Origin of the sequence: Burkholderia sp. JP2-270 (genome assembly GCF_003233675.1) — a bacterium.
GTDB lineage: Bacteria > Pseudomonadota > Gammaproteobacteria > Burkholderiales > Burkholderiaceae > Burkholderia > Burkholderia pyrrocinia_C.
Window position 1 is genome coordinate 1723117 of sequence record NZ_CP029825.1, and the last position, 57671, is coordinate 1780787.

A 57671-nucleotide genomic window follows, 5' to 3' on the forward strand; every position below is an offset into this window, starting at 1 on the left:
TTCAGCGTCACGCCGTTCGGCAGCGTGACGCCCTTCACGTGGAAGTCCTTCACGTAGCCGCCGCGATTCATGTTGGTCTTCACGCGAATCGCGATGTTCAGCGGGTTGGTCTGCCAGTTCGCGTTCAGCATCGACAGGTTGGTTGCATAGATCTGCTCGACGCCGCCGCCCATCTCGCTGCCGAGCGTGATGCCGCCGTGCCCGCTGTTCATCGTGCAGTTGCGGATCAGGTGCCGCTTTGCCGGCCCGTATTCGGTGTCACGATCCTTGCCGGACTTGATCGCGATGCAGTCGTCGCCGGTGTTGAACGTGCAGTCCTCGCACAGCACGTCGGTGCACGCGTCCGGATCGAAGCCGTCGTTGTTCGGGCCGATGCTGTTCGTCGTCACGCCGCGAATCACGACATTGCGGCTCGCGGTCGGATGGTGCTGCCAGAACGGCGTGTTCTGCGTCTGGTAGTTCGCCATCAGCACGTTGGTGCAGCCGATGAATTCGACCATGCACGGCCGCAGGTAGTGGCCGAGGCCGAAGATGCGCTTGTCGACCGGCACGCCGGCCTCGGACAGCGCCGGCAGGTAGTTCTGGTCCAGCTGCCACGGCGTGACCGGCGATGTGAGCAGCGCGTAGAGCGCGTCCGGAATCGCCGGCGCGACGATCCGCAGGTCGACGTTGTTCGGATTCGCATAGGCCTGGCTCGGCACCGATGCGCCTGCGCCGTACGCGCCCGACGAGCCCTTGTAGGTCCACCAGCAGACGCTGCCGGCCCCGCTGCCGGAGAACGGCGTCATCGCCTGCCCGTTGAGCACCGACGTCGGGCCTTCGCCCGTCAGCGCGATGTTCGTCGCGTTGCGCGCGTAGACGGGCGCGCCGTAATTCAGGCAATCGTTCGCCTGCCAGCGGCTGTAGTACAGCCGGCCGTTCGCGCCGCAATCGACAGGGCCGTCCTTCGCGTAGTCGGCCGGGTTCGGGCTGAAGTAGATCGTGCAGTTCGCGCTCAGGTGGAACGTGACGTTGCTCTGCAGCACGATCGGCCCCGCGCAGTACCAGTTGCCGGGCGGCACGACCACGCGCCCGCCGCCTTCGCGGCGGCACGCGTCGATCGCCGCGAGAAACGCCGGACGCGAATCGAACGCGCCGGGTGCGGTCGTCAGTTCGGAACCCGGGCTCACCGGCGATTTCGCGACGTTCGTGTACGGCGACGTTTGCGCGACCGTCGCGCACGGGCGTGCGCCGTAGTGCGTCACGTCGAAGTCGCGCCCGCGCAGCGCGAGCCGCGACACGTGCGCGAGCGATGCGGCGATGCGCGCCGCCGCTCCATGCTCGCCCCAGACGAAGTCGACCGCCGACGCATTGGGCATGTGGCCTCCCGCAAACGCCCGGGTCGCCGCGAGCGGTCCGCCGAGCATGGCGCCGCCGGCGAGCGCGCCGCTCCAGCCGATGAATGCGCGGCGCGACACCGGCTTCGGCGACGGCGATCGGGCAGACGAGGACGAACGGCGGCTGTTTGCGGCCATGGGCACTCCTTCAGTGTATGGGGTATCGATACGCCAGGCGGCGGATCGCCATTTATACGTCGTCGTACTACAACGCGCAGTCTAAATGCGATCGAAGCCGGACACGCATTTGTCGTTTGCCCTGTTTTTACTGAGTTAATTCCCCGGATGTGTGTGCACACTCACATCAGTGATTGCCTACCTAGAGATATGTTGTCGTATGTTTATGCGCAAAAACTTCAACTGAAACACCCCGGCCGACGACGTCCGCCGGGGCAACGACCTACTCGCCGGCAGCCGATACCGCCCCCGTTGCCGGCTCGCGTCCCGCCGAAGTGGCCGGTTCGAACATCAGCACCGGATCGCCGTGGTAAGTCCCGTTGGTCGAGGCTGCCCCGCTGACGGCCGGCACATGGGCGCTGACTTTCAGGTTGCGCGTTTCGTCGTAGCCGTCAAAACCGTCGCGTGCGGGTTTCACCAGCGTGAGCGTGCGCGCGGAGCCGGACGCGATTTCCGCGTTGCCTGCGTTGCCTGTCAGCACGACCTTCGCGTGGGCCATCTCGGCGCGGCCGTTCGACAGCCGCAGCGGCTGCAGCAGCGTGACGTTGATATCGGGGTTCGTCGTGCGCACGCGGATCGGCAGTGTCGAGGCGAAGCTCTGCTGCGTACGGTCCGTCGCGTTCAGTTCGACTACGTCGTACCACGCGGAATTGTCCGGCTTCGGCACGAACAGGCTGTCGCCGATGTGCGCCGTCAGCGCGATCTTCTTGACGACCGCTTGCGGCGACGTCGGGCCTGCGTGGGCAATAACACTCGCGCGGAAAACGCCTGCCTTCAGGCGCGGCAGTGTCATCGTCAGTCGCAACGGATATTCGCGCTTCCGTTCGCCTCGGTAATTCCGCCCCTGTTCAGCCCCCCGCCGCCCGCGCTATCGTTTCCTCATCTTCACTGCCCCGGAGTCCCACTTGCCTTCCCGCCATGGAGTCGACCTTATCCGCGCCCGCGCGCTGTTCGATCACGAGCGCCGTGCGTTCACCGAAGCCATGCCGGCGTCCCGCGCACTGTCCGCGGAAGCGTCCGAGCACCTGCTGTTCGGCGTGCCGTTGCACTGGATGCAGGACTGGTCGACGCCGTTCTCGCTGTATGTGAAGGAAGCGCGCGGCGCAACCTTCACCGACGTCGACGGCCATCGCTATGTGGATTTCTGCCTCGGCGATACGGGCGCGATGTTCGGCCATGCGCCCGAACCCGTCGCACGCGCGCTCGTCGAGCAGGCCGCGCGCGGCTACACGACGATGCTGCCGAGCGAGGACGCCGCGTGGGTGTCGCGCGAGCTCGCGCGCCGCTTCCGGCTGCCGGTCTGGCAGTTCGCGCTGAGCGCGAGCGACGCGAACCGCTTCGTGCTGCGCTGGGCGCGCGCGGCCACCGGCCGCAACACGATCGTCGTGTTCAACGGCTGCTATCACGGCACGGTCGACGACGTGTTCGTCGATCTCGTCGACGGCCGCCCCGTGCAGCGCGACAGCCTGCTCGGGCAGTCGTACGACCTGCTCGCGAACACGCGCGTCGTCGAATTCAACGATCTGGACGCGCTCGAAGCGGCGCTGAAGGACGGCGACGTCGCATGCGTGCTCGCCGAGCCCGCGATGACGAACATCGGCATGGTGCTGCCCGAGCCGGGCTTCTGGGATGCGGCGCGCGAACTGACGCGCCGCTACGGCACGCTGCTCGTGATCGACGAGACGCACACGATCAGCAGCGGCCCGGGCGGCTACGCGGTCGCGCACGATCTCGAACCGGACATGCTGGTGGTCGGCAAACCGATCGCGGGCGGCGTGCCGTGCGCGGTATACGGTTTCAGCGCCGAATTCGCGGAACGCGCGAAGCAGGCGAAGCTGAACGCGCCGCCCGGCCATTCGGGCATCGGCACGACGCTCACCGCGAACATGCTCGCAATGCATGCGATGCGCGCGACGCTGGCCGAAGTCGCGACCGACGCCGCGTATGCGCACATGTTCGAACTCGCCGCGCGGCTGGCCGCCGGGCTCGAACAGGCGATCGCGAAACACGGGCTGCCGTGGTGCGTGACGCGCATCGGCGCGCGCACCGAATTCCAGTTCGCACCCGAGCCGCCGCGCAACGGCACGCTTGCCGGCGCGCAACTCGACAGCGAGCTCGAACACATCGTGCACCTGTACCTGCTGAACCGAGGCGTGCTGATCACGCCGTTCCACAACATGATGCTCGTGTGCCCGCAGACGACGAGCGACGACGTCGACACACTCGTCGCGCAGTTCGACGCGTGCCTGGGCGAACTGGTGTGACGTGACGCGCGTCCGGCTCGCCGGCACGCGCGAGCCGGACGCATGCTCGCAAGACTACTTCGGTAGATCCGTCGGATCGACCTGCGTACCGGGCATGCTCTCGGCATGCACCGGGGCAACGGTCGGCCGAACTATGACGGCGGGGCTGCATGCCCGCCCTGCAAACAACTGGAATATCGACTTATCGACATTCATATCTTGTTCATGAATGCCGGACGCCAGTATTTTTTCCTGAAATCGTCATTTTTTCGATAACAACAACTCAACCTCCGTCGCTAGCATAGCCGTTGACACAAGGCTCCATCCGAGAGCCGATTTTCCTATTCGACGGAGACGCAGCTCGATGCAACACCCGATCCTTTCCATTCATTCGCACTCCATATTTCAAATTCGCGCCGCGTGCCGACTCGCGTGCGCGTTTCATCCGTTTCATCGTTAACCGACAGCTCACCCGACCATCGCGCCTGCCCGGCCTCGCGCCGAAAGCGACCGGCACGGCTGACCACGGTCGTCTCGATCGCGCGCGAACCCGGCAGCGCGAACCCGGCAGAGTCGTTCCGCGCTCGCGAACCCGTCGCGTCCCTTTTCCTTTCGTTCAAATTCAAAGAGAGTGTCCTGACGCAGCAAAACGAATCGGATCTACATCGAGGTCTCGGACAACGGCAGATGCGCCTGATGGCACTCGGCGCCGCTATCGGCGTCGGACTGTTTCTCGGCTCGGCCAACGCAATCAAAATGGCGGGGCCCGCCATCATTCTTTCCTACATCATCGGCGGCGCGGTCATCTTCGTCATCATGCGCGCGCTGGGTGAAATGGCCGTGCACGAGCCCGTTGCCGGATCGTTCAGCCGCTACGCGCGCAATTATCTCGGCCCGCTCGCCGGCTACCTCACCGGATGGAACTACTGGTTCCTCTGGCTGGTCACGTGCATCGCGGAAATCACCGCGGTCGGCATCTACATGGGTATCTGGTTTCCCGACGTGCCGCGCTGGATCTGGGCGCTCGCCGCACTGGGCATGATGGGCTCCGTCAATTTATTGACGGTCAAGGCATACGGCGAACTCGAATTCTGGTTCGCGCTGATCAAGGTCGTGACGATCGTCGTGATGATCGCAGTCGGTCTCGGCATGATCGTGTTCGGCTACGGCAATCATGGCGTGCCGACCGGCATCTCGAACCTGTGGGCGAATGGCGGCTTTCTCCCGAACGGCATGCAGGGCGTCATGATGTCGATGCAAATGGTCATGTTTGCGTACCTCGGCGTCGAAATGATCGGCTTGACGGCAGGCGAAGCAGCCAATCCGCAAAAGTCCATTCCGAACGCGATCAACTCCGTGTTCTGGCGCATCATGATCTTCTACGGCGGCGCGCTGTTCGTCATTCTGTCGATCTACCCGTGGAACGAGATCGGCACGCAAGGCAGCCCGTTCGTGATGACGTTCGAGCGGCTCGGCATCAAGACCGCCGCCGGGATCATCAACTTCGTCGTGCTGACTGCCGCGCTTTCGTCGTGCAATGGCGGCATCTTCAGTACCGGCCGCATGCTGTACAGCCTTGCGCAACAGGGTCACGCACCGCGCGCGTTCGGCGTAACGACCGCCGGCGGCGTGCCGCGCCGGGCGATTCTCGTCTCGGCGGCCGCCTTGCTGGCCGGCGTGCTGCTGAACTACCTCGTTCCCGAGAAGGTCTTCGTCTGGGTCACGTCCATCTCCACGTTCGGCGCGATCTGGACCTGGGGCGTGATCCTCGTTACGCAGATGAAATTCCGCCAGTCCCTCGCACCGAGCGAACAGCGCACGCTCGGCTTTCGCATGCCGTTCTGGCCTTACGGTTCGTGGTTTGCGCTGGCGTTCCTCGCATTCGTGATCGGCTTGATGGCGTACTTCCCCGATACGCGCGTCGCACTGCTCGTCGGCCCGGCGTGGCTCGCGCTGCTGGTCGCCTTCTACTATGGGCTGAAGCTCGAATCCGCGGCGTCGCCGAATGCGAGCCCGGCACGGCGAAGTGAGCGCCAGCGCGCCTGACTGCCACCGGGTGCGTATCACCGGGGCCTCAACGCCCGCCGCGCCACCTCCGCAAAATAACGTGCGCCGACCGGCAGGATCTCGTCGTTGAAATCGTACGTCGCGTTATGCAGCGGCACGCCGCCTCGATCGGCCGTGTCGCCGTTGCCGATGAACACGAAATTGCCGGGCACGGCCTGCAGGAACGCGCCGAAATCCTCGGAGATCATCATCGGCTGCACGTCGGCGTTCACCGCGCCGGTGCCTGCGATATGCGCGGCGGCCTGCACGGCCGTGTCGACCCACTCCGGAGAATTCACCGTCGGCACGAACTCGTGCGTGTAGTCGAACGTGCAGGTCGCGCCATGCGTGCGGCAGATCCCTTCGCTGATCTCGCGCATCCTCGTTTCCAGCCGCGCCTGCACGTCGCGCGAATAACTGCGCGTGTCGCCCTTGATCGTCACGGTCGACGGCAGCACGTTGCGCAGCCCGTCGGTGATGAACTCCGTGCACGAGATCACGGCCTGCTGGCCCGGATCGAGATTGCGCGACACGATCGTCTGCAGCGCGAGCACGATCTGCGCGCCGATCACGATCGGATCGATGCCCATGTGCGGGCGCGCCGCATGCGTGCCGCGCCCGTCGATCCGGATCACGAAATTGTCCTCGCTCGCCATGATGCCGCCCGCGCGCGTCGAGAACGTGCCCGCGCGCATGCCCGGCATGTTGTGCGCGCCGAAGATCGCGTCGACCGGAAAGCGCTCGAACAGCCCGTCTGCCATCATCGCCTTCGCGCCGCGGCCATGCTCCTCGGCCGGCTGGAAGATGAAGCGCACCGTGCCGTCGAAGCCCTTCCGCTCGGCCAGCAGCTGCGCCGCGCCGAGCACCATCGACATGTGGCCGTCGTGCCCGCACGCATGCATCTTGCCGGGCGTGCGCGACGCGTGTTCGCGGCCCGGCGCATGCTCGGCGATGTTCAGCGCGTCCATGTCCGCGCGGATGCCGATCGCGCGCGTGCCGGTGCCGGCCGTCAGGTTCGCGACGAGCCCCGTGCCGCCGATGCCGCGATGCACGTCGAGCCCGAGCGTCGTCAGGATGCGCGCAACGTAGTCCGACGTGTTCACCTCTTCGAAACCCGTCTCCGGATGCTGGTGCAGATGCCGGCGCCAGGTCTTCAGTTGCCCCTGCAGCGTGCTTTCTTCGATTGCGTCCATCGTGTCCATTGCGCTTGCCTCGTCGGTCGTTTGGTCGTTCAGGCCGCTACCGCCGCGCGGCTCAGCCAGTCGCGCTGCCGCGCGAGCACGGCGTCGGCCGCGTCGCCGACGCAGCGCCGGTACACGGACGGCGCCGTCGCGCCTTCCGTATTGATCGCCAGCACGCGCGAGCTTGCGTCGAGCCCCGCCTGCCGCGCGAGCGCAGGGTCGCGCATCAGCGCCTCCAGCCCCGCAATGCCGGCCGCGCCCGATTCGCCGGCGACGAGCGGCACATCGCGTTCGCTGCCGGCTGCGAGGCCGCGCATCGCGTGCACGGCATCTTCATCGTCGATCAGCATGAAGTGGTCGATGCACATCTCGAGGAAATCCCATGCGAGCGGCGACGCCTCGCCGCACGCGAGCCCGGCCATCACCGAATCGACGCTGCCGGTCGCCTTCGCCGCGCGCCCCGAGAGCGCGCTCTGGTACAGGCAGTCGGCCTGGCGCGGCTCGACGACGATGAAATGCGGTCGCCGCGCGCCATCGCGCTCCCACAGGTAACTCGCCACGCCCGCGGCGAGGCCGCCCACGCCGCCCTGCAGCACCACGTGCGTGAACGGCCGCCCGTCGTCCTGCGCCGCCTGCGCGGCGGCCTCTGCGGCGATCACGCCATAACCCTGCATCACGTCGCGCGGAATCGCTTCGTAGCCGTCGTACGACGTATCCGACACGACGTACCAGCCGTTCGCCTGCGCAAGCTGCGCCGCGCATACGACCGATTCGTCGTAGTTCCCCGCGATGCGCACGATCCGCGCGCCGTACGCCGAGATCGCGCGTTCGCGCTCGGCGTCGACATTCGCGTGCAGCACGATCACGCAGCCGCAGCCGATCGCGCGCGCGGCGGCGGCCAGCGCACGGCCGTGATTGCCGTCGGTCGCGCTGATCACCGTCAGGTCGGCCAGCTGCGCTGCGTAGCGGCCGGTGACCAGCCCTTGCGGATCGAGATCGTCGGTGCGCCGCAGGCGCCTCACGAGCCGAATCAGCGCGATCGGCGCGCCGAGCGCCTTGAAGCTGCCGAGCGGCGAGCGGCACGACTCGTCCTTCACGCTGACGCTCGCGATGCCGAGCCGCGCGGCGAGGTCCGGCAGCGCGCGCAGCGGCGTGCGCGCGTTGCCGACGAGCGGCCAGTGCGACAGCCACGCGCCGCTTTCGTCGGCCGACGCGATGTTCATCACGCGGCGCAGCGCGTCGGGATAGGCGGCGCGCGACGCGCGGGGGTTGGCGATCAGCATGGCGAAAGGCTCCGGAACAGGACCGCGCCGGCGGTCCGTCGGGTGGGTCGGATCGGGCAAGCGCGGGTTGCGTTCGCCGTCGGTTCGAAAAATAATATTGCGCATGTCGGTCAACAAAATCGCCAAATCGGTTGCCTGGATGCAAAAATTTCTCGTTCTTTCGAGGTTTCACGCACCATCATGACGACCCCACTCGATGCGTTCGATCGCAAGCTGTTGATGGAAGTGCAGCGCGACGCGCAGACGCCGCAAAGCGAACTCGGCGCACGCGTGAATCTGTCGACGGCGGCGGTGAACCGGCGTTTGAAGCGTCTCGCGGAAGACGGCGTGATCGAGCGCTATACGGCCATCGTCGCGCCGGAGAAGGTCGATCATCCGCTGACGATCGTCGTGAACGTCGAGGTCGAGAGCGAGCAGATCGACCAGCTCGACGCGATGAAGCGGACCTTCGAGCGGTGCCCGCAGATCCAGCAGTGCTATTACGTGACGGGGGAATGGGATTTCGTGCTGATCCTCGCCGTGCGCAACATGGATCAGTACAACGCGCTCACGCGCGAGCTGTTCTTCGCGAACAACAACGTGAAGCGGTTCAAGACGCTGGTGAGCATGAGCCGCGTGAAGGTCGGGCTCGAGGTGCCGGTCGAGACCGGCGAGTGAGTGCGGCTGTGGGGTACGGCCATGAAGCGGCCGGCGCGCGACTGCACGCGCCGGCCGCATCCCATCCACGGCTACGTCAGCGACAACTGAAGCTCGCCGCCGAATTCACGTCGCCCGAGCCGTTGTAGCGCGCCACCTGCGGATACGGGCACAGCGGGCGCGTACGCCCCGTGCCCCACGACGCCGGCACGTCCGCGTTCGGTACCGCGTTCGTCGCATCGCGCGCGGCGGCCACGATCGCGGCGGGCGCCTGCCCCTGCTCGACCCACGCGACGAGCGGCGTCAGCATGTCGAACTGGTCGGCCGCCGGCCCGCCCGCACAGTGGTTCATCCCCGGCACCGGATAGAAGCGCGCGAAGCTCGACGCATCGCCGCCGTTCGCCTGCGCGACCCGCTGGTACCAGTCGCTCGTGTCGTTGGACGAGAACACCGGGTCGCCCGTGCCGTGATAGACGAGCAGCTTCGCGCCGCGCGACTTCAGCGCGGACAGGTTCGTCTCGTCGGGCGGCGTCATGAACGACCACGCGGATTGCGTGTACACGCCGCTCGTCGCGAAGATCGCCGGCGCGTCGTTGTCCATGTCGAAGCCGAGCGCGAAGCCGGGCAGGTTCGCGAGCGTCGCGGTGCTTTTCGGCGGCGACATGAACGTGAACGCCATCGCGACCGGATCGAGCGTGATGGAATTCGATTGCTTCCACGCAGCCCAGCCGCCGCCGGCCACGCCCGGATCGTACGGAAAGCTCGCATAAAGCGCCGTGCCCGCACTGTTGCGCGCACCCGCGAACACGTTCTCGAGCGCGGTTTTCTGTGCGGTCGTCAGGCATGCGCCCGTGCGCGTGCCGTTCGCGCAGGTCGGGACGTCCGTCTCGACGCTGAAGTGCGCCTGGCAGGCGGCGACGTCCTGCACCATCCCGTCGGCCGCGCCGTCGAGCGCATCGCATTTGTCGAGGATCTTCGCGCCGACGAACCGGCGCTCCGCGTCGGTGAAGCCGCTGCGAATATCCGGCAGCCCGTTCGATCCGGTCGCCGACGCGATCTTCGCGAACTGCTGCGCGCCGTACATCTCGCCGATCGCCGCCTTCGGCAAATGGAAACCCGGATCGCCGGCGATGATGCCGTCGTAGTCGGCCGGGTTGCGCACCGCCGTGACCATCGCGTGACGGCCGCCGTTCGAGCAGCCGCCGAAGTAGCTGCGGTCGGGTGCCTTCCCGTAGGCGAGACGGATCACCTGCTTGGCCATCGGCGTCAGCGCATCGACGGCGCCATAGCCGTAGTCGATCCGTGCCTGCGGATCGAGGCCGAACAGCGGGTTCTGCGCGCCGCTGTGCCCGGCATCCGAGCTGATCACCGCGAAGCCCTGGTTCAGCGCATCGGTCAGCGGCCCGCCACCGCCGATCTCTCCGGTCGCGGTCACGACATTGCCGTCGAGCCCGCCGTTCGCCTGGTAGAAGAAGCGGCCGTTCCACGCCTTCGGCAAGCGCATCTCGAAGCCGATCGCATAGGTGTTGCCGTCGACGGCGCTCACGCGCTCGTTCATCTTCCCTTCGATCACGCAGTGCTCGGCGATCGGCTTGCCGGCCACCGTCAGCGCTCCGGCGGCCGCGGTCGCAACCGACGTGAACGACGTATTCGCATACGCGAGCTTCGCCGCGAGCGCGTCGCAAGTCTGAGCCATCGCGGCCGGCGTCGCGGCGCTCAGGTGCGTGGGCACGGCGTTGACCGAATCGTCGCCGCCGCAACCGGCGAGCATCGCCGCGGAGATCGGTGCAATGCAGAGGAATGCAGATTTTCTGTTCAAGATACCTCCCGTTCGTCAGGTTGCCGGATCAGAACATGTGCTTGACGCCGACCATCGCGCCGAGCTGCCCCATCCCCGCGCCGGGCGTCGTGCCGGGGCCGCCGCCGCTGACCGCGTAGCGTGCATGCGCGCTGTTCCACAGATACGAGCTTTGCGCGTATACCGACGTGCGCTTCGTCAGCAGGTAGGTCGCGCGCAGCGTCGCCATCGTCGCGCGCGTGTCGTGCGCGCTGTTGACGATCCGGTAGCCTTCGCCGTCGACGATGAAGTCCGGCTTGACCGCATATGACGCACCGAGGAAGAACAGGTCCGAATGCGCGCCGGGCGCGGCCGGCGAACCGGTCGACACGCGCCGCCCGATCCAGCCCGCGCCGATCCGCGCGCCCGCCGCCTGCGCATACGCGCTCACGTGCACGCGCGCGTCCTTGCCCGCGCTGCTCGTGAAGGCGACCGGCGCGACGCCGTCGAAGAAGTTCGCGGCGGCGCCGGTGCCGCCGCGCTGCTCCTCGTACGACGCCGCCGCGCCGAAATACGCGCTGTCGTACTTGAGCATCGCCGACCAGTTGCGGCATTCGACCGCGTGGCCCGGCACCTGCCCGGCGCACGTGCCCTGCCCCGGCGAATTGCCGGTGCCCGCGCCGTCGCGGCCGAACGAATAGGCGGCGCCGAGCGTCACGCCGCGATACGTGCCGAGGTAGGTCACCGCGTTGTCGGCGCGGCCGTTCGGCACGTACGCGTCGAACGAGCCGAGCCCGTAGATGTCGGGGCCGATGATGTCCGCGCCCTGCAGCGCGAGGTAGGTCATCGTGTACTGGCGGCCGAACGCGAGCGTGCCGAAGCCGCCCTTCAGCCCGACGAACGCCTGCCGGCCGAACAGCCGCCCGCCCTGGCCGAGATCGCCGCCGCGCACGTTGAAGCCGCTTTCGAGCACGAACACGGCCTGGTAGCCGCCGCCGAGATCCTCGCTGCCGCGCAGGCCCCAGCGCGACGGCATCTCGCCGGTCACGCCCGGCATCCGTACCACGTGGTCGCCGGCCGCGTTCGCGTGCGACACGAATTCGACGCCGGTGTCGATGATCCCGTACAGCGTCACGCTCGATTGCGCGTGCGCGCCGGTCGCGGCCAGCGCGCATGCGCCGGCTGCCAGCAAGGCTTTGGTGTGCTTCATGGTTGGTGTCTCCAGACCTGCGTCGATATCGCGCTCTGCCGGCGCTCGTGGGTGAAAGTAAACAAACTCAGTCGTGTGCCTGCGGCCGCCGGATCAGCACCAGCGCCGCGACGGCGGCGACCAGCGTGACGGGGATGCTCGCGCCGATCACGACCGACGCGCTGCGGCCCATCGCGAGCAGCTCGGCGGCCGCGAGCGGGCCGACCACGGAGCCGAGCCGGCCCACCGCGACCGCGGAGCCGACGCCGGTGCCGCGCATCGCGGTCGGGTAGTACATCGCGGCCAGCGCATACAGCACCGACTGGCCGCCGACGACGAACATCCCGGCCGCGAACGCCGCGGCGGACAGCCATACGAGCCCGGGCGCGATCGCGAGCGCGGCGAGCGACAGCACGATTCCCGCGTACATGCCGCCGACGACCCGCGACGGCCGCATCCGGTCCATCGACATGCCGATGCCGAGCACGCCGAGGCCGCTGCCGATGTTGAAGAAGATCTGCACGATCCCGGCCTGGCTGCGCGCGAGCCCCTTCGCCGCCATCAGCGACGGCAGCCAGTTCAGCAGGAAATACAGCACGATCAGCGTGCAGAAGTAGCTGAGCCAGAGCGCAAGCGTGGTGCCCGTGCGTGCGCCGCCGAACAGCGTGTGCGCGACGCTCGGGCGCGCGGCGCCCGATGCGCTGACGTCGAGGAACGCGCGCGATTCCGGCAGCAGCGCAAGCAGCAGCGGGGCGAGCAGCAGCGGCCCGACGCCGCCGACGTAGAAGATGTGCCGCCATTCGGTGTCGCCGGCCAGCAGCACGCCGATCAGCGACGCGATCACGCCGCCGAACGGAATGCCGCAGTACATCACGGCGACCGCGCTGCTGCGCGAGCGCGCGTCGGCCGCTTCGGACGACAGCGCGATCAGGTTCGGCATCGCGCCGCCGAGGCCGAGGCCGGTCAGCGCGCGCACGACGACCAGCATCGCGAAGCTCGACACGTGCGCGGTCGCGATCGACAGCAGCCCGAACAGGCAGACCGACGCGATCAACACGTGCTTGCGGCCGATCCGGTCGGCGAGCCATCCGCCGAGCATCGCGCCCGGCAGCAGGCCGAACGTGCCTGCGCTGAACGCGAGCCCCATCTGCGAAACCGTGAGCCCGAACTCGTGAGCCATGCGCGGCGCGGCGACGCCGACCGACTGCAGGTCGAGCCCCTCGAGCAGCGCGATCGCAAAACACAGACCGAGCGTCGTCGCGACGGCCGGCCTCTCGGCAACGGAAGTGTCCATGTCGTCTCCAAACCTTGTACTGCGCGTCATGCCGAAACGCATGCGCGGCGTCTTTGTCGTGATCGGACCATGCATCAGACATTATCAGGTAGCCTGATTCATTGTCCGAAATAAAATCCGCGCGACCAGCCGGTCGAGCGGACCGTCATCCCATCGAAGGACGGAATGATTTAATAACAGGTAACCTGATATTTCAAGTGTGTGATGCGCCGGTGTTAACCCGCAACGCGCGCGGAAGCCGGCCAGGCAAGGACGTGCGGCGCGACGAATGAAGCGAAAGCGCGGCTCAGTCGCGCAGGTTGCGCACGAACAGCTCGAGCGTACGCTGGACCTGCGCGGCGTCGGCGGCGGTCAGGTCGTCGCCGAGCATCCGGCGCTCGAGCGGCCGCAGCACCCGTTCGCATTCGCGCAGGATCGCCGAACCTTCGTCGGTCAGGCGCAGCAGGATCACGCGGCCATGATTCGGATCGGCCTCACGCGTGACGAAGCCGCGGGCCGCCATCGCGACCATCACCTCGTTCGCGGATTGCGGCGTGATGAACGAGCGCACCGCGAGCTGCGCATTGGACAACGCGCCGCGCGCCTCGAGCACCGACAGCGCCGTGTATTGCGCGAGCGTCACGCCGAGCGGTGCGAGCGCATCGCTCATCTGGCGGCGCAGCAGCCGATCGAGATTGCCGATCAGGTAGGTCAGCCGCTGCTGGGCACGCATGGGCGGTTTGGCCTCGGTGGCACGGGCAGCGCGTTTCGCGCCGGCCGGTTTGACGGGTGTCGAACTCATGAAGGTGTCGGGAGGAAGATCGCGGGCCATCTTACCTCACGCGGCCCGCATGGCGGACACGCTCGCGTCGCCCGCATCTCGGCGATCGGCGATCGGCGCACTGTATGCAACACAGACCCGATTCGGCGGTTTCGATCGTGGCTTACCCGCTGATCGCCCAGGAGCGAGCCGCACCGCCGCCGCATGGCAGTGCGGCGCGACGCTCGACATCAGCGCGCCGCGCCGGCAACGATCACGCCCGCATCTGCCGCGTCGCGCGCATACATCGCTTCGATCACTGCCGCGCGTTGCGTCAGCACCGCCCGCTGGTTGATCGAACCCTTGTCGGTGATTTCGCCGAGATCGAGCGACGGCGGCGTGTCGAGCAGGTACAGCCGCGTGATGAACGTCGCGCTGCCGGTCGCGTCGCGGTTCAGCCGCTCCAGCAGGTCCGCAAAAAACGCGCGCACGGCCGGCGCCTGCAGCACGTCGCGCACGTCGGCGGCCGGCCCCGCACCCGCGAGGCGGCGGCAATCGTCGATGCGCGGAAAGATCATCGCGCCGACGTCGTCGCGGTTCATTCCGGTCACGACCGCGTCCTGCACATACGGCGCGCCGTTCGACACGATCCGCGCGCGCATCGGCCCGACGCTCACGAAGGTCCCCGTCGACAGCTTGAAATCCTCGGCGATGCGGCCGTCGAACATCAGCCCGATCTCCGGACGCTGCGGGTCGACGAAACGCACCGCGTCGCCGCTGCGGTAATAGCCTTCGTCGTCGAACACCTCGCGCGCGTCGTCGCGGCCCGCGCGCCAGTAGCCAGCCATCACGTTCGGCCCGCGAAAGCGCGCCTCGAGCTTGCCGTCGACCGGCACCAGCTTCGCATCGCAGCCGGGCGCGGGCAGGCCGATGTAGCCGGCGCCCGACATCGGCCCGGTGGTGAACATGCACGACGGCGCGGCCTCGGTCATCCCGAGGCCGGCCATGATCCGGATCCGCTCGCCGCAGTGCGCGAGCGTCACGCGCTCGAGCCGGTCCCACGCGGCCTGCGACAGCCCCGCGCCCGCGAAGAAATACATCTTCACGCGCGAGAAGAAGGTCGCGCGCAGCGCCGCGTCCGTTTCGAGCGCGGCGGTCAGCTCCTCCCAGCCTTTCGGCACGTTGAAGTACACCGTCGGCGCGATCTCGCGCAGGTTGCGCAGCGTCTCGTCGAACTTGCCGGCGACCGGCTTGCCGTCGTCGATATACAGCGTGCCGCCGTTGTACAGCGCAATCCCCACGTTGTGGCTACCGCCGAACGTGTGGTTCCACGGCAGCCAGTCGACCAGCACCGGCGGCTCGATGCCGAATTGCGGAAACGTTTCGAGCAGCATCTGCTGGTTGCTGCACAGCATCCGGTGCGTGGTCGGCACCGCCTTCGGCAGCCGCGTCGAACCGGACGTGAAGAGAAATTTCGCGATCGTATCGCCCGTGATCGCATCGTGCGCGGCGTCGACGCTGCCCGGCACGGTGTCGAGCAGCGACGCGAGGCGCGTGACGCCGCGCATCCCGTCCGCCGCCGACACGACCACGCGCTCGACGTCGGGCGGCACCGTCGCATCGAGTGCAGCGCGGAACGCATCGCCGTCCGCGGCAAACACGAGCCCCGGCGTCAGCAGCGCCAGCGCATGGCGGAGCTTGCCGTAGTCGCTCGACACGAGCGAATACGCGGGCGACAGCGGCGCATACGGGATGCCGGCCCACAGCGCGCCGAACGCGACCTGCAGGTGTTCGAGATCGTTGCCGGACAGGATCGCGACCGGCCGCTCGGCCGACAGCCCGCGATCGAGCAGCGCCTGGCCGATCGCGCGTGCGCGTTCGAGCATCTGCGCATAGCTGATTCCGATCCACGCGCCGTCGGGGCCGCGCCGCGCGACGAGCCAGCGGTCCGGGTGCGCTTGCGCGCCGCTGACGAGCCGGTCGGTCAGCCGGCGCGGATACGCGCCGAGCGCGGTCGATGCACGCAGGGTCCAGCAGCCGTCGCGTTGCGCGATGTCGGGCGGCGCCGCGCCGATCGCGACAGGGCGGTAGCCGGCGGGGGCCGGCTGCGCGGCGGCGATGCCGTGCAGTTGGGTCGGATCCGCATCCAAGGTCTGTCTCCAGTCGGTTCCGCCGGCGCGTTCGCGACGCGCGGCGGGAACTTCATTGTGTCGTTGTCGTTGCCGCGACGCGGCGGCCCGCTCAGATCGGGTAGTGGCGCGGCGCGGTCTGCACGGTGATCCAGCGCAGGTCGGTGAATTCGGCGATCGACGCCTTGCTGCCGAACCGGCCGTAGCCGCTCGCCTTCACGCCGCCGAACGGCATCTGCGCCTCGTCGTGCACGGTCGGGCCGTTGATATGGCAGATGCCCGACTCGATCCGCTTCGCAACCTGCATCGCGCGTGCGATGTCGCGGCTGAACACCGCGGCCGACAGCCCGTATTCGCTGTCGTTCGCGGCCGCCAGCGCCGCTTCGTCGCCGTCGACGCGCTGCACGGTCACGACCGGCCCGAACGATTCGTCCGCATAGAGCTTCATGTCGCGCGTGACGCCGTCGACGATCGTCGGCTGCATCACTGCGCCGTCGACTTCGCAGCCGAGCGGCAACGCAGCGCCGTGCGCGCGCGCGTCGGCGACCAGCGTCGCGATGCGCTGCGCGGCCGCCGCGCTTTCCAGCGTGCCGAGCACGACACCCGGTGCGGCCGGGTTGCCGGCCTTCAGCGTACGCGCCTTCGCGACGAGCCGCTCGACGAACGCATCGGCGACTTTCCGGTCGACGATCACGCGCTCGGTCGACATGCAGATCTGGCCCTGGTTGAAGAACGCGCCGAACGCGACCGCGTCGACCGCCGCATCGAGATCCGCGTCGTCGAGCACGAGCACCGGCGCCTTGCCGCCGAGTTCGAGCAGCGCCGGCTTCAGGTGCTGCGCGGCGAGCGTCGCGACGATCCGGCCGACGCGCGTCGACCCGGTGAAGTTGACGCGCCGCACCGCCGGGTTCGCGATCAGCCGTTCGACGATCGCGGGTGCGTCGTGCGGCGCATGCGTGATCACATTGACGACGCCGTCGCCGAGCCCCGCGTCATGCAGCACGCTGCCGATCAGCCGGTGCACGCCCGGGCAGCCTTCGGACGCCTTCAGCACGACCGTGTTGCCGCACGCGAGCGGCATCGCGAGCGCGCGGGTCGCGAGGATCACCGGTGCGTTCCACGGCGCGATGCCGAGCACGACGCCGCACGGCTGGCGCACGGCCATCGCGAGGCTGCCCGGCACGTCGGACGGAATCACCGCGCCGTCGATCTGCGTCGTCATCGCGGCGGCCTCGCGCAGCATGTTCGCCGCGAGCATCACGTTGAAGCCGTACCAGTTCGCCATCGCGCCGGTTTCCGCACGGCCGGTCTCGATGAATTCGCCGGCGCGCGCGTCCATCCGGTCGGCCGCCGCGAGCAGCCGCCGGCGGCGCTCGGTCGGCGCGAGTGCCGCCCACGCGGGGAACGCGCGCGCGGCCGCCGCGACCGCGGCGTCCGCATCGGCGAGCGTCGCCGCGGCGGCGCGCGACGCCACCTGTCCCGTCGCCGGATCGATCCGGTCGAACGTGCCGCCATCCGACGCGCCGCGCGACACGCCGTCGATCAACAAAGTCACTTCGTGCATTTCGCTGTCTCCGCTCAGTCCGGTTGCGTACCGCGTCGCGCGTCAGCGCTTGTACGCCTGCAGGCCCGGCTTGATGCTCTTGTCGTCGAGGAACTGCTTGAGGCCCTGCTCGCGGCCGCCTTCCGGATCGCGATAGTTCGCCTGGTCGAGCTTCGCGTACAGGTAGTCCTCGTTCTGCTCCCACGTCAGTTCGCGGCAGCGCTTGAAGCCGTGCTTCGCATTGCGGATCACGACCGGATTCTTGTCCAGCAGCTTCGCGGCGAGTGCAAGCACTTCGTCGCGCAGTTGCGCACGCGGCACGCTCTTGTTGACGAGCCCCATCTTCGCGGCCTGCGGCCCGGTGAAGGTATCGCCGGTCATGATGTAGTACAGCGCCTCGCGATGCCCGACCGTGTCCGCCATCGCCTTGCTGACGAGGTTGCCCGGCGGGATGCCCCAGTTGATCTCCGACAGGCCGAACACGGCTTCGTCGGCCGCGATCGCGAGATCACACGCGACGAGCGGCGAGAAGCCGCCGCCGAAGCACCAGCCGTTGACCATCGCGATCGTCGGCTTCGAATACATGCGCAGCAGTTGCCACTGCCAGCGGCTCGCGTCGCGGCGGATCTTTTCCTGCAGGATCTCCGGGCCCGCGTCCACTTCGCGGAAATACTCCTTCAGGTCCATCCCGGCCGTCCATGCATCGCCCTCGCCGGTCAGCACGAGCACCTGCGCTTCGGCGTCGAGCTCGACCGTTTCCAGCACGTCGATCATCTCCGTGTTCAGCGTCGGGCTCATCGCGTTGCGCTTGTCCGGACGGTTCAGCGTGACCCACGCGATCCCGCCCTCGACCACGACCTTCACCGTTTTCCAGCGACCTTCGTAACTCATCTTCGTTCTCCAATGACCGTGCCGCCCTACGCGACTCCACGCCAATTTACTATCAGGTAGCCTGATATGTAAAGTAGAATGGAAGCGGCTCGGGACAAACCCCTAAACGGGCACTAACGCGCGGTTTCGCGCCGCGCGGCGCCTGCGCTTCACGACATGAGGAGACACGCTTGGACATCCGCAACCTGATCGCCATCGACACGCACGTGCATGCCGAAGTGTCGTGCTGCCAGCCGCCCGACCTGTTCGCGAAGGCATTCGACGACGCGGCCGACAAGTACTTCGGCACGGTGCTGAAGCAGGGCCGCCGGCCGACGATTCCGGAGACGATCGCGTATTACCGCGAGCGCCGCATCGGCTTCGTGATGTTCACCGTCGACTGCGAGACGAACATCGGCCGGCGCCGCATTCCGAACGAGGAGATCGCGCAATTCGCGCAGGACAACGCCGACGTCATGATCGCGTTCGCGAGCATCGACCCGCACAAGGGCCGCTTCGGCGCGCGCGAGGCGCGCCGCCTGATCGAAGAACACGGCGTGAAGGGTTTCAAGTTCCACCCGACGATGCAGGGGTGCTTTCCAAACGACCGGCTCGCGTATCCGATTTATGAGGTGATCGCCGAACACGGGCTGCCGGCCGTGTTCCACAGCGGCCATTCGGGGATGGGATCGGGCATGCGCGGCGGCGGCGGGCTGCGTCTGAAGTACTCCGAACCGATCCACCTCGACGACGTCGCGGCCGACTTTCCGGACATGAAGATCGTGATCGCGCACCCGTCGTGGCCGTGGCAGGAGCAGGCGCTGTCGATCGCGCTGCACAAGCCGAACGTCTACATCGATCTGTCGGGATGGTCGCCGAAGTACTTCTCGCCGGAGCTGGTCAAGTATGCGAACACGCTGCTCAGGCACAAGGTGCTGTTCGCGTCGGATTTTCCGCTGATACGGCCGGATAGATGGCTGGAGGATTTCCACGGCGCCGGGTTCCGGCCCGACGTGCACCCGCTGATTTTGAAGGACAACGCGGTCGCGTTGCTGGGGCTGGAGCTAGGGCTCGACGCGCCGCGCGAGTGACGCGCCGAGTGGCGAATGCGCCGATCGCGGCGCGGTCATGTAGCACCGCATCCGCCGGCCGCGCCGTGGCGCTCAGGTTGCGCGCTTCGGCATGAACCGCGCGGTCGGCAGCCCCGCATGCCGCGTCTGCGCGACGAACACGCCGCCCGCATGCGCATCGCTTGCCAGCGCGTCGTCGCTCAGCCCGACGCGCGCGCTCGTCACGTACAGGCGGCCTTCGCCATCGAGCGCCGCGCAGCTCGGCTGCGCGGTCGGCACGTCGACGCGTTCCGTCTCGACACCGTCCAGCCCATAGCGCACGACGCGCCTGCCGCCCCACTGCGCGTTCCACAGGCCGCCGTCGCGATCGATCGTCGAACCGTCCGGGTCGCCGTCTGCATCGGTCAGGCGCGCGAACGGCCGCACGTTCGCGACGTCGCCGCCCGCGCGGTAATCGCAGACGAAAATCTCGCGCACCAGCGAATCGCAGAAATACATCTTCGAGCCGTCCGGCGAGAACGCGATGCTGTTCGCGATCGCCGCAGCCGGCAATGCGAGCCGTTCGAGCGTGAGGTCGGCATTGAGCCGGTAGAAACCACCAACTGCGCGCGGCGGCTCGCCGCCTTCGTCCTTCATCCCGAACACGAACGCGCCGAACGGATCGCAGCGGCCGTCGTTCAGCCGCGTCGGCAGGTCGGATTCGACGTCGACGATCCGCGTGAACGCGCCGCTGCGCAGGTCGAAGAACGCGAGATGCGTCGCGAGCCCGACGAGCAGCACGTCCGGATCGTCGGTCAGCGCGAAACACGCGAGCCGCTCCGGCATCGGCCAGTGCGCGAGGTCCGAACCGTCCGCGCGGCATCGCCAAAGCCGCGCGCCTTCGATGTCCGTCCAGTACAGCGTGTGTGTCGCATCGCACCACGTCGCGCCTTCGCCGAGCGTATTGCGGCTGTCGGCCAGCAGCGTCGCCGACGCGGCCGGATGAGTCTGTTGCATGCCGTCTCCCGATATCTGTCGCGACTATCCGTCGCGTTGCGGGCGGCGCGCTGCCGGTCAGATCTTCATCGCGCGCCGCTGATTGCGACGATACTGGTCGAACAGCACCGCGAGCAACAGAATTCCGCCGCGTATCAGATATTGGTAAAAGGTCGGCACGTTCAGCAGGCTCATCGCATCCTGCACGGAGCCCATGATCAGCACGCCGACCAGCACGCCGGAAATCGTCGCGACGCCGCCCGTCAGCGACACGCCGCCGAGCACGCACGCGGAGATCACGCCGAGTTCGAGGCCGACCGACGTCTTCGGATCGCCGAGGCTCATCCGCGACGCGAGCATCACGCCGGCAAAGCCCGTCACGAGCCCCTGCAGCACGAACACGGTGATCTTGATGCGCATCACCGGTAGCCCCGCGAGCAGCGCGGCCTCGCCGTTACCGCCGACGGCCAGCACGTTCTTGCCGAATACCGTCTTGCGCAGCAGGAAGCCGAACACGACGAAGCCGATGATGTTGCTCCAGATCGGATACGAGATGCCGAGGAACGAGCCGGACCCGAGTTCGAAGAAGCGTTCCTCGGAGATCATCACCGCGTCGCCGCTCGACGTGATGAACGCGAGCCCGCGCACGACTTCCATCATCGCGAGCGTGACGATCAGCGAGTTGATCCGGTAGCGCGCGATCAGCACGCCGTTCACGAGCCCGACCGCGCCGCCCGCGAGCACGCCGGCCACGATGCCGAACAGCACGCTGTGCGTCGCGGTGATCAGTGTCGACGCGACGACGCCCGAGAACGCGACGATCGACGCGACCGACAGGTCGACCTCGCCGAGCGCGAGCACGAACATCATCGTCACCGAGATCGAGCCGATCAGCGTGACCGACAACAGCAGGCCCTGGATGTTGCGCGGCGTGAGGAAATCCGGCACGGTCAGCGACAGCGTCGCGAACAGCACGAGAAACACCATCACGATGCCGGAGCGGTTGATCAGCTGCCACATGCCGCCGCGCGCCCTCATGGGCGCGGCAGCGGCATCGGGAGACGGGGAAGTACGTTGGGGTTGCATTGCCTGGCTCATGTCTTTTGCATTCCGGTTGAACAGCAAGCCGCTAGCGCGGCAGCGCGAGCTTGATCAGCGCATCGGGCGTCGCCTGCGCCTTCTCCACTTCGCCCGCGATCCGTCCTTCCTTCATCACGATGATCCGGTCCGACACGCCGATCACCTCGGCCAGATCGCTCGACACGAGGATCACCGTGCGGCCCGCTTCCGCGAGTTCGTAGAACAGGTTGTAGATTTCCGCGCGCGCGCCGACGTCGATGCCGCGCGTCGGCTCGTCCATCAGGAACACGTCGATGCGCTCGGCCAGCCAGCGCGCCAGCACGACCTTCTGCTGGTTGCCGCCGGACAGCGCGCCGATCGGCGTATCGCCATCGCGGGTCTTGATCGCGAGCCGCTCGATATAGCGTTGCGCGAGCTCGCGCTCGCGCCGCGCGTCGAGCAGCATGCGCGCCGGGCTGAAATGCCGGCGCGCGCTGATGTTCAGGTTGTCGGCCACCGACGCGATCGCGACGATGCCTTCCTGCTTGCGGTCTTCCGGGCAAAGCGCGATGCCGGCGCGCACCGCGTCGCGCGGGCTGGCGAACGCGACGCGCCGCCCGCCCAGCTCGACATGCCCGGCGCTCGGGCGCACCGCGCCGTACAGCAGCTTCATCAGCTCCGAGCGGCCCGCACCGACGAGCCCGAAAAATCCGACGATCTCGCCGCGCCGCGCGGTGAACGACACGGGCTCCGACAGCCCGGGCCCCGCCAGCCCCTTCGCCTCGATCAGCACGTCGCCGGCCGTGCGCGGCCGGTAGCCATACACGTCCTCGATCGAGCGGCCGACCATGCAGCCGATCAGCCGGTCGCGGTCGAGATCGGCGACCGAATCGAACGTGTCGATCCGGCGGCCGTCGCGAAACACGGTCACGCGGTCGCACAGTTCGTAGACCTCCTCCATCCGGTGCGTGACGTAGATGATCGCGCGGCCTTCCGCGCGCAGCGCGCGGATGATCCGGAACAGTTGCGTGGTCTCGCGCGCGGACAGCGAGCTCGTCGGTTCGTCGAACGCGATCACGCGCGCGTCGCGCATCAGCGCCTTGCCGATCTCGATCATCTGGCGCTGGCCGATCGACAGATACTTCACCGGAATGCCCGGATCGATATGCTCGCCGAGCCGCTCCAGCGCATCGAGCGCGCGCGCGGCGAGCGTGCGCTCGTCGACCACGCCGAGCCGGCTCGGCAGTTGCCCGAGCATCAGATTCTCGGCGACCGTCAGCTCGGGCACCAGATGCAGCTCCTGGTAGATGATCGCGATGCCGGCCTCGAGCGCGGCGCGCGTCGACGCGAAGCGCTGCACCGTGCCGTTCAGCGTCAGCGTGCCGGACTGCGGCTGGTTCACGCCGGACAGCACTTTCAGCAGCGTCGATTTCCCCGCGCCGTTCTCGCCCATCAGCCCGTGCACTTCGCCCGCACGCACCGACAGCGACACGGCGTCGAGCGCGCGCACGCCCGGGAACGTCACCGTGATGCCGTCGAGCGCAAGCAGCGGGCCGGCGGCCGCGCCGGCTTCAGCGTCGTCGCTTTGGGACACGGCCGTCATCGTCTGCGTCGTCATTGCGTTTTCGCCCCGCGTGCTCAGATACCGAGCTCGGCGCGCACGGCCTGCCAGTTCGCACGCGTCATCAGCTTGCCGCTCGTCTGCGTGTCGGCCGCCGGCGTCTTGCCGTTGCGGATCCAGTCCACCAGGTTCTGCGTGCTGTCCTTGCCGTGGTTCGTCGAGCTGACCGCGATCGTCCCGTAGAAGCCGGTCGGCTCCTTCTTCTGGAACTCGGCGAACGCTTCGCCCGCGCCGTTGATGCCGACGCCGATCACGTCGGCCGCCGGGATGTGCAGCTGTTCGGTCGCGCGCACCGCGCCGAGCACGGTTTCCTCATTCAGCGCGTAGACCACCCATTTCTTCACGTTCGGATGCCGCGCGAGCACCGGCGCGGCCGCGCTGAAGCCGCCTTCGTCGTCGGTCGTCTTCTGCGGCGCGTCGAAGATGTTCTCCTTGCGGAAGCCGTTCGCGAGCAGCGCCTGCGTCGCGCCGTCGGTGCGCAGCTTCGCGGTCGGCAGCTCGTAGTTCGTGACCCGCAGCGCGCCGACTTCCTCGGGCTTCCAGCCGCGCCGCTTCATCTCGTCGGCGATCGCCTGGCCGACCTGGTTGCCGATCTTGGTCGCCGACATCCCGAGGTGCGGCACGTTCGCGAGCGGCTTGCCGCTCGAATCGACGAGCTGGTCGTCGACCGTCACGAACTTCATGTTGTAGCGCTTCGCGCGCGACGCAATCGCCGGGCCGAGGCGCACGTCGGGCGCGCAGATCACGAAGCCCTGCGCGCCTTGCGAGCCGAGGTTGTCGATCGCGGCCAGCACCTTCTCGCCGTCGGGCGTGCCGATCTTCACGACCGAGAAATTCTCCTTCTGGCCGAGCGCGGACGCCGCGTTCTGCTCGTTGATGAACCATGCCTGCTCGGGCATCTTCACCAGGAAGCCGATCTTCAGCGGCGCGTCGGCGCGCGCTGCGCCCTGCATGCCGAGCGGCGCGATGCAAAGCGCGGCCAGCAGCGCGCGCAGGGTGTGTCGGCGAATCGTGTGAGTCGTGCGGGTCATGTGGTGTCTCCTGGTATCGATTTGGGTCTTCATCATTTGTCGTGCGCGGTCGCGGCGAAGCGCGCCGGCACGTTCAGCGGCCGAACGCGTCGGTCTGGACGCGCCGGCCGAATAGAAACGCGTCGGCGACGAGCCGCAGCGGCCGCACGTCGACGTCGCTTTCGCCGCGCGCGATCAGCGCGCGGAACTGCGCGTACAGCGCAGGATACTCGCGCTCGGGGCCGATCTCGACCGGCTCGCCGTCGATCGACAATTGCGCGCCGCCGCGGCTGATCGCGAGCACGCCGTCGGCCGTATCGACCGCGATCTCCCATTGCTCGACGGGGCCGTGCCGCCAGTCGAATTCCGCGCGCACGGGCACGCCGTCGGTATCCGCGCAATCGAGTTCGGCCGCGATCGGCGTCTGCACGTCGCTCGGCACGAACAGCGTCGCCTCGCGCAGCACGAGCTCGCGCGGCAGGATCCGCGTGACGATCGACAGCGCGTTGATACCCGGATCGAACACGCCGAGGCCGCCGGGCTCCCATATCCACTGCTGCCCCGGATGCCAGCGCCGCACGTCCTCCTTCCAGCGCACCTGCACCGCGCGGATCGTGCGCGTCGCGAGCCACGCGCGCGCGGGCTCCACCGCGCTCGCGCAGCGCGAATGCCAGGTCGCGAACAGCGTGAGGCCGCGCTCGCGCGCGAGCGCCTCCAGCGCGGCCACTTCGCCGAGCGTCGCGCCCGGCGGCTTCTCGAGCATCACGTGCTTGCCGGCTTCGAGCGCCGCGCGCGCCTGCGCGTAGCGCACTTGCGGCGGCGCGCATAGCGACACCGCGTCGAGCTCGCGCTCGGCGGCCAGCAGCGCGCGGAGATCCTGATAGTTGCGCACGCCGGCAACTTCCGCGTGGCGGCTCGCGCACGCAGTCAGCGCGAAGCCCGGTTCGGCGGCGATCGCCGGAAGATGCTGGTCGCGCGCGATCTTGCCGATCCCGACGACGCCCAGCGAAACCTGCTTGCTCATCGTGCATTCCTCCTTCGCGAATCGCTCAGTGCGCCCAGCGCAGCACGAGCGGATCGAGCCGGCGCGCGATCGCGAGCAGTTCCGCGCGCGTGTCCGGATGCAGTTCCGGCATCGGATGCCGCGGCCGCTCGCACGCGATCACGCCGCCTTCGCGCATCAGCGCCTTCGCGGTGAGGATCCCGGACTGGCGGTTCTCGTGATTGATCAGCGGCAGCCACGCCTGGTAGCGCGCATACGCGTCGTCGTGGCGGCCTTCGCGCCACGCTTCGAGGATCGGCCGGATGCCGTCCGGGTATGCGCCACCCGTCATCGCGCCGGTCGCGCCCGCATGGAGATCGGCGAGCAGCGTGATCGCCTCCTCGCCGTCCCACGGCCCTTCGATCGCATCGCCGCCGAGCCGGATCAGCTCGCGCAGCTTGTTCGCCGCACCGGGCGTCTCGATCTTGAAGTACGCGACCTGCTCGATCTCCCGCGCCATCCGCGCAAGGAACGGCGCCGACAGCGCGGTGCCGCTCGCGGGCGCGTCCTGGATCATGATCGGGATCTCGATCGCGTCGGACACGCGTGCATAGAAATCGAAGATCTGCGCTTCGGGCACGCGGAACGTCGCGCCGTGATACGGCGGCATCGCCATCACCATCGCCGCGCCGAGCTGCTGCGCGCGCAGGCTGCGCGCCACGCACACCTGCGTGCTGTAGTGCGACGTCGTGACGATCACCGGCACGCGGCCCGCCACGTGTTCGAGGATCGTGCGCGTGAGCACGTCGCGCTCGTCGTCGGTGATCGCGAACTGCTCGGAGAAGTTCGCGAGGATGCACAGCCCGTCCGAGCCCGCGTCGATCATGAAATCGACCGCGCGCTTCTGGCTCGCGAGGTCGAGCTCGCCGGTGTCGGAAAACGTCGTCGGGACGACGGGGAAGATGCCGCGATAGCGCGGCGTGCTGCTCGATGTCATGTTCTGGTCCTGCGTCGGTCGAAGCGGCGTTCAGCCGGAAAACAATGCGTTCAGGATTCGCGGGCGAGCGCGCCCGCGGCCGGCTGCGGCGCGCGCAGCGTCGCGCGGACCACGAACGTGATCAGCACCGCGAACAGCAGCGTCGCCGCGAGGAAATACAGGCCGGCCGCGAGGCTGCCGGTCGACTGCTTGATCAGGCCGATGCCGTACGGCCCGACATAACCGCCGAGATTCGCGAGCGAATTGATCGCGGCAATACCCACCGCCGCGCTCGTGCCGGTCAGGAATTCGCCGGGCAGCGCCCATACGACGGCCTGGATCGAGTAAAGCGAGAAAGCCGTGAGGCAGATGAACAGGAACTGCAGTGCAGGCTGCCGCACCCATGCGCTCGCGGCCATCGTCAGCGCCGCAGCGGCCGACACGACGACGATGTGCCAGTAGCGTTCGCGCGTGCGATCCGAATGACGCGGCACGACCAGCAGCCCGATCACCGCGAACAGGTACGGCACGGCGGACAGCAGGCCGGTGGCCGTGTCGCCCGCGCCGAACGCGTGAATGATCGTCGGCAGCCACAGCGACAGCCCGTAGATGCACAGCGGGAACGGCAGGAACAGCGCCGCGAGCAGCAGCACGCGCCGGTCGGCCAGCGTGGCGAGCGGATTGCGGTGCGCGTCGGGGCGGTACGCGTCGCGATCGGCGGCGAGCTGGCGCGCGATCCAGCGCCGCTCGTCATCGTTCAGCCAGCGCGCGCGGTCCGGCGATTCGGGCAGCAGCCGCAGCGTCGGCCATACGAGCAGCACGGCCGGCAGGCCGCTGACGACGAACAGCGTCTGCCAGTTCGACAGTCCGAACAGCCCGTGCGTCGACAGCAGCCAGCCCGCGAGCGGCCCCGTCACGATGCCGGCGATCGGCTGCGCGAGCACGAGCAGCCCGATCACGCGCGCGCGGCCGCGCATCGGAAACCACTGCGTGAGGAAATACAGGATGCCCGGATACAGGCCGGCTTCGGCCGCGCCGAGCAGGAAGCGCAGCACGTAGAAGCTGGCCGGCCCCTGCACGAGCGCCATCGCCATCGTGATCACGCCCCACGTCGCGAGAATGCGCGCGAACCACACGCGTGCGCCGAAGCGGCCGAGCGCGAGATTGCTCGGCACCTCGCACAGGAAATAGCCGATGAAGAACAGGCCCGCGCCGAGCCCGTACGCAGCGTCGCTCAGGCCGACGGCCGCGTTCATGTGCAGCTTCGCGAAACCGACGACCGTGCGGTCGACATAGGCCACCACGTAGATCAACGCGAGAAACGGCACCAGCCTGCGCGTGAGCGTGCGCATCAACTGCCGTTCGTCGACGGCGGCCGACGGGCCGGATTGAGCCGCGGCCGGTGTCGCGGACGGGTGCTGCGTCGTCGTCATCGTGTCTCCATGGGTGGGCTGCGCCGGCGTCGTCGCCGGTCTGCCCTGCTTCACCTGTGCTTCGCTTCTCGCTCGCCGCTCAATGCGAGTGGCTCGGCACGTCCGCGCCGCGCGTACCGACCAGGAAGTCGAGATCGCACCCCTCGTCGGCCTGCAGCACGTGATCGATGTACAGCCGCGCGTAGCCGCCCTTGCCGAGCTGGCCGGCCACACCCGGCGCCGCGGTCGGATCGACGTCCGACAGGCGGCGCTGCAGTTCGTCATCCGTGATGTCGAGATGCAGCGTGCCGGCCTCACAGTCGAGCTCGATCCAGTCGCCGTTGCGCACCGCCGCGAGCGGCCCGCCGGCGGCGGCTTCCGGCGCGACGTGCAGCACGACCGTGCCGTACGCGGTGCCGCTCATCCGCGCATCGGAAATCCGCACCATGTCCTTCACGCCCTGGCGCAGCAGCTTCGGCGGCAGTCCCATGTTGCCGACCTCGGCCATGCCCGGATAACCGCGCGGCCCGCAGTTCTTCAGCACGAGCACGGAGCTTGCGTCGACGTCGAGCGCTTCGTCGTTGATCGTGGCCTTGTAGTGTTCGAGGTTCTCGAACACGACCGCACGGCCGCGATGCTTGAGCAGCTCGGGGCTCGCCGCCGACGGCTTCAGCACCGCGCCGCGCGGCGCGAGATTGCCGCGCAGGATGCGGATGCTGCCGTCCGCGATCAGCGGCCGGTCGAGCGGGCGGATCACCTCGTCGTCGTAGTTCGGCGCTTCGCGCACGTTGTCCCACAGCGACTTGCCGTTCACCGTCAATGCGTCCGGGTTCGGCAGCAGCCCGCCTTCGCCGAGCCGGCGCAGCACCGCCGGCAGCCCGCCCGCGTAATAGAACTCCTCCATCAGGAAGCGGCCCGACGGCATCAGGTCGACGATCGTCGGCGTATCGCGGCCGATGCGCATCCAGTCCTCGAGTTCGAGCGGCACGCCGATGCGGCCCGCGATCGCCTTCAGGTGAATCACCGCATTGGTCGAGCCGCCGATCGCCGCGTTCGCGCGGATCGCATTCTCGAACGCGGCGCGCGTCAGCACCTTCGACAGCACGAGCCCTTCGAGCGCCATCTCGACGATGCGGATGCCCGACATGTGCGCGAGCACGTAGCGGCGCGAATCGACGGCCGGAATCGCCGCGTTGTGCGGCAGCGTGACGCCGAGCGCCTCGGCCATGCACGCCATCGTCGACGCGGTGCCCATTGTGTTGCAGGTGCCGGCCGAGCGCGACATGCCGGCTTCGGCCGACAGGAAGTGGTGCAGGTCGATCTCGCCGGCCTTCAGCGCTTCGTGCAGCTGCCACACGGCCGTGCCCGAACCGATGTTCTTGCCTTCGAGCTTGCCGTTCAGCATCGGCCCGCCCGACACGACGATCGCCGGCACGTCGCAGCTCGCCGCGCCCATCAAGAGCGCGGGCGTCGTCTTGTCGCAGCCGGCCAGCAGCACGACCGCGTCGATCGGGTTGCCGCGAATCGCCTCCTCGACGTCCATCGACGCAAGGTTGCGCGTGAGCATCGCGGACGGCCGCAGGTTCGATTCGCCGTTCGAGAACACCGGGAACTCGACCGGGAAGCCGCCCGCCTCGGAGATCCCGCGCTTCACGTGCTCGGCGAGCTTGCGGAAGTGCGCGTTGCACGGCGTCAGTTCGGACCACGTGTTGCAGATGCCGATGACCGGCCGGCCGTCGAACTCGTGATCGGGGATGCCCTGGTTCTTCATCCAGCTCCGGTACATGAAGCCGTTCTTGTCGTTCGTGCCGAACCATTGGGTGGAGCGCAGCCTGGGTTTTGTTGCCGACATCGTCAGTCCTGTGGTGACGGGATACCGGCGCAGTCTAGGCAGAATTTTGATAACTCGCTAATGACGTTTTAGGCGATTACGATATCGATTCCGATATCGATATAAACCCGTACGATGACTGACGCCAGCCCGTGGGGAAACCGCAGCCGCCTGAAGACCCGCCAGCTCCTGCTGGTCGTCGCGCTCGCCGACGAAGGGAGCATTCATCGCGCGGCGGCCGCGCTGAACATGACGCAGCCGGCCGCGTCGAAGCTGCTGCGCGAACTCGAGGAATCGATCGGCGCGGTGCTGTTCGAGCGCCTGCCGCGCGGGATGCGGCCGACGCTGTACGGCGACGCGCTGATCCGCCACGCGCGCGCGGCGCTCGGCAGCCTCGACCAGGCGCGCGAGGAACTGGCCGCGCTGAAGGCCGGCCATCTCGGGCACGTGGCGGTGGGCGCGATCACGTCGCCGGGCCTGCGGCTCGTGCCGCCGGCCGTCGCCGCCGTGAAGGGCACGCATGCGGGCCTGCACGTGTCGGTCGAGATCGACACCAGCAACGTACTGCTCGAACATCTCGCGCAGGACAAGATCGACATCGTGCTCGGCCGGCTCTCCGCCGAACACGACAAGCTGCGGCTGCGCTACGAGCCGCTGATCGGCGAGACGGTGGCGGCGGTCGTGCGGCCCGGCCATCCGCTGCTCGCGCAGGCGCCGCTGTCGCTCGCGGACGTGCAGCGCGCCGCATGGGTCGTGCCGCCGGCCGGCAGCGTGCTGCGCCATCGCTTCGAACTCGTGTTCCAGCGCGCGAGCCTCGCGCCGCCGGCGAATCTGGTCGAGACGTCTGCGCTGCTGTTCATCACGCAGCTGCTCGAACAGAGCGACATGATCGCGGTGCTGGCCGAAGACGTCGCGCGCTACTACGCGCGACACGGGATCGTCACGGTGCTGCCGCTGGAGATGGATTGCCGGATGGACGATTTCGGGATCATCACGCGCACCGACCGGCTGCATTCGCCGGCCGTCACGGTGATGGCCGATGCGATCCGGGCGGCTGCGCGGGAGGTTTACGGCGTCGCGCTGTGACGCGGCGGCTGGACTCCTGGTCGCCCGGGGGAAAGCTGTGCCCTTTCGTCGATCGAAACACTTCCGTCGTGCAGTTCGTAGGGTATCAAGTGTTCAGATAGCTCACGTTTGTTCGCCCACAATATGCAACCGGCCGTCCGGATCGATCACCTCCCGTCGCATCGAGAACAGCCGGCCACATCCTGCACATGACCAGCCGCGGCCATCCGTATGATGCGCCGTTCCCACTCGGCCGCAAAACGGACACGGCGTCGTCTCGTCCGGCGTGACACCCAGGCGGATTCTCGAGGACAGGCTGCCGCTCGGATCGAGCCGGTCACCAAACTCGGCAAACCGGGCGCGCCATTTCTGCACCATCGCGGGACTCGTATCAACGATCTCCGACACCTGCATGATCGACAGCGGCAGCGCCAGGTAGCGGGTGAATTCCCTCATGCGCTCTATTGAATCGGTTTTCGTATTCACGAACGGCGTGCCGCTGCGGCGGCTGAATTTCTTCTTGCAGGTTCCGCACGAAAAGTTTGGAATGCCGCCCTTGGATTGACCCGCGAAATGTGTCTTTCGACTGCTACAGGTCGAACATGGTGGCGGCCGGCGACTGGTCGAATTCAATTTATCGAACTCGCGTATCAAACGTGCAGTCAGTCTCGTGTCCTCGCACGCGCCGATCTCGTCAAATGCCAGCGGCCCGGGTTCCAGTTCGGTCAATCGACCACCTAGCCGCACTCGGCGCTCCCATTGACCACTCGGATCGAGTCGCAGCAACCAGCTACGCCAGGCCGTGACGCGCTCCGCAATATCTGAAGACAAGCTGCCCATCCGCTCGCCGGCTTCGAGACATGAGATCGGTTGCGACAGCAGGGACACGAACAGGTCGAGCCTTTTGAGGTGCTTTTCGCCCAGTGGCGTGTCAACAGTGCGGCCGAAATAGCGCTGGCACGTCTGGCATTCGAACATCGGCAGCCGGCCGATAGGGCGCGTTCGGAATCCCGCACTTGTGATATGGCTGCCGCCGCAGCGCGGACAACGGGGCCGCGGCTCGTGACTCTCGGACAGCAGCGCGGCGATCTGCGCGGTCAGAAAGGCCGTCAGCTCCGAATCCTCGCCGGTCTCGTCTCCGACGACAGTGGGCCCAACATGGGCTTGCGCGTTCACCATCAGAACTGCGCCGTCACCTGAAAACCAACCGTGACACGCGCCGTCGGGAACCCGGACGGCTTGTAGATCGGCGTGCCGGCAAACAGGTCGTAACCATATCCACCGAATCGTGTCGCGACGCTGCCCTTGACGCCGATCACGGCACCCGCGAGCTGCGTGCCAACCAGGGCGACCGGCTGCGGGCCCCACACGCGGCCGTAGTCGATGCCGGCATAGACGGCCTGTCCGGTTTGGCCAATCGGCGCCTGTAGTTCGTTGCGCCAGTAGAATCCGCGCGCCGCGGCCAGCATCGTCTCGCCATCGAATCCACGCACCGTATAGCGGCTGCCGATCGTCAGGTCGTCGGTGTAGTAGAGCGTATTGCCCGTGTACTGGCCGTGGAACGTCGTGACGTAGCGGAACGGCTGCTGCGCGATCGCGAACGGCACCGACAGGTTCGCGTCGAGCACGGCCATCTTGTAGCGGTACGTCGGACCGCCGTCGGCCGCGAGGCTGTCGTCTTGCGCGCCGAACGCGCCGATGCCCTGCCGATACGCGAGCGTGCCATCGAACTGCGCATTGCCGAAGTAGTGGCGATCGGTCAGGCCAAACTCGATGAACGTGTTGTTGCGGCGCTGCTGCGGGATTTCCGTGTCTTCGATGAAACTTTGGCCGAACCGGCGCGACAGCCTGAACTGCGCACCGAAAACGTCGTTCTGGCTACGCGAGAGCACGCGGTTCAGCTTGAAGTCGACCGTCTTCGAATTCCCGCTCGCGACGAACGTCTGGTTCACGCCGGCGATCTGCTGGTAGTACGTGCTCGTGTATGCGGAGAGCGTTGCGGTCCAGTAGCCCCACGGAATCGAATAAAAGCCGTTCCAGCCATGCGAACCGAGCCGCTTGTCGCCGAACTCGAGATCCTGGCTCACGCCGATGTTGAAGAGGTCGTTCAGGCCGAGAGGGTTATCGATGCCGAGCGACAAGTTGCCTTGCAGCCGGCCGGTCGCGCGCGTACCGGAGTTGTCGATCGATGCGACGACCGTCCACGGCTTGCTGCGCTTCACGTCGAGCACGACGTCGCTCTCGCCGGGCATGTCGGTCGGCACGATCTGCATTGACACGTCCTGGCTCGTTATGCGCTTCATCTGCTCGAGGCCCTGTTCGAGGTCACGCAGGTTCAGTAGCTCACCGTCGCGAGTCGGGAATGCAGTTTTCCAGGTGCCGCGGAGCTTTTCGTCGGCGAAGCGCACATGGCGGATCACACCCGGGATCAATGAAAACTTGAGGGTGCCGGTCGACAGGTCCTATTCGGGCAGCAGCACGCGCGTCGTCACGTACCCGCGCGCCAGGATCGCTTGCGACAGGCCCTTGACGAGGATGTCGAGACCCTGTTTGCCAACGCACTGGCCAGTGTAGTGCTCAAACCATTCACGCGCGAACGCGAAGCGATCCATCGGCAACGCCGACGCGCCTTGCGATTTCAGGGAAGCGGGCAGCGCATCGGGTACGTCGAGTGCGAAACGCTCGATCCGAAAGCAGGGCGTTTCCGACGGTAGCGTGGGATACCCAGCGCTCGCCGTCACGTCCGATCGCACTCCGGGCGCAGAGACGGCCCGTTCGCGTTCACGCGCCTCTTCCTGCTGTCGGGTTTGCTGGTCGTTGCCCGGAATGATCGGGCGCGGCGCTTCCTGCGCCGACACACTGGTCGCGATAAGCAGCAGTGCTGCCACAGCAGAATTCCCCCGGCAAATAGTTCTCATGTGTTTTTCGAATGTTTTATCGTGGATCACACTGTGTCACTCGCGCTATCGTTGCATCACTTCGAAACGATCAGATCGATCTGCGTTCGCAGCTCGCGGCGCCACCATCGCAGCACTTTCTCGCCCCGTGTGGATATCCTTCTTTTCGTTCGGCTGCAAATTCTGCTTGAAGTGAGAATGTGGAGGCGAAAAAATTATATTATCCAATTAAGCTGTCGATTGCAGGCGGATCGCATAGGTAACGCCGGTCAAGATTGCAATAACGACGACCAGAAGCAGGAATACTCTAAATCGTGCTCGTCTTGTGGTTGGCCAAGCACCGCTACAGTCCGCGCCACCAGAGAGAACGGCCAGCACAAGCGCAATAAGTATCGCAACCACCAGCGTTGCCTTTGCGATTCCCGTGAATAAAATTTCTACAGATCTGCGCAACCAAGTCTGACGGAACGGACTTTTGATCGGATCTCGTAGATTTGGCCCACCATCAAACAAACCTCCACCTCTCTTTCATGAATTTTTAGAATCAAATCAGCAGTCCTGAAAGCAAGTCAACTCTCTCTATTTCTGTGTGCAGAGCGCCCTAAAAACGCAACGAGAGTGATGGCAGCAGACAAGCCAACAAATACAAGCAGCGCAAAAGGGGTGAGGAATTCACCAAACCTAGATGCTGTAGCCTTAAAGCCAACGACCACAAGACCCGCCACAAACAACCCTAGATAGATAATTACTATCGAAGCAATGAAAACCTTCCAAAGGCGAAATTTTCCGAGAATCTTTCCGAAAACTGGCCCAAAGAATCCTCCTATAAGGCCGCTTATGGATTCAATCGACATGTCTGCTCCTTACTGCTTCTGAGGTTCACCTGACTTCACAATTGCCTGCGCTGCTTTGCCTGCCGTTTGGCTTAGCGCAAGCCCGATTCCACGGATTACGACCCCCGGAATAGTCGTGATATTCATGATCGAATTCTGAATCCCCGCCCAGCCCAACATCGATGTAGTAAACATAGAGTTATAAGCTCCAAATGTCGTCGCAGTCGCCAGCCCGGCTAGTGAAAATTTCTGATTAAAACTATCGTAGAAGTTGTTCCCTTTCAGGGTTGCTAAGCCAGCACCGGCCACTGCCCCGCCCGTATACGTCGCACCGGAGACTGCTGCTCCAGTTGCTGCCGCTGTCGTCAGCGAGTACCCAGCCTGTGCAGCCTTATAGGCAGCAAACAGGTCTTGAGCATACGATAGCCCTGCCGATCCGCCGGCAATAATTTCTGGTACAAGGCCTGCAGTAGCAAGGCCACCAACGATCACCAGGCCCGCTGTCGGGTTCGCCACTGATCCTGGCAAAGCTCGCTGCTCTGGTGTCAGTGAGCCATCCTTGTTCCCAGACAAGAACGGACTGTTGTACTCCGCCGACGTCGCATGGAACAGCCCGCCACCGTTCTGACTGATATACGCCACCGCTGTTGCGTCCCCTCCCGGTCCCTTGCTCGCCGCCGCATCCACCAAACGATAGCCGTTCGCCAGCAGCATATTCTGCGCCTGCTCCGCAGTGAGTGACTTGCCAGTCTTTTCTGCATAGAACTTCGCGAAGTCCTTCGCCTTATCCTTCGCCCACTGTCTTTCGTCAGGGTGGAGCTGCCGATTAAACCGGTCGACGTTATACCCAGAGAACGCCCCCGATTCACCGCCCACTGCCGCACCGGCCCCCGTCGCAAGCGCGTTTGCCACGATGTTGCCCAGCGCCTGATTCATATTGGCGTTGCCGGTCGGATCGCTGCCTGCGATCGCGCTGCTCAGTTCGTTCAGCTTGCCGGACGCGATCGACGCAATCGCCGCACCGGCTGCGCCACCTACCGCATTGCCGCCGGCCAGTCCCGTCACCAGCGCCGCGCCTGCACCTTGCATCAGTGCGCGATTCGCTCCGCCTTCCTTCCACGCATCGACACCTGCCTGGTCACCATTCTTCTCGGCTTGCCGTTTCATCTCGTCGGCATAGTCCCCGATCCGGCGCGACACCGCTTCGCCAGCCGCGCTGGCCGCCGCCATCATGTCCGCTTGATTGCTCAACAGGTTCTGCATGTCGGGGAGTTTGGCGACTGTACCGTTCGTATTCGTCGTATCGCGATTCAAGCTCGCCACATCCTGCTTCTGGTTCGCCGAATCCGTGATTGTGACCGCCCCCGCGCTTACGCCGCTCTTCGTCGTCGCGCTATCACTGCCGCTGTCGTTCTGGCCAAGCATGGGCGCGGCGCCACCCGCATTCTTGCCCGACGTGCTGCCGTGCGTGCTGTAGTTCATCCCGCCATCGCCGGTCGTCGCGCCCGCGCTGAAGCCGCTCGAACTCGCATCGTAGTGCGACTGGTTCTGGATGTCCGAGAAGGACAGCGAACCTGTCGTCAGGGTGTTCTTTGACGCATCCGCGTCGCTCGCGATCAGCCCACCCTTCAGGTCGGTATTACCGGTGACGTTGATATTGAAACCGCCGTCACCTGCTTGAATCCCGGCCTGTTCATTGACGCCCGCATAGCTGCCCGACGCGTTGCCCTTGCTCTGGCTGAAGCTCGCACTGGCGCCGCCCTGACTGATGCTGAAGCCGCCACCCGAACTCGACTGATGTGCCGCGCTCGTCAGCGTATCCTGCACGCTGACGATGTTCAGATTCCCGCCCACATCGGCGTTCACCTGATTGCCCTTCACGTTCGAGCCGATGATGTTCGTATCGCCGCCCGAGATGATCGTCACGCCGTTTGCAGCATTCACATGGCTGTTGTTCTGGGTGGCCAGATCGCTGTTGCCATCGCCGTTGGCCTTCGACATCGCCGCGGAAACACCGAGCCCACCTGTGCCGACCGACACGCCCACGCTCGCGCTCTTCGACTCGTTCGTGCTGCGCGTCGAATCGGTATCCGTCGTATTGATGATATTGACCTGATTCTTCGCGGCCAATATCACATCGTTTGCGTTCACGTTCGAGCCGGCGATCGTCGCATTGCCGCTGCCCGGCTGCCCGTTCCCGGTTGCCGCAAACGCCACAGTCCCGCCCGCGTTCACGTTCGAGCCGCGATTCGTCACACTGTCTTCGGAGAACGCGCTCTTGCTATGACTGCTGCCAACACTGAGTTCGACCTTGAATTCAGGTGTTTTGCCTGCTCCCAGCGCGTTGACCACGTCGCCCGCGGCCACGTTCGCATCCCACGCCGCGCTGGCTGCCGCCATCCCGTGCAGCGCTGCCGCGCGACCATCCTGGCTATTGCCGGACGCGCGCGACTGACCAACGGCATTCGATACTGCGTCGATCACCGGCGCCTTCAATGCCAACGTCAGGCCACTCTTCGAGACTTCCTGCGTTTCGCCGCGGTGATTCTTGTCCTGCGCTGCGTCGATCGTCACGTTCGCGCCTGTACCGCTGAGATTCTTCGCTGCGATCAGGTCGCTGCCCGTCACGTGCAGGTCGTTTCCAGCCGTGATGCTCAAGTTGCCCTTCAGCGAACCGATCGAACTGGCATTGTTCGACACCTCGGTTGTCTGACTGGTCGTCTTCAGCGAGTTGTTGCCCACCGATACCGACAGTCCCCCGCCCGACATCAGCCCGGACTCCTTCTTGTCGTAGTAGCTCGACGACTGCACGGTATCCTGCGACGTCGTAACCGTCACGTTGCGCGCTGCCGTGAGCGTCACGTCGTTCGTTCCGACGATGGTGCTGCCCTGAACGTTGACGTCCTTGCCGCTGACAATGTTCACGCCGTCCGCCGATACCAGGCTGCCGCGATTGAGCGTCATCGTCTGGTCAATCCCGCTCGCGACCTTCACGCCGCTCACGACATTGCTGTGGCTGTGCGTTTCATGCGAGTTCAGTACGTGCGTCTCGGTAGCAGCACCGACATTCACGTCGCCGGCCGCCAGCAGGTTCGCGTTGCCCTTGTCGAGGCTGATCGCGCTGCCGGAAAGCGTAATATCCTTGCCCGACACGATGTTCACCGTATCGCCGCCCTTGAGCGTCGTCCCGGTCAGCGCCTGATCCGACGTGTGCAGTGTGTCCGCGGAGCTGCCGTGACTGTCCTTACCCGAACTGTTGGCGTTCACGGTCGATGTCGCGCTCGCCGCGCCGAGCGTCACGTTGCCCTTGGCTGCAAGCGTCCCACCTTGCCCGAGGTCGATCTGCGCGCCCTTCGCCGTCAGATCGCCACCCACGACGACATTCGATTGCCCACCGACCGTCACCGAGCTGCCGGCCACCTTGTTGATGTCGGTGTTCGACACACCGTTGGCCCGCTGCACGATCTTGCGCTCACCCGTCTGCACGGCACCAAGATCCCAGTTGCCGCCGACGTTCATGCCGAGGTTGCCGCCGACCGATAAGCTGCCCGCGTTCTGCTGGAAGTTGCCGCCCGTCGTGATCGACGCGTCGCCCGTGACGTCCAGCTTCGCGGTCGGCCCGAGCGTCGTCACCACGCTCGTCGCACCGTCGCGGCTCACGCGCGTGTTCGTCTTCGTCGCCGTATCGAGAATCAGGTCCTTGCCGGCGTCCAGCTGCAAACTGCCGGCCTTCACGTTCGCCGACGTCAGGTCGATGTTGTTCTCGGTCTTCAGCGACATCAGCCCGCCGCTTTGCAGCGCGCCGAACGCGTTGTCGATCTGCTTGCCCTGAATCGCCAGCGTGTTGTCCGCCTTGATCGTGCCGCTGTTCGTAAACGTCTGTGCGTTCTGGAAATCGATGTTCGTCGCACTGATCAGCGGTCCGCTGACATTCTGCTGGTTCGCCTGCGCGAGATACACGACCGGCACCAGCACCGACTGGCCGTCCACCACGCGCGTCTCCATCATGATCACGTTGCTGGTCAGCTTCGACACCTGCTCGGCCGACAGGCTCGCGCCCATCGGCAGATCGAGCGACTTCGACAGATCCGCGCCCGCCGACATCAACGACTGATACATCGTTTGCAGATCCGCGTACGGCCCCAGCACCGCCTTGCCGGTCAGCGCCGTCACCTGATTGCGCACGAGCTGCTGCTCATAGAAGCCGTCGCCGAGACGCTTCGGAATATGCGTGAGGTCGACGCCGAGCTGCCCGAAGAAGTAGTCGCTCGAAATGAAATTCTTCTGGTTCGTGAACGCCGGGTTCGTCTCGATCACGTAGTTCGCATTCGGCGCGGTAGTCGGCCGGTACAGCCCGCCCTGCGGAATCGTGAGGTTGTTCAGCACATTCAGCGCCGTCGCGCCGGCGATGATCGGATCGACCGGCGCCGGCGGACCGCCATGCACCGACGACGCACCCGATTTCGCGCCGCTCGCGTTACCGCTCAGGTTGGTGGGCGTGAGACCCGGCACCGACTGCCCCGGCAACAAGCCGAGCGACGGAATCGACGCGTTGGCCGCCGTGTTGCTGACGCTGACACCCGTTCCCGAGATCGTGCCGTTGGAACTCAACGTCGAAAAATAGCCCGGCAGCGTGTAATCCTTGATCGATGCCGGCGCCGCCTGCGTGTAACCTCCCGGGCGCCCTGTCACGAACGGCGCGTTGCCGAACGGCAGTTGCCAGTCGTGTTCGCTGTTGTCGTAGTTGTTGTAGTGGTACTGCCCCGAGTAGGAGACCGACACGCCCGGCAGTTTCTGACCGGATGCCGCCCAGCCGTCGGCATCGTAGTGCGCCGGCATCTTGATGTCGCCGACCGCCGCGATGTTGCTCCAGTAGTTTTGCAGCGTGCCGACCGACGATGTATCGATCCTGCCGCCCGACACGATCTGCGCGGCCGGGCTGATGTCCGTCACGGTTGTCGCCGTCGCGCTATCGGCATAGTAGGTCGTGAACTGATAGTCGCTGTTCCACTGGCCACTGTGGGGCGGCTCGGTGTAGACGCCGCCGATGCTGTCCGAATCCTTCACGCCGGGCTGGCCCGTGCGGCCCTTGATCGGAATGCCGAACTGCGCAAGCGATGCCGGATCGATCTGGCTGGTGGAGGTCTTCATCACGCGGCGCGTGCTCGTGATCTTGTCGGCGTGCAGTTCCATGTCGCCGCCGGACCGGATCAGCGCGGACACGTTATTGACCAGCGCCGCGTTCCTGTAGTTGCCGCTCGCGTCCTTGCCGCCGGCCAGGACCACTTTGCCCATACCGAAGATGGCCGTCGTCGCCATCGAGTCGGTCGCAGTCGTGTCGTCACGGTTTTCGATGTCGTGCGCGAGGATCTCGAGCGTGCCGTTGCTGTCCGATGCACCGATCAGCGCGGTCGGCCCGAGGTTCGAGATCGTGTTCGTCGCGTTGAGCGAGGCGCTGGCACCCACGAGCGCGCCGGTATTGATCAGGTTGGTCGATTGCGTGTGCAGCAAGCCGCCGGCCGTCAAGGCGCCCACGTTGACGATATTGCCTGCATTGACGCTCAGGTTGTTGACCGATTCCAGGTTCGCATTGTTCGTGAAGGTGCCGGGCAGCGTGAAGGCAAGATCGTGACCGACGTTGAACTGGGTGTCGGCGGCCGCCGTGTAGTCGCCCTGCAGATTAACGTTCGCGTCGTGCGTTGCGCTGTATGTGCCGCCGCCCTGCAGCGTGGCCGCCGCGACCGACAGGTCGTGCGTTGAGCTGATCTGGCCGTTCGTATTCGCGATCGCGCCGGTCGTCGTGACGTCCACGTCGCCGTTCGAATTCGTGACGTTGCCAATGGTGCCGCCGCTGTTGTCCAAGGCGTTGCCTTGAACATGCAGCGATGCGCCGCTGAGTTGACCGCCTTGCGTGTTGCTGATCGACGCTGCGCTGACCGTCACCTCGCCGTTGCCGGTAATCGCACCCATGCCCGCTATGCCGCCGGCGTGGCTGTTGGCGATCTGGCTACCGCCTTGCACCGTCATCTTGCCGGCACCGAGGTCGACAATGGCGCCGTCCGCGTTGTCGATCGAAGCCGATTGAATGGCGAGCGTGCTGGTGTCGCCCGCAGTCGATTGCCCGGCCTGGACGTGGCCGCCCCGGTTCGACAGGGCACCGCCGTTCTTCAACGACAGCGAGGCATCCGATCGCAGCAGACCCTGCGCATTGTTCACGTCGCCCGCAATCGTGGCATTGATGCCGCGCTGCGCGGCGAGGATACCGCTCGCGTTGTTCCAGGTGGCCGCATTGACGATGGCTTTTCCCTTCGTCACGATGGTGCCCGACGCGTTGTTCAGCGCGCTGGCGCCCGCAGTGGTCCCGGTACCCGGCGCGATCGTCAGCGTGCCCGTGCCGGCGTGCGTAATCGTGCCGCCGGCATTGTTCAGTTCCGCGGGCTTGAGCGTCAGGTCCGTGCTGTTGGTCTGGATCACGCCGGCGGCCGAGTTGTCGAGCGTGCCGCTGACGTTCATCCCCATCGCTGACGATCCATACTGCGTGATCGTGCCGCCGTGGTTCACAAGGTTCGCGGCCGTCAGCGCAAGCCGATTGGCCTCGAGCTTGCCGCCGCTATTGTCCAGAATCGAATCGGCAGTGACCGACAGGTTCGGCGCGACGATCGAGCCGCCTTGGTTCGTGATCGAACCAGTGTGGATCGTCGTGTTCGTGCCCGCACCAATCTGGCCGCCGTCGTTCGCCAGCGTACCGCTGGTGACCCTCAGGTCCGTGTTCGACAGCAGCTTGCCGTTCGCGTTGTTCAGCGTGCCGCCGACGGTTGCCGCCAGTCCACTCTGTGCGTTGATCGAGCCCGACGTGTTGTTCAGCGTGCCGGTTTGCGCAACGACGCGCCCGTTGCTGGCGATCGAACCGCCCACGTTCGATACCGAGCCCGAACCACCGCCAAGCGTCAACGTGCCGTTGCCGGCATGGGTAATCGTGCCGCCATCGTTGACGATTGTCGTCGGTGCCAGCGTCAGATCGGTACTGTTGGTTTGCAGCGTGCCGCCATTCGAGTTGTCGAGCGTACCCGACACATTGACGGCCATCGCGCCGGCGCCGGTCTGCGTGATGGTGCCGCCGTGGTTCACGAGGTCCGTCGCGTTCAACGACACCTGGCTTGCCTGCACGGCGCCCGCGCTATTGTCGAGGGTCGTGCCAGTCAGCGCGGCCGTCTGACCGACGATCGAGCCGCCGTTGTTCGTCAGGTGCGTGCCGGCATCCACCGCGACGTTTTGCGCGGCCTGCAGCGTGCCGCCGCCGTTATCGACGGACTGGCCCGCGATATGCAAATTGGTGTTGGAAGTGATCGCACCGTGGTTGACAACGTTTGCGCCGCGGACCGAAACATCGCCGTTCCCGCCAATGACACCGCCTTGTGCGCCGTTCGCGGTCGTGCCCGCGGCGTTGGTCAACTGACCACTCGTCGTCACTGACAAACCGTCGCCGTTGAGCGATGTGATACGACCCGCCGTGTTGTCCAGCGTTGTGCCGGCCACTGTCATGCCGGCCGCGCTTTGAACGGTGCCCTGGTTGTTCGCGATGGCGCCGCCACGCACGTCCGCCGTACTTTCGGATACCAGTTCGCCAGACTGGTTGGCGATCTGGCCGGCGACATTCACCGACAGCGGGCCTTGCGACGATACCTTGCCGCCCTGGTTCGAGAGGGCACCGCCAGTCAGCGTCGTGCTGTTGCCGCTCGACAGGCTGCCGTGATCGTTGATCACGGTGCCCGATGCATTCGCCTGAATGGCACCTTGCGCGCTCGTCGTCGCATTCGACAGATTCACGTCGCCGGCCGTCGCGTTCAGCGACAGATTGCCGTTCGTCGCTGTCTGGCTGCCGGCAAGATTCACGCTACCGCCCGTCAGTGACGCATTGCCGCCCGCGACATTCTGGCCGACCGCGGTCAGCTGGCCGGAGGCCGTCAGGTTCAGGTCGCCGCTGTGTGCCACGGAGCCGTCGTTGTTCACGCCCGCGCCGAGCGTGCCGATCGAATTGACGCTGCCGGCATTCACTGTCGTATTCTGCTGCGCCGCGAGCGTCCCGCTGTTCGCGAGATCGGCTGCTGTGTTCGTCGACAGCGATTGCTGCGCGTACGTCGTGCCGCTATTCTGGATGCCGCCTGCGGCCGACAGCGCGAGGTTGCCGCTCGCAGTCGTCTTACCCGTGAGCACGAGTCGGCCGTTCGACTGCAGCGTCAGGTCACCCGCCTGCGCGGCGATCGTGCCGGCGTTGGCTACCCCCACACCGAACTCATTCGAGGCGAGGAAGATCCGATTGCTATACATGCCGCCCAACTGACTCACGTCGATTGCAACCGACGGTGCGGGGCCGTCTCCAGCGATCGGTGTCGCGGCAAGCGTGTCGTGGTTGACCTGGGCCGCACCGACGATCACGTTCAGGTTCTTCGCGTACACCGCAGCATTCACCTGCACCGCGCGTGCAATCAGATCGACCTGATCGATATTGGCTGCATTCAGGCCCGCACCAGCGACGGTCACGAGACCGCGGTTAACGTTGTAGCCGGCAAGTGCCCCATCGGCACCATAGAATGGCACGCCGGTTGTCAGGGTCGCGCGACTGGTATTGAGAAAGCCGCCGCCGTCGACAAAAATCCCTGAGGGGTTAGCCAGGACGAGTTCCGCACGGGCGCCTGCTATCTCGACTGTGCCGCGGATTTGAGATGGGTTCGGGCTGTTGACCTGATTGACGATGATCCGCGCGGCCTGTCCGGCTCCGTAATTCGGGTTGCCGTTGATCCAGCCTGCCTGCTGGGTCTGGACCATCGTGGCCGAGTTGTTCAGGATCGCGCCAGCCTTCTGTACATCGAACTGGTTGTAGGTGTTGACCGAGACACCTGCGCTCGACGGACGCGCCACGTTGACTTGCGGCAAGCCGTTCGGCGTCTGGATCACCTGCGTGCTGGTACCCTGCGTCGGGACGATCTGCGCACCGGACAGGGCGGGTAGCATGCCGAGCACGACGACGCACGCTGCAACGGCGTGCGTGCCAGACGCCGATGAACGCCACCGCGCGCGCGCCTCGCCCGATGCCGATTTCCCCTCAGCCGTCGCCGTCTCCGCGACGGCGACCACCATACCCCGAAGCCTGGAATACACCAGGCGGTGCGTATTCTTGTTCATTCCCGTCGACGCGGCCCGCGTCCACTCGTTGGTTATTGGACGCGAGCTTACCGAAACGCCGAAAAATGACTGTCAAAAATTACCAAGCTGTTGAGGGGAAACCACAAATTTCAGATTCGTCTGATTGACGTGCGTTCGGGCATCTCAGGTCGAGTTCCTAAAGCATACGGCGACAAACCCGATCGACTTCTCGCGCGCCTGTCGTGTGCCCGCCTGTTACGCACGAATTTTGTTCGCGGTTGAATGTTTCGACGTTCGATTAGTCACGCAAGGGTCTTTCGAGATTTATGAGAAGTCGCCAATCCGTCCTGTCACAATGGACAGGCGCATTTCGGGACGCACAACCTGAATTGCTAACCGGAATCAGTCCGTTCGGATTGAGCGCGAGGTAGTCCGGCGACTTGTGCTGATCGTGGGTGCGGTCGATGTACTCAAGCTCGAACGGCTTGCCGACTTCTTCGAGCACGAAGTGCGGCGCCATGCTTGCATTGCCTGGGTAATGGCAAAGCTCCGTCTGGATTTCATCGCCAACGCGTCACGCCGCCGCAAACTCGATCACCGGTTCACAGCGGATCGGGAAGTTGACCGAATTCGCGATATAGCACTTCGCGTGCGCATCGTGATGCAGATGTTCCGCCCGCTCGCGATCGTCACCTGCCTGGATGGTCACGTGCGGGCGCAGCACGATTTCGGTGAAGCGCCCCTGCTCCGGACTGTCGAGCATCGTCCCTTCCGCGTCGTCGACATACGCGAGCACACGAATACCGGCCTCGGCGCACAGATGCAGGTACCAGAGCTTGTGGCACGCCGATGCCGACGCCAGCAGCAGGTCTTCCGGGTTCCAGCGCGACGCGTCGCCACGAAAAGCCGCATCCGACGAACCGGGAATGTCCGGCTTCGAACCGGCGCGGATCACATGATCGCGGCCGTACTCGCGATACCCCGACGTGCCGGTGCCGCGGTTGCCCGTCCACTGCACTGCGACTCGATATTTGTGTTCACCAGATGCCATCTCGCTCTCCATTGAGGTCGGTTGCTTCCACCGGGCCCGAGTTCATTTTATGAAGCCCGCCAATGGCTGCCATTTTGGCACCGGAATTCCGTTTGGTATACCATTATTCCAAAATGAAGTGAGGAACACGCAGGCATGGAAGCCAAACTCGACTCCACGGCGGACGCGGTGGCCGCATCGCTGCGGGACATGATCATCAACGGCGAACTGGAAGCCGGCGAGCGGCTCGTCGAGCGCGACCTGGCCGACCGCTTCGGGATCAGCCGGATTCCGATGCGCGAAGCCATCCAGCGTCTGGAACGCGAAGGATTGCTGGACATCTTCAGGAATCGCGGCGCCGTCGTGCGCATGCTGAGCGCGTCGGACGTGCAGGAAATCTACGACCTGCGCGCGCTGCTCGAAGGCGATGCGATCTACCGGAGCGTGAAGCGGCTCGACGACGAGACGCTCGCGCGCGCCGAACTCGTCCATCGCCTGCTCGGCGATGCGACCGTGTCGCGCCGGCAAGGAGAGCTGAACCGCGAATTCCACGCATTGCTGTATTCGTGCTGCGGCAACGCGCGGCAGTTGAAGACGATCGGGGAACTGCGCAGCCAGGTCGAACGCTACGAGCGTCTGCAGGCCACGCTGCTCGCGGATACGCCGTCGTTCCAGGTCGAGCACGAGGAGATCCTGAAGGCGTGCCGCGAGGGCAATGCGCGCGCCGCCCGTTCGAAGACGATCGCGCATCTCGAATCGGCCAGAAGCATCATGATGCGTCTCGTCGTAGGCGGTTGAGGCCGGCGCGGCGCTTGCCGTGTTCCACATCGCACGCGACTGCGCGCCGGCCCGCGCCGATTGCGGCGGCAACCTCGAAGCACCCGGCGCCGCCACGCACGATATTTACCGCGTCGCGCGCTCACTCGGCACGCGGCCTGTCGTACCGCGCACCACCAGCCGCGGCAGCGACGCGGTCCGCACGCGCGATGCGTCGTCGCTGCGGCCGCCCGCCTCGCGCAGCGCGTTGAGCAATTCGACCGCGAGGCCGGCGGCTTCGGCGGTCGGGATCGCGACGGTCGTCAGCGTGGGCCGCGTGTCGCTTGCCAGATGGATGTCGGTAATGCCGACGATCGACAGGTCGTCGGGCACGCGCCTGCCGCGATCGGCCGCCGCATGCATTGCGCCGATCGCCGGCAGGTCGTTGGTGGCGACCAGCGCGGTCAGCCGCGGGTGAGCGTCGAGCAGCCGGCCCGCCGCGCGCACGCCGCCTTCGATCGAATCGTGCTCGGCCGCGACGATCGACGCGTCGAGCCCCGCTTCGCGCATCACGTCGACGAAACCGTCGTAACGCGCCGCCTGCACGCCGCTCGCCGCCCCGCCGACGATCACGCCGATGCGCTCGTGCCCGAGTTCGAGCAGATGCCGCGTCGCGATCCGCCCCGCTTCGCGCAAATCGATGGCCACGCACGGCAATCCGTCGGGCGGCGCGTCGGGCCGCTCCCACAGGCACAGCACGACCGGCACGCCGCGCCGTGCGACGTCGAGCAGATCCGGCAGGTGCAGGTTCGCGTTGGTCACGAGAATGCCTTCGGAGATCGTGCCGGCGATCTGGTCGAGGTACGCGCGCCCCTGCAACGGATCTTCGTTCGTATTGCAGACGATCAGGAACTGCCCGTTGCGGCGCACCGCCCGCTCGACCGCCAGCGCGAACTCCGGATAGAACGGGTTCGCGATGCTCGATACCATCAGCGCGACCGTCGGCGCGCGCCCTTCCGCCAGCGCCCGCGCGGCGAGATGCGGCCGATACCCGAGCGCCTGCACGGCTTCCAGCACCCGCGCACGCGTGGCCTCGCCGACCCGGCCACGGTCGCGCAGCACGTTCGATACCGTCGCGGCCGTCACGCCGGCGCGGCGCGCAACTTCGTCCAGTGTCGCCATCGTTTGCTCACTATATGAGACGTCGATCCAGTATTTGCTTCGCTCACCGAAGCGGCGCACTATCGGCGCACACCTTGCCGCCCGACCACCGGGTGCGACTCGGCCGCGATCGGATCGCTTCTTTTTTTGATCGCGATGATTAAGCGCTTAAGCAATCATGACGGCGCATTAGAACATGGAGCGGAGACAATGGCGAGCATCTCGATGCGACGCGTGCAGAAAGCCTATGGCGATCACGCGCCGGTCATTCGCGACGTCGATCTGGAGATCGGCGCGCACGAGTTCTGCGTGTTCCTCGGGCCGTCCGGATGCGGCAAGTCGACGCTGCTGCGCATGATTGCCGGGCTCGAGGACCTGAGCGCGGGCGAGTTGTCGATCGACGGCCGTCGCGTCGACGACGTGCCGGCCGCCGAGCGCGGCGTCGCGATGGTGTTCCAGAGCTACGCGCTGTTTCCGCACATGACGGTCTACGAGAACATGGCGTTCGGGCTGAAGCTCGCGCGCGTGCCGAAAGCCGAGATCGACCGGAAAGTGCGCGATGCCGCACGCATCCTGCAGCTCGACACGCTGCTCGAGCGCAAGCCGAAGGCGCTGTCGGGCGGGCAGCGGCAGCGCGTCGCGATCGGCCGCGCGATCGTGCGCGAGCCGGGCGTGTTCCTGTTCGACGAACCGCTGTCGAATCTCGACGCGGCGCTGCGCGGCCAGACCCGCATCGAGATCGCGCGGCTGCACCGGCAGTTCGAACGCGCGAGCGTCGTCTACGTGACGCACGACCAGACCGAAGCGATGACGCTCGCCGACCGGATCGTGCTGCTGCACGCCGGCGCGGATACCGCGCAGCACGGCAGCATCGCGCAAGTCGGCGCGCCGCTCGACCTCTACCACCATCCGGCCAGCCGCTTCGTCGCCGGCTTCATCGGCTCGCCGCGCATGAACTTTCTGCCGGCCGTCGTCACCGCATCCGATGCCCGCCGCACGACCGTCACCGTCGCGCCTTCCGGCGAAACCTTCACGCTGCCGCGCGACGGCTCCGCGCTCGATGCCGGCGCAGCCGTGACGCTCGGCATTCGCCCCGAGCACCTGACGCTCGGCGCCACGCACGATGCGACGACGCTCGTGCGCGACATCGCGCTCGTCGAGCGCCTGGGCGAACAGACCTACGTGCACCTCGACCAGCCCGGCGGCGCGCCGCTGATCGCGAAGGTGCCCGGCGACGCACAGGTGCACAGCGGCGAACGCGTGCACGTGCATGCGCCGGCCGCCGCCTGCCATCTCTTCGCCGAAGACGGCCGCGCGGTGCCCGCGTGCGCCGACGTCCACGTCCATCACTACGCTTAAGGATCGCGTATGCGCCTCGGAGTCTGTTATTACCCGGAACACTGGCCGGAATCGATGTGGGCGAACGACGCCCGCCGGATGAAAGCACTCGGCATCGAGCAGGTGCGGATCGCCGAATTCGCATGGAGCCGCATCGAGCCGTCGCCGGGCGAATACGACTGGGGCTGGCTCGACCGCGCGGTCGACGTGCTCGGCGCGGCCGGCCTCGAGATCGTGATGTGCACGCCGACCGCGACGCCGCCGAAGTGGCTGGTCGACCGTCATCCCGATATCCTCGCGATCGGCGCGGACGGCCGGCCGCGCGCGTTCGGTTCGCGCCGCCACTACGACTTCTCGTCGCCGACCTATCTCGAAGCGTCGCGCCAGATCTGCACGGCGGTCGCCGAACGCTACGGCCGCCATCCGGCCGTGCGCTACTGGCAGACCGACAACGAGCTGGGTTGCCACCAGACCGTCGTCAGCTACTCGCCGGCCGCGCTCGTGCGCTTCCGCGAATGGCTGAAGGCACGCTACGGCACGATCGACGCACTGAACCGCGCGTGGGGCACCGTGTTCTGGAGCATGGAGTATCGCCACTTCGACGAAATCGACGCGCCCGTCGGCACCGTGACCGAGGCCCATCCGTCGCATCGCCTCGACTACCGGCGCTTCGCGTCGGACGAGGTCGCGCGCTATCACCGGATGCAGGTCGACGTGCTCCGCGCGCATTCGCCGGGCCGGCCCGTCGCGCACAACTTCATGCAGCTGTTCACCGAGTTCGATCACTACGAGGTGGCGCGCGACCTCGACATCGCGACGTGGGACAGCTATCCGCTCGGCGCGCTCGAGGAGCAATGGTTCGCGCCCGACGTGAAGACGCGCTGGCTGCGCACCGGCCATCCCGATTTCGCGTCGTTCAATCACGACGTGTATCGCGGCATGTCGAAGCTGCCGTTCTGGGTGATGGAGCAGCAGCCGGGGCCCGTGAACTGGGCGCACTGGAACCCCGCGCCGCTGCCGGGCATGGTGCGCCTGTGGAGCTGGGAGGCATTCGCGCATGGCGCCGGCTGCGTGTCGTACTTCCGCTGGCGGCAGGCGCCGTTCGCGCAGGAGCAGATGCATGCGGGCCTGCACACGCCGGACGACCAGCTCGACGAAGGCGGCCGCGAAGCGCAACGCGTCGCGCGCGAGATTGCGGCGGTGCACGACGTCGGCGCTGATGAGGACGATCCGGTGCGCGCATCAGTCGCGCTGATCTACGACTACGAGGCGAAGTGGCTGTTCGAGGTGCAGCCGCAGGGCGCCGATTTCCACTACCCGCGCTTCGCATTCGAGTACTACTCGGCGCTGCGCTCGCTCGGCCTCGACGTCGACGTGGTCTCCGTGCATGCGCCGCTCGACGGCTACCGGCTCGTGGTCGTGCCACCGCTGCCGATCGTGCCGGACGATTTCGCGGCGCGGCTCGCCGCATCGGGCGCGCATGCCGTGTTCGGGCCGCGCACCGGCTCGAAGACCGTCGACCTGCAGATTCCGCCGACGCTGCCGCCCGGCCCGCTCGCGCCGATCCTGCCGGTTCGCGTGTGGCGCGTCGAATCGCTGCGGCCGAACGTGACCGAACGGATCGACGGTGCGCTGCGCGACGGCTCGCCGCTCGCGGGCGATGCACGCCACTGGCGCGACTTCGTCGAGCTGCACGACGACACGCGCAGCGTCGTACGCGCGCGCTTCGCCGACGGTCATCCGGCCTGCGTGTCGCATGGCGCGCTGCACTACTGGGCCGCGCTGTTCGACGACGCGACCACCGCGCAACTGTTCGCCGATGTCGCGGCCGAAGCGGGCCTCGCGCCGACGCCGCTCGGCGACGGCGTGCGCGTGAGCCGGCGCGGCGGCCTGACCTACGTATTCAACTATGGCGGCACGCCACACACGATCGACGCGGTGCCGCCGTCGGCGTTCGTGCTCGGCGCCGCGCAGGTCGAGCCGCAAGGCGTCGCCGTGTATCGAAGCCGTTCGTAGCACCCGCCACCGGCGCCGCGACGCGCCGGTCACGCACAACGACACACAGGAATGGAGACAACCATGACACATCGCCCCCTTCGCGCCGCCGTCCGGCTCGCCGCGGCCGCCGCCATCGCGTTCGCTTCGTTCGGCGCCGCCGCGCCGGCGAGCGCCGGCACGCTGACCGTCAACATCGCGTTCAAGGGCGCCAGCCAGCGCGCGGTCTGGCAATCGACGCTCGACGCATTCCACAAGGCGCATCCCGACATCGACGTGAAGGCGACCTTCGTCGACGAGGAAGCGTACAAGGTGCAGCTCCCCGCGTGGCTCACGACCGTCGCGCCGGACGTCGTGAACTGGCACGCGGGCGAGCGGATGGCGTATTACGCAAAGCGCGGACTGTTCGAGGACCTGAGCGGCGACTGGACGAAGAACGGCTGGGGCGCGATGTATGCGTCAACGCGCGACGCATCGTCGTATAACGGCAAGCAGTACGCGGCGCCGACCGTCTATTACTCGTGGGGGCTGTTCTATCGCAAGGACCTGTTCCGCAAGGTCGGCATCGCCGACGAGCCGAAGACCTGGGACCAGTTTCTCGATGCGTGCAAGAAGCTGAAGGCGGCCGGCATCACGCCGGTCGCGATCGGCGGCCGCGACGCGTGGACGCTCGCCGGCTGGTTCGACTATCTCGACCTGCGCGTGAACGGCAACGCATTCCACCAGCAGCTGATGGCCGGCAACGTGCCGTACACCGACCCGCGCGTGAAGAAGGTCTACACGACGTGGAAATCGCTGATCGATGCCGGCTACTTCATCGACAACGCGCTGTCCTACGATCTCGACGGCGCACAGCCGTTCCTGTTCCAGGGCAAGGCCGCGATGATGCTGATGGGCACCTTCATCGCGGCCGGCTTCCCGCCGAACGTGAAGCCTGAAATGGGCTACTACCGCTTCCCGATCATCGACCCGAAGGTGCCGACCGCCGAGGACGGCCCGGTCGAATCGCTGCACATCCCGACGAAGGCGAAGAACAAGGCCGACGCGCACACGTTCCTCGCATTCGTGGAAACGCCCGAGATGGGCGCGAAGCTCGCGGAAGGCCTCGGCTCGCTGTCGGCCAACAGCAAGTCGCCCGAGCCGGCCGATCCGATCTCGCGCATCGGCTTCCGGATCCTCGCCGACACGAAGGGTGGCGTCGCGCAGTTCTACGACCGCGACATGACGAAGGAAATGGCCGACGAGGGGATGAAGGGCATGCAGCAGTTCATGGCCGATCCCGCGCAGCTCGATACGGTGCTCGCGCAGCTCGAACAGACCCGCAAGCGGATCTACAAGAAGTGACCGCGTGACCCAGCCGGCGGCCCTGTGCCGCCGCGTCCGTACAGGAGGCTTGCCGTGTCCAGTCCGATCACGTCCACCCCACCCGCCGGCGCCGCGCCGCCGCGCGGAGCATCCGCCGCCGCGCTGCCCGCGCGCCGTCCGTCGCCCGCGGTGCGGCGGCAACGGCGCGCCGCGTGGCTCTTTCTCGCACCGGCCTGCGCAATGGTTGCCGTCTATGTGATCTGGCCGATCCTGTCGACGCTGTGGCTGAGCCTGTACAACTGGGACGGGATGACCGAGCGCAGCTTCGTCGGGCTCGCGAACTACGTCGAGCTGCTGCACGCGCCGACGTTCTACACCGCGCTGCGCAACAACGTGATCTGGCTCGCGCTGTTCATGCTCGCACCGCCGCTCGGCCTCGCGCTCGCGCTGTACCTGAATCAGGCGGTCGGCGGCATCCGGCTCGTGAAGTCGTTGTTCTTCGCGCCGTTCGTGCTGTCCGGCGTGGTCGTCGGCCTGATCTTCTCGTGGTTTTACGATCCGACCTTCGGGCTGCTCGCGCTGCTCGCCGGGCACGGCATCCCGGTGCTCGGCGATGCACGCTACGCGACGCTCGGCATCGTATTCGCCGCGCTGTGGCCGCAAACGGCGTACTGCATGATCCTGTACCTGACCGGCCTCACGTCGGTCTACCCGGAACAGATCGAAGCGGCGCGGATGGAAGGCGCACGCGGCTTCGCGCTGCTGTGGCACGTCGTGCTGCCGCAACTGCGGCCGACCACCTTCATGGCGATCGTCGTCACGGTGATCGGCGCGCTGCGCAGCTTCGACCTGATCTCGGTGATGACGAGCGGCGGCCCGTTCGAGAGTTCGACCGTGCTCGCGTATTACATGTACGACCAGGCGATCAAGTACTACCGGCTCGGTTATTCCGCGTCGATCGCGGTCGTGCTGTTCGCGATCATGCTCGTCTACATCGTGTTCCAGTTGCGCCGCATGCTGCGCAACGAGCAATAACCCGACCGGTGGCCATCATGTTTCCGACTCCCGTTGCCCAATGGAAGCCCGTCTCGCGCCGGCTCTACAAGCTGTCGCTGCCCGTCGCACTGCTGATCTGGCTGCTGCCGATGATCGCGGTGTTCGTCACGTCGGTGCGCTCGACCGAGGAGCTGGTCGAAGGGCACTACTGGGGCTGGCCGCGGCACTTCGCGATGGTCGAGAACTATCGCGACGCGCTGACGACGTCGCCGATGCTGCATTACTTCTGGAACAGCGTGCAGATCACGGTGCCGTCGGTGCTCGGTTCGATCGCGCTCGCGGCGATGGCCGGCTTCGCGCTCGCGACCTACCGGTTTCGCGGCAACACCGCGCTGTTCGGCACGTTCGTCGCCGGCAACTTCGTGCCGGTGCAGGTGCTGATGATCCCGGTGCGCGACCTGTCGCTCCGGCTCGGCGTGTTCAACACCGTCGAAGCGCTGATCCTGTTCCACGTCGCGTTCCAGACCGGCTTCTGCACGCTGTTCCTGCGCAACTTCATCAAGCAGCTGCCGTTCGAGCTGATCGAGGCTGCGCGCATCGAGGGCGCGGGCGAATGGACGGTGTTCTGGCGGATCGTGCTGCCGCTGATCCGGCCCGCGCTCGCGGCGCTCGCGATCCTCGTGTTCACGTTCGTGTGGAACGACTACTTCTGGGCGCTGTGCCTCACGCAAGGCGACGAAGCCGCGCCGATTACCGCGGGCGTCGCGGCGTTGAAGGGGCAATGGACGACTTCATGGAACCTCGTGTCGGCCGGGTCGATTCTCGCCGCGCTGCCGTCGGTCGCGATGTTCTTCGCGATGCAGAAGCATTTCGTCGCGGGGCTCACGTTCGGCGCGACGAAAGGCTGAACGCGCGCCGCCCGCGCTCACGCATCTCCCCCTCCGCATCGTGAGGTTGCCCGCTTCGGCGGGCTTTTTTTCGACTGCGCGACGCCAGGCAGACTGTGCCCAATAGCCAAAATTTATCCTCAACACGCATCAGACAGCGCAGACTTCAACCTATCAAAATGATAGGTGTGCGATTGGGGCGACCATCCAAACGACAGATCGAGAAGCACATCCGGGTATGTGCGGCCGTTTCAGCGAACATCGTGTTCGTCGGCCATGCACGCGACCGGATGCGGTAGCGGAAGATCAACGATCCGATGGTGCTGGAAACGCTGCGCAAGGGCGTCATCGTGAACGAGCCTGAACCGGACATGCGGGCATCGGGCCTGCGCTGTGTGATGGAGCGGTATGTGTCGGGCGTCAATGTCGGCATGGCCGTACTCGTGGATCATCCCGCTCCTCACCTCACGGTGATCACCGGGATGGAAGTCACCAAACGCTGAATTGACGCACCAAGGGGCTGATATGTATCACTACACCGACGGTGGCCTGAAAAATGTATGGCTGGCGAACGGATATACGCTGCACAAAACACCCTATGGCGACGGTGTGTCCATCAACGATCTGGACGGACGCTGCACCGCAATCTGTCTCGCGCTCGCGAAAAAAACCGCTCCGCTCACCGGCGTCGAGTTTCGGTATGTGCGCAGTGCCGGCCTGATGCAATCGCAGAGCGGACTGGCCCAGCTGCTCGGCAACAACGAGCAGGCGGTTGCCCGCTGGGAGAAGTCGGGCAAAGTACCGCGCTGGGCCGACAAACTGGTTCGCCTGCTGTACCTCGCACACGCGGACGGCAATGTTCCTATCGCGTCGGCAATCGAACGCATCAACGCGATCGAGCGTGCAGAAAAACAGCGAATCGTGCTGAAAGAAGCCAAGTCCGGCTGGGCATCCAGACTTGAAGCGCAGGACGATGCCGACTGCACGGCCGCCTGATCACCGGACAAGAACCAACGCCCCTAGGTCCACCCTTCAAGCCGCAACGTCGAACGCACGAGCCGCTGCTCCTCCTGCTCGATCTCGCGCAGATAGTCGACGCACTGCCGGATATGTTCGCTCGCGGCCTTGCGCGCCTGCTCGGGCAGCCGCCCCGTGACCGCGTTGTAGAGCCGTGCATGCTGGCGGTCGATCTGCTTCTTCAGCGGTTCGCGATGATAGAGGTTGTTCACCGACGCGAACACCGAACTGAGCAGCAGGTCGGTCAGCGACTGCAGCGTGTTGACGAGCACGGGGTTGTGCGACGCCTCGCAGATCGCGAGATGGAACGCGTGGTCGAGCTTCGCGCGCGCGGCGGGATCGAGATCCTGCGCGTCGGCCGCCGTCATTTCGTCGTAGCGGCGCCTGATCAGGATGAAATCGGCCGGCGTGCCGCGCAGCGCGGCGAGTCGCGCTGCCTCCGCCTCGAGCATCCCGCGCACCTCGAACAGGTCGTACAGCGTGCGCGGCTGCGAGCCGAGCAGATGCATCATGGGCGTGATTTCGCGCTGCGGGGTCAGGCTCGCGACGAACGAACCCTTGCCGTGCATCGTGTCGATGATCCCGCGCGCGTGCAGCAGCTTCATTCCTTCGCGCACGGCCGTGCGCGACACGCCGAGCTTCTCGGTCAGCCGCCGCTCGGACGGCAGCGCCTGCCCGGCCTTCAGCACGCCGTCGACGATCAGCTTCTCGATCCGCTCGGCGACGACGTCGGCCACGCGCCGCGCCGGCCCCTCTCGATCCTGCATTTCCATACTGGTACGACCACTTTGGACGGATATCGGCGATTTTCTCACAAACCCTTTTCCTGATTCGGTTTTCTGGTTCTCCGCATGGCAGCTTTCGGGGGCCTTCTCAAAAACTGGTACGACCACATGGAAGACGTCTGGACAGGCGCGCCTGGCCCGCCAAGAATCCCGTCCATCCGGCGTGTCGCGCTTCGCGCGGCCGCCCGCATGGTGGAGACGGAGACAGACCGATGAGTTTCATCTACGACGAACGGATCGACGGTCCGCTGGCGACCGTCGGCCGCGACACGCTCGTCGCCGCGCTGCACGCGGCGGCGCCCGGCCTCGACGTGCTGCACGAGCGCGAGGCGCTCAAGCCGTTCGAATGCGACGGCCTCGCCGCGTACCGCACGGTGCCGCTTGCGGTCGTGCTGCCCGACACGGTCGAGCAGGTGCGCGCGGTGCTGCGCGTCGCGGCCGCGCACAGCGTGCCGGTGGTGGCGCGCGGCGCGGGCACGGGGCTGTCGGGCGGCGCGATGCCGCTCGAAAAAGGCATCCTGCTCGTGATGGCGAAGTTCAACCGGATTCTCGACATCGACCCCGACGCCGGCACCGCGCGCGTGCAGCCCGGCGTGCGCAACCTCGCGATCTCGCAGGCGGCCGCGCCGCACGGCCTCTACTACGCGCCCGATCCGTCGTCGCAGATCGCGTGCTCGATCGGCGGCAACGTCGCCGAAAACGCGGGCGGCGTGCACTGCCTGAAATACGGGCTCACGGTGCACAACATCCTGAAGGTCGAGATCCTGACGATCGACGGCGACACGCTCACGCTCGGCGCCGATGCGCTCGATGCACCGGGCTTCGACCTGCTCGCGCTGTTCACCGGCTCCGAAGGCATGCTAGGCATCGTCACGGAAGTGACCGTGAAGCTGCTGCCGAAACCGCCGTGCGTGAAGGTGCTGATGGCGAGCTTCGACGACGTCGCCGAGGCCGGCGCGGCGGTCGCGCGGATCATCGGCGCGGGCGTGATTCCCGGCGGCCTCGAGATGATGGACAACCTCGCGATCCGCGCGGCCGAGGATTTCATCCACGCGGGCTATCCGGTCGACGCGCAGGCGATCCTGCTGTGCGAGCTCGACGGCGCGGCGAGCGACGTCGACGAGGATGCCGAACGCGTCGCCGCGCTGCTGCGCGACGCGGGCGCAACCGATATCCGCGTCGCACGCGACGAGGCCGAGCGCCAGCGCTTCTGGGCCGGCCGCAAGAACGCGTTCCCCGCGGTCGGCCGCAGGTCGCCCGACTACTACTGCATGGACGGCACGATCCCGCGCCGCGAACTGCCGCGCGTGCTCGAAGGAATCGCCGCGCTGTCCGCCGAATACGGGCTGCCGGTCGCGAACGTGTTCCATGCGGGCGACGGCAACATGCACCCGCTGATCCTGTTCGATGCGAACCGGCCCGGCGAGCTCGACCGCGCGGAAGCGCTCGGCGGCCGGATCCTCGAGCTGTGCGTCGCGGCGGGCGGCAGCATCACCGGCGAGCACGGCGTCGGACGCGAGAAGATCAACCAGATGTGCGTGCAGTTCAATGCCGACGAAATCACGTTCTTCCACGCGGTGAAGGCCGCGTTCGATCCGCAGGGGCTGCTCAATCCCGGCAAGAACATCCCGACGCTGCACCGCTGCGCCGAATTCGGCGCGATGCACGTCCATCACGGCAAGCTGCCGTTTCCCGAACTGGAGCGCTTCTGATGCGACGCGAAATCGAATCGATCGACGACAGCGCTGCGCTCGTCGCCCAGGTCGACGCCGCACTCCGCGACCGCCAGCCGCTGCATATCCGCGGCGCCGGCACCAAGGCGTTCCTCGGCCGCCCCGTCGAAGGCCGCACGCTCGACGTGCGCACGCATCGCGGCGTCGTCGCGTACGACCCGACCGAGCTCGTCGTCACCGCGCGCGCGGGCACGCCGCTCGCCGATCTCGAAGCGATGCTCGACTCGGCCGGCCAGATGCTGCCGTGCGAGCCGCCCGCGTTCGGCGGCGCGGCAACGGTCGGCGGGATGTTCGCGGCGGCGCTGTCGGGGCCGCGCCGCCCGTGGGCCGGCGCGGTGCGCGACTTCGTGCTCGGCTGCCGCGTGATCACCGGCCGCGCGAAGCACCTGCGCTTCGGCGGCGAGGTGATGAAGAACGTCGCGGGCTACGACGTGTCGCGGCTGCTCGCCGGCAGCTTCGGCTGCCTCGGCGTCGTGACCGAGGTGTCGCTGAAGGTGCTGCCGAAACCGCGCGCGACGTGCGATCTCGCGTTGCCGCTCGCCGCCGGCGAGGCCGTGCAGCATGTTGCCGCGTGGCGGCGCGCTGGGCTGCCGCTCGCGGGCGCATGCCACGCGGACGGCGTACTGCGCGTGCGGATCGAAGGTGGCGAAGGCTCGGTAAAGGCCGCACGCGACACGATCGGCGGCGACCGGATGGACGACGTCGACGACGCGTTCTGGGCACGGCTGCGCGATCTCGCGCTGCCGTTCTTCGACGATCCGCGCCCGCTGTGGCGTGTGTCGGTGCCGGCCGCCGCGCCGCTCGACGCATTGCCGGGCGCGCAGCTCGCCGACTGGGGCGGCGCGCAGCGCTGGCTGAAAAGCGATGCCGCGCCGGCCGACGTGCAGCGGCTCGCCGCGCAATGGGGCGGCCACGCGACCTGTTTCACGCCGGGCACGACGCACGAGCCGTTCCAGCCGCTGCCGAGCGCGCTGCTGCGCGTGCACCGGCAACTCAAGACGCAACTCGACCCGCACGCGATCTTCAATCCCGGGCGCCTGTACGCCGACCTCTGACCTTCGAAGCGACCCGCCGATGCAAACCAATCTCAGCGAAGCAAGCAAGGCCCTCGCCCGGGCCGACGAAGCGGAAGCGATCCTGCGCGCGTGCGTGCACTGCGGCTTCTGCAATGCGACCTGCCCGACCTACCAGGTGCTCGGCAACGAGCTCGACGGGCCGCGCGGCCGCATCTACCTGATCAAGCAACTGCTCGAAGGCGAGCCGTGCGGCGAGCGCACGCAGCAGCATCTCGACCGCTGCCTGACCTGCCG

Annotated in this window: 41 protein-coding genes and 2 pseudogenes (2 of these 43 only partly in view); 16 read left to right on the forward strand and 27 right to left on the reverse strand. The window is 66.5% G+C overall.

Features of this window, described 5'->3' with window-relative positions:
• On the reverse strand, positions 1-1514 hold the 5' portion of the coding sequence (locus DM992_RS25660) for a glycoside hydrolase family 28 protein (RefSeq protein WP_111019182.1). Its footprint begins 487 nt before the window's first position; 1514 of the gene's 2001 nt are visible here — the first part of the coding sequence; its start codon is at positions 1512-1514; its stop codon lies beyond the left edge, outside the window.
• Between the two features lie 262 nt (positions 1515-1776).
• Positions 1777-2346, reverse strand: a complete 570-nt coding sequence (locus DM992_RS25665) for a hypothetical protein (protein ID WP_111019183.1) — start codon at positions 2344-2346, stop codon at positions 1777-1779.
• Positions 2347-2458: 112 nt separating this feature from the next.
• Between DM992_RS25665 and DM992_RS25670 the strand changes: the two genes are divergently transcribed.
• Both DM992_RS25670 and DM992_RS25675 read left to right on the forward strand, forming a co-directional pair.
• Positions 2459-3817 (forward strand): aspartate aminotransferase family protein, encoded by a 1359-nt coding sequence (locus DM992_RS25670; protein ID WP_111019184.1) that lies wholly within the window; start codon positions 2459-2461, stop codon positions 3815-3817.
• A 666-nt stretch (positions 3818-4483) separates the two neighbouring features.
• Positions 4484-5842, forward strand: a complete 1359-nt coding sequence (locus DM992_RS25675; protein ID WP_111019185.1) for an amino acid permease — start codon at positions 4484-4486, stop codon at positions 5840-5842.
• 17 nt (positions 5843-5859) lie between these two features.
• Here DM992_RS25675 and DM992_RS25680 read toward each other — a convergent pair whose 3' ends face one another.
• Positions 5860-7044: a M20 aminoacylase family protein gene (locus DM992_RS25680; protein WP_111019186.1), complete on the reverse strand. Its 1185-nt coding sequence runs from the start codon at positions 7042-7044 to the stop codon at positions 5860-5862.
• Between the two features lie 29 nt (positions 7045-7073).
• Positions 7074-8306 (reverse strand): diaminopropionate ammonia-lyase, encoded by a 1233-nt coding sequence (locus DM992_RS25685; protein WP_111019187.1) that lies wholly within the window; start codon positions 8304-8306, stop codon positions 7074-7076.
• A 180-nt stretch (positions 8307-8486) separates the two neighbouring features.
• On the opposite strand from DM992_RS25685, the gene DM992_RS25690 reads away from it, so the two are divergent.
• Positions 8487-8963 carry an Lrp/AsnC family transcriptional regulator gene (locus DM992_RS25690; RefSeq protein WP_111019188.1) on the forward strand — a complete coding sequence of 159 codons (477 nt, stop codon included), beginning with the start codon at positions 8487-8489 and terminating at the stop codon, positions 8961-8963.
• Positions 8964-9039: 76 nt separating this feature from the next.
• On the opposite strand, the gene DM992_RS25695 is transcribed toward DM992_RS25690, so the two are convergent.
• From DM992_RS25695 to DM992_RS25725, 7 genes are all read right to left on the reverse strand, one after another.
• Positions 9040-10761: a tannase/feruloyl esterase family alpha/beta hydrolase gene (locus DM992_RS25695; RefSeq protein WP_111019189.1), complete on the reverse strand. Its 1722-nt coding sequence runs from the start codon at positions 10759-10761 to the stop codon at positions 9040-9042.
• 28 nt (positions 10762-10789) lie between these two features.
• Positions 10790-11929 carry a porin gene (locus DM992_RS25700; protein ID WP_111019190.1) on the reverse strand — a complete coding sequence of 380 codons (1140 nt, stop codon included), beginning with the start codon at positions 11927-11929 and terminating at the stop codon, positions 10790-10792.
• 67 nt (positions 11930-11996) lie between these two features.
• Positions 11997-13202: a 3-(3-hydroxy-phenyl)propionate transporter MhpT gene (mhpT, locus tag DM992_RS25705; protein WP_111019191.1), complete on the reverse strand. Its 1206-nt coding sequence runs from the start codon at positions 13200-13202 to the stop codon at positions 11997-11999.
• Positions 13203-13488: 286 nt separating this feature from the next.
• Positions 13489-13983, reverse strand: coding sequence for a MarR family transcriptional regulator (locus DM992_RS25710; protein ID WP_034181557.1), 495 nt, complete (start codon positions 13981-13983; stop codon positions 13489-13491).
• Between the two features lie 209 nt (positions 13984-14192).
• Positions 14193-16091, reverse strand: a complete 1899-nt coding sequence (locus tag DM992_RS25715; RefSeq protein ID WP_111019192.1) for a feruloyl-CoA synthase — start codon at positions 16089-16091, stop codon at positions 14193-14195.
• A 91-nt stretch (positions 16092-16182) separates the two neighbouring features.
• Positions 16183-17634, reverse strand: a complete 1452-nt coding sequence (locus DM992_RS25720) for an aldehyde dehydrogenase (RefSeq protein WP_111019193.1) — start codon at positions 17632-17634, stop codon at positions 16183-16185.
• Between the two features lie 42 nt (positions 17635-17676).
• Positions 17677-18504 (reverse strand): p-hydroxycinnamoyl CoA hydratase/lyase, encoded by an 828-nt coding sequence (locus tag DM992_RS25725; RefSeq protein WP_111019194.1) that lies wholly within the window; start codon positions 18502-18504, stop codon positions 17677-17679.
• 170 nt (positions 18505-18674) lie between these two features.
• On the opposite strand from DM992_RS25725, the gene DM992_RS25730 reads away from it, so the two are divergent.
• Positions 18675-19574, forward strand: coding sequence for an amidohydrolase family protein (locus DM992_RS25730; RefSeq protein WP_111019195.1), 900 nt, complete (start codon positions 18675-18677; stop codon positions 19572-19574).
• A gap of 72 nt (positions 19575-19646) precedes the next feature.
• Here DM992_RS25730 and DM992_RS25735 read toward each other — a convergent pair whose 3' ends face one another.
• The 8 genes from DM992_RS25735 to DM992_RS25770 form a co-directional block, all read right to left on the reverse strand.
• Positions 19647-20549 carry an SMP-30/gluconolactonase/LRE family protein gene (locus DM992_RS25735; protein WP_111019196.1) on the reverse strand — a complete coding sequence of 301 codons (903 nt, stop codon included), beginning with the start codon at positions 20547-20549 and terminating at the stop codon, positions 19647-19649.
• Positions 20550-20606: 57 nt separating this feature from the next.
• Entirely contained in the window at positions 20607-21626 is a 1020-nt protein-coding gene (gene araH, locus DM992_RS25740; RefSeq protein ID WP_111019197.1) for an L-arabinose ABC transporter permease AraH, read from the reverse strand.
• A 31-nt stretch (positions 21627-21657) separates the two neighbouring features.
• Positions 21658-23205 carry an L-arabinose ABC transporter ATP-binding protein AraG gene (araG, locus tag DM992_RS25745; RefSeq protein ID WP_111019198.1) on the reverse strand — a complete coding sequence of 516 codons (1548 nt, stop codon included), beginning with the start codon at positions 23203-23205 and terminating at the stop codon, positions 21658-21660.
• 20 nt (positions 23206-23225) lie between these two features.
• Positions 23226-24239 (reverse strand): arabinose ABC transporter substrate-binding protein, encoded by a 1014-nt coding sequence (locus DM992_RS25750; RefSeq protein WP_111019199.1) that lies wholly within the window; start codon positions 24237-24239, stop codon positions 23226-23228.
• 73 nt (positions 24240-24312) lie between these two features.
• Positions 24313-25242, reverse strand: coding sequence for a Gfo/Idh/MocA family oxidoreductase (locus DM992_RS25755; RefSeq protein ID WP_111019200.1), 930 nt, complete (start codon positions 25240-25242; stop codon positions 24313-24315).
• Positions 25243-25267: 25 nt separating this feature from the next.
• Positions 25268-26197: a dihydrodipicolinate synthase family protein gene (locus tag DM992_RS25760; RefSeq protein WP_111019201.1), complete on the reverse strand. Its 930-nt coding sequence runs from the start codon at positions 26195-26197 to the stop codon at positions 25268-25270.
• A gap of 50 nt (positions 26198-26247) precedes the next feature.
• Complete coding sequence (locus tag DM992_RS25765) at positions 26248-27609, reverse strand: MFS transporter (RefSeq protein ID WP_111019202.1); 1362 nt, start codon at positions 27607-27609, stop codon at positions 26248-26250.
• Positions 27610-27688: 79 nt separating this feature from the next.
• A complete protein-coding gene (locus tag DM992_RS25770; protein WP_034181546.1) occupies positions 27689-29440 on the reverse strand; it encodes an IlvD/Edd family dehydratase in 1752 nt (583 codons plus the stop codon).
• Between the two features lie 114 nt (positions 29441-29554).
• Here DM992_RS25770 and DM992_RS25775 point away from each other — a divergent pair, with 114 nt between their 5' ends.
• A complete protein-coding gene (locus DM992_RS25775; protein ID WP_105390620.1) occupies positions 29555-30505 on the forward strand; it encodes a LysR substrate-binding domain-containing protein in 951 nt (316 codons plus the stop codon).
• 102 nt (positions 30506-30607) lie between these two features.
• Here DM992_RS25775 and DM992_RS25780 read toward each other — a convergent pair whose 3' ends face one another.
• From DM992_RS25780 to DM992_RS25800, 6 genes and pseudogenes are all read right to left on the reverse strand, one after another.
• Positions 30608-31663, reverse strand: coding sequence for a DUF746 domain-containing protein (locus DM992_RS25780; protein WP_111019203.1), 1056 nt, complete (start codon positions 31661-31663; stop codon positions 30608-30610).
• A pseudogene (locus DM992_RS25785) lies at positions 31663-33402 on the reverse strand (ShlB/FhaC/HecB family hemolysin secretion/activation protein). Before DM992_RS25785 ends, DM992_RS25780 begins: the two are co-directional and overlap by 1 nt.
• A gap of 548 nt (positions 33403-33950) precedes the next feature.
• A complete protein-coding gene (locus DM992_RS41815; protein ID WP_162631736.1) occupies positions 33951-34235 on the reverse strand; it encodes a hypothetical protein in 285 nt (94 codons plus the stop codon).
• Positions 34236-35027: 792 nt separating this feature from the next.
• A pseudogene (locus DM992_RS25790) lies at positions 35028-43397 on the reverse strand (hemagglutinin repeat-containing protein); the annotation flags it as partial.
• Positions 43398-43656: 259 nt separating this feature from the next.
• Positions 43657-43878, reverse strand: coding sequence for a hypothetical protein (locus tag DM992_RS43560; RefSeq protein ID WP_343212426.1), 222 nt, complete (start codon positions 43876-43878; stop codon positions 43657-43659).
• A 54-nt stretch (positions 43879-43932) separates the two neighbouring features.
• The gene (locus DM992_RS25800; protein ID WP_111020392.1) at positions 43933-44409 is read right to left on the reverse strand and encodes an OsmC family protein; all 477 of its coding nucleotides are present in this window, start codon (positions 44407-44409) and stop codon (positions 43933-43935) included.
• Between the two features lie 135 nt (positions 44410-44544).
• Here DM992_RS25800 and DM992_RS25805 point away from each other — a divergent pair, with 135 nt between their 5' ends.
• Entirely contained in the window at positions 44545-45186 is a 642-nt protein-coding gene (locus DM992_RS25805; RefSeq protein WP_111019204.1) for a GntR family transcriptional regulator, read from the forward strand.
• A gap of 105 nt (positions 45187-45291) precedes the next feature.
• Here the strand turns inward: DM992_RS25805 and DM992_RS25810 are convergent, their stop codons facing one another.
• Entirely contained in the window at positions 45292-46326 is a 1035-nt protein-coding gene (locus DM992_RS25810) for a LacI family DNA-binding transcriptional regulator (RefSeq protein ID WP_111019205.1), read from the reverse strand.
• A 189-nt stretch (positions 46327-46515) separates the two neighbouring features.
• On the opposite strand from DM992_RS25810, the gene ugpC reads away from it, so the two are divergent.
• From ugpC to DM992_RS25845, 7 genes are all read left to right on the forward strand, one after another.
• Entirely contained in the window at positions 46516-47664 is a 1149-nt protein-coding gene (ugpC, locus tag DM992_RS25815; RefSeq protein WP_111019206.1) for a sn-glycerol-3-phosphate ABC transporter ATP-binding protein UgpC, read from the forward strand.
• 9 nt (positions 47665-47673) lie between these two features.
• Positions 47674-49659 (forward strand): beta-galactosidase, encoded by a 1986-nt coding sequence (locus tag DM992_RS25820; protein WP_111019207.1) that lies wholly within the window; start codon positions 47674-47676, stop codon positions 49657-49659.
• Positions 49660-49722: 63 nt separating this feature from the next.
• Positions 49723-50982 (forward strand): extracellular solute-binding protein, encoded by a 1260-nt coding sequence (locus DM992_RS25825; RefSeq protein ID WP_111019208.1) that lies wholly within the window; start codon positions 49723-49725, stop codon positions 50980-50982.
• A 54-nt stretch (positions 50983-51036) separates the two neighbouring features.
• Entirely contained in the window at positions 51037-51978 is a 942-nt protein-coding gene (locus DM992_RS25830) for a sugar ABC transporter permease (protein ID WP_111019209.1), read from the forward strand.
• Between the two features lie 17 nt (positions 51979-51995).
• Positions 51996-52847 carry a carbohydrate ABC transporter permease gene (locus tag DM992_RS25835; RefSeq protein ID WP_072439912.1) on the forward strand — a complete coding sequence of 284 codons (852 nt, stop codon included), beginning with the start codon at positions 51996-51998 and terminating at the stop codon, positions 52845-52847.
• A gap of 296 nt (positions 52848-53143) precedes the next feature.
• Positions 53144-53329 carry a hypothetical protein gene (locus DM992_RS25840; RefSeq protein ID WP_111019210.1) on the forward strand — a complete coding sequence of 62 codons (186 nt, stop codon included), beginning with the start codon at positions 53144-53146 and terminating at the stop codon, positions 53327-53329.
• 22 nt (positions 53330-53351) lie between these two features.
• The gene (locus tag DM992_RS25845) at positions 53352-53822 is read left to right on the forward strand and encodes a hypothetical protein (RefSeq protein WP_111019211.1); all 471 of its coding nucleotides are present in this window, start codon (positions 53352-53354) and stop codon (positions 53820-53822) included.
• A gap of 23 nt (positions 53823-53845) precedes the next feature.
• Here DM992_RS25845 and glcC read toward each other — a convergent pair whose 3' ends face one another.
• Entirely contained in the window at positions 53846-54616 is a 771-nt protein-coding gene (gene glcC, locus DM992_RS25850; RefSeq protein ID WP_111019212.1) for a transcriptional regulator GlcC, read from the reverse strand.
• 224 nt (positions 54617-54840) lie between these two features.
• On the opposite strand from glcC, the gene glcD reads away from it, so the two are divergent.
• The 3 genes in view from glcD to glcF are tightly spaced (at most 19 nt apart) and all read left to right on the forward strand, a layout consistent with a single transcriptional unit that may run on beyond the window.
• Positions 54841-56340 carry a glycolate oxidase subunit GlcD gene (glcD, locus tag DM992_RS25855; RefSeq protein ID WP_111019213.1) on the forward strand — a complete coding sequence of 500 codons (1500 nt, stop codon included), beginning with the start codon at positions 54841-54843 and terminating at the stop codon, positions 56338-56340.
• Positions 56340-57416, forward strand: a complete 1077-nt coding sequence (gene glcE, locus DM992_RS25860) for a glycolate oxidase subunit GlcE (protein WP_111019214.1) — start codon at positions 56340-56342, stop codon at positions 57414-57416. Before glcD ends, glcE begins: the two co-directional genes overlap by 1 nt.
• Before the next feature lie 19 nt (positions 57417-57435).
• On the forward strand, positions 57436-57671 hold the 5' portion of the coding sequence (glcF, locus tag DM992_RS25865; protein ID WP_111019215.1) for a glycolate oxidase subunit GlcF. It continues 985 nt past the right edge of the window; only the first 236 of its 1221 coding nucleotides appear in the window; it begins with the start codon at positions 57436-57438; its stop codon lies off the right edge, out of view.

What these genes read in the sequence shown, in the direction of transcription:
- DM992_RS25665 (WP_111019183.1), bottom strand. Translation starts at nt 2,346, where the DNA reads ATGACACTGCCGCGCCTGAAGGCAGGCGTTTTCCGCGCGAGTGTTATT.
- DM992_RS25675 (WP_111019185.1), top strand. Translation starts at nt 4,484, where the DNA reads ATGCGCCTGATGGCACTCGGCGCCGCTATCGGCGTCGGACTGTTTCTC.
- DM992_RS25680 (WP_111019186.1), bottom strand. Translation starts at nt 7,044, where the DNA reads ATGGACACGATGGACGCAATCGAAGAAAGCACGCTGCAGGGGCAACTG.
- DM992_RS25685 (WP_111019187.1), bottom strand. Translation starts at nt 8,306, where the DNA reads ATGCTGATCGCCAACCCCCGCGCGTCGCGCGCCGCCTATCCCGACGCG.
- DM992_RS25690 (WP_111019188.1), top strand. Translation starts at nt 8,487, where the DNA reads ATGACGACCCCACTCGATGCGTTCGATCGCAAGCTGTTGATGGAAGTG.
- DM992_RS25700 (WP_111019190.1), bottom strand. Translation starts at nt 11,929, where the DNA reads ATGAAGCACACCAAAGCCTTGCTGGCAGCCGGCGCATGCGCGCTGGCC.
- mhpT (WP_111019191.1), bottom strand. Translation starts at nt 13,202, where the DNA reads ATGGACACTTCCGTTGCCGAGAGGCCGGCCGTCGCGACGACGCTCGGT.
- DM992_RS25710 (WP_034181557.1), bottom strand. Translation starts at nt 13,983, where the DNA reads ATGAGTTCGACACCCGTCAAACCGGCCGGCGCGAAACGCGCTGCCCGT.
- DM992_RS25720 (WP_111019193.1), bottom strand. Translation starts at nt 17,634, where the DNA reads ATGCACGAAGTGACTTTGTTGATCGACGGCGTGTCGCGCGGCGCGTCG.
- DM992_RS25725 (WP_111019194.1), bottom strand. Translation starts at nt 18,504, where the DNA reads ATGAGTTACGAAGGTCGCTGGAAAACGGTGAAGGTCGTGGTCGAGGGC.
- DM992_RS25735 (WP_111019196.1), bottom strand. Translation starts at nt 20,549, where the DNA reads ATGCAACAGACTCATCCGGCCGCGTCGGCGACGCTGCTGGCCGACAGC.
- araH (WP_111019197.1), bottom strand. Translation starts at nt 21,626, where the DNA reads ATGAGCCAGGCAATGCAACCCCAACGTACTTCCCCGTCTCCCGATGCC.
- araG (WP_111019198.1), bottom strand. Translation starts at nt 23,205, where the DNA reads ATGACGACGCAGACGATGACGGCCGTGTCCCAAAGCGACGACGCTGAA.
- DM992_RS25750 (WP_111019199.1), bottom strand. Translation starts at nt 24,239, where the DNA reads ATGACCCGCACGACTCACACGATTCGCCGACACACCCTGCGCGCGCTG.
- DM992_RS25755 (WP_111019200.1), bottom strand. Translation starts at nt 25,242, where the DNA reads ATGAGCAAGCAGGTTTCGCTGGGCGTCGTCGGGATCGGCAAGATCGCG.
- DM992_RS25760 (WP_111019201.1), bottom strand. Translation starts at nt 26,197, where the DNA reads ATGACATCGAGCAGCACGCCGCGCTATCGCGGCATCTTCCCCGTCGTC.
- DM992_RS25765 (WP_111019202.1), bottom strand. Translation starts at nt 27,609, where the DNA reads ATGACGACGACGCAGCACCCGTCCGCGACACCGGCCGCGGCTCAATCC.
- DM992_RS25770 (WP_034181546.1), bottom strand. Translation starts at nt 29,440, where the DNA reads ATGTCGGCAACAAAACCCAGGCTGCGCTCCACCCAATGGTTCGGCACG.
- DM992_RS25775 (WP_105390620.1), top strand. Translation starts at nt 29,555, where the DNA reads ATGACTGACGCCAGCCCGTGGGGAAACCGCAGCCGCCTGAAGACCCGC.
- DM992_RS25780 (WP_111019203.1), bottom strand. Translation starts at nt 31,663, where the DNA reads ATGGTGAACGCGCAAGCCCATGTTGGGCCCACTGTCGTCGGAGACGAG.
- DM992_RS41815 (WP_162631736.1), bottom strand. Translation starts at nt 34,235, where the DNA reads ATGTCGATTGAATCCATAAGCGGCCTTATAGGAGGATTCTTTGGGCCA.
- DM992_RS43560 (WP_343212426.1), bottom strand. Translation starts at nt 43,878, where the DNA reads ATGGCGCCGCACTTCGTGCTCGAAGAAGTCGGCAAGCCGTTCGAGCTT.
- DM992_RS25800 (WP_111020392.1), bottom strand. Translation starts at nt 44,409, where the DNA reads ATGGCATCTGGTGAACACAAATATCGAGTCGCAGTGCAGTGGACGGGC.
- DM992_RS25805 (WP_111019204.1), top strand. Translation starts at nt 44,545, where the DNA reads ATGGAAGCCAAACTCGACTCCACGGCGGACGCGGTGGCCGCATCGCTG.
- DM992_RS25810 (WP_111019205.1), bottom strand. Translation starts at nt 46,326, where the DNA reads ATGGCGACACTGGACGAAGTTGCGCGCCGCGCCGGCGTGACGGCCGCG.
- ugpC (WP_111019206.1), top strand. Translation starts at nt 46,516, where the DNA reads ATGGCGAGCATCTCGATGCGACGCGTGCAGAAAGCCTATGGCGATCAC.
- DM992_RS25820 (WP_111019207.1), top strand. Translation starts at nt 47,674, where the DNA reads ATGCGCCTCGGAGTCTGTTATTACCCGGAACACTGGCCGGAATCGATG.
- DM992_RS25825 (WP_111019208.1), top strand. Translation starts at nt 49,723, where the DNA reads ATGACACATCGCCCCCTTCGCGCCGCCGTCCGGCTCGCCGCGGCCGCC.
- DM992_RS25835 (WP_072439912.1), top strand. Translation starts at nt 51,996, where the DNA reads ATGTTTCCGACTCCCGTTGCCCAATGGAAGCCCGTCTCGCGCCGGCTC.
- DM992_RS25840 (WP_111019210.1), top strand. Translation starts at nt 53,144, where the DNA reads ATGGTGCTGGAAACGCTGCGCAAGGGCGTCATCGTGAACGAGCCTGAA.
- DM992_RS25845 (WP_111019211.1), top strand. Translation starts at nt 53,352, where the DNA reads ATGTATCACTACACCGACGGTGGCCTGAAAAATGTATGGCTGGCGAAC.
- glcC (WP_111019212.1), bottom strand. Translation starts at nt 54,616, where the DNA reads ATGGAAATGCAGGATCGAGAGGGGCCGGCGCGGCGCGTGGCCGACGTC.
- glcD (WP_111019213.1), top strand. Translation starts at nt 54,841, where the DNA reads ATGAGTTTCATCTACGACGAACGGATCGACGGTCCGCTGGCGACCGTC.
- glcE (WP_111019214.1), top strand. Translation starts at nt 56,340, where the DNA reads ATGCGACGCGAAATCGAATCGATCGACGACAGCGCTGCGCTCGTCGCC.